The following is a 57,671-nucleotide window of genomic DNA, read 5'->3' as shown; positions in this document are numbered from 1 at the left end:
TTGATTCAAATCAAGCCAGTGTGCTTTACAGGCAGCATACCCAATCAGCTCATCATGATAGAAGATTGGTGAGCTAACTAGTACATCCAATGTGTGGTTAGAGCTCCAGTATGGATAGTTAAAGAGAATGACATCCCCTTCATGAATGTTCTCTTCGCCGAGAAACTCTACCATTTTTCTCAGCGCATAGTCATTACCACGAGTAAAAATAGCCAACCCAGGTGATTCAGCTAGTAATCTACATTCGCGGTCGTAAATTCCAAGTCCAAAATCCTGAATTTCATAGATGATCGTGTCATAAGCGGTACGCTTTAAATTCCTCATCATCTCCCGTGCTGCTGACAGCAGGTAGTTGTGAATAACTTGAACTTTAATCTGTTCTGCATGATCATCTACATTTGTTTGCGCACTATTTTTTAATTCTATGCTCCTAGTCATGCTATACCTCCTCTATCATTATAAATAGCGATGGTAAGTTCTCCATACTCTCCAACAGTTAGAACATCACCTTCGTGTAAAATGGTGGTGTGGCTAGGCTCCTCTATGATTGCTGGACCGGCTACCTCATCTCCGGCAAGCAGCTTAAATCGATCATAAACTTCATACTCAATGTTACCATTAAGGGGTGATTGGTAGACAGAGCGGCTTACTTTACGTGCTGCCAATCCATCACCTTTCCCTGCTTCGAGCTTGGCAATTCTCGGTTTCGCAAGCACGCCAATAGCTCTCACACGAAGGGTAACGATTTCTACTGGATCTGTTGTTTGGTGACCATATTGCGTCTCATGGGCATCACCGAAGTTTGCGGCAATTTCCGATATGTGAGCTGGTGTAATGTCGTCCCCCGGGATCTCAATCTTAACGGTATGCTCTTGGCCTGCATAACGCATCTCTGCCCAACGAATAAACTTGCAATCCTTAGAGGTAAATCCATCGCGGCCAAGAGATTCACGTCCGTTATCTTCCAAATTGCCATACAACATGGTAATTTCATTAACATCTGCGTTCACTAGACCTGTTACAAAGGTTTGAGCAAAATCATACACTACATCGACCATCATCATTCCCCATGCTGAGAAATTACCTGCTCCTGGAGGAATAATAACAGTTGGAATACCAATCTCTCGTGCAACGTTACAGGAAACGAGTCCTCCACCTCCGCCAAAGCCAAGAAGGGCAAAATCTTTTGGGTGATACCCTCGTTCTACTGATATTTCTCGAATCGCACCAGTAATCTTCGCCTCACTTATGCGGACGATACCAGCAGCTGCCTGCTCGATAGAAAGGTTTAACCGATCGGAAAGCTTCTTAATTGCATTACGGGAAAGATTAGGATCAATGGTCATCGCTCCCCCAAGAAAGTTCTGATCATCTAAATAACCTAACGTTAGGGCAGCATCGGTAAACGTTGCATTTACTCCGCCTTTTCCATAACATGCAGGGCCTGGGTCTGCACCCGCACTTTTTGGTCCAACCTGAAGGGCTCCTCCGTCATCGATCCATGAGATACTCCCGCCGCCAGAACCAATCGTACGAATATCAATCATTGGTGTGGATATCGGTAAACTCTCAACTAATGCCTCGTTTTCTATAGCAATCTGTCCATCTACGACCATAGTGGTGTCAAGACTTGTTCCACCCATATCTAGGGTGATCAAATTCGGATATCCTGTCAGTTCAGATAAATATGCTGCACCAATTGCACCACCTGCTGGCCCGGACATAACTGAATGAACGGGTTCTTCCTTAGCTGCTTTCGCTGTCATGGCACCGCCGCCTGAGCGGGTAAGTAAGAATTGGCCTTGATAGCCTTCTTCCTGTAATTCACTGTCGAGTCGATCCAAATAAGTACGCATGATTGGCTTGATATACGCATCAATAACAGCTGTACTAGTACGTTCATATTCGCGATATTCTCGTGTTAATCGATGGGATAAAGTCACTGAAACATCTGGGTATTCTTCAAGAAGCACCTTCTCCATTTCAAGTTCGTGATTCGGGTTGATATAGCTGTGTAAGAAGCAGACTACTACGGATGGAACTCCCTCTTCACGAAGTTGTTGAGCCAATTTAACCGCTTCTTCGCGATCAAATGGAGTAAGAACATTTCCTTGATAATCAAGACGCTCACTCACTTCAAGGCGCCGGTGCCTTGGGACTAATGATTCCGGTTTACGATATTTAAAATCGTACATGGAATCACGGTCAGTACGCCCTAACTCATAAACATCTCTAAACCCCTTGGTTGTAACGATTGCTACCTGAGCTCCTGTACGAGTTAGAAGAGCATTCAGGCCAAGAGTTGTCCCATGTACAAAGTAATCTATTTCCTCGAAACTAACTTCTGCCTTACGGAATCCTTCCAGAACACCGCTCGCAGGGTTGTGTGGGACGGTCTCTACCTTTTCAAGGCGTAGATCGCCTGAAGCTGGATCGAGTGTCACAACATCGGTAAAAGTACCACCAACATCAACTGAAATTCGCATAGCATTTCCTCCTATATTCATATATTCTTACATCCAAGCTTTTAAGTATAGGTTTCCAATGACTCAACTGACGATTAAGTATGCGAGAAAGTAGTCTTGAATCATCACCTCCCTAATTGTATGTGTGTTAGCATCCTAGCAAACTACCTTTTGAGTGCGACAAAATCCAAATCATAACCAAATGCACGTGGACCACAAACTTCAATCGCTTTTTCCGTTTTCATTCTCTCATGCGCAGGAACAACAACAATCGTTCCACGGTACCCATATTTAACAATATCGGTCCGAATCGGTTCCGCTGTTTCTGAGTCTAATATCGTAATAAGATCAGGAGGCAAACAGATTAATTGGTTATCAATGGTTAATTTCAACCATTCATTTTGAAAATCAATCACAGCCGTGCTTCCTTTGTGCTCTCCGAATCCTTCCATGATAATTTGTCCCATGGAAAATCCTTTGATGCTTTCTGCACCGAAGTCGCGATTGATATCAACAATTTTCCCCTTAAAAGCGCTCCATCCACCGGTAATTTCTTCAACGACTTTAATCGGATCATGGTGCACGTTGCGAGCTTCCCTTACTTTTTTCCCCAACTCAAGTGTTAGGCTTACTGTGTTTGGAATACATGTTGCTCTCAGTTGTTCCCCATTCATTGGGTATCCTGCAATCCAGCTGATTCCTCCATATGACATTGCTGTTTGACGAACAATGTTCTCAGCCATGTATGCATCTGTAGTATCAATTATCGTAGCAAACCCTTTCTCATTAATGGATGCAACCGGACTGGCTGAAACACCTCCAATATGAAAACTTGTCATTTGTAATTCAGGAAAAGCTCTGCCCATCCCATCACCATCAATAACAGGTAAGCCCATTTCACCAGCAACTGCCATCGGAACAGTTGTATTAACTCCGCCAGCCTCTGGTGGAATGACACCAACGAAATCACGATTCAAGTATTTACTTAATTTTTGAAAAGCAATATTCAATTCGCTTCCGTTTGGAGTTTTTTCCGTCAGAACCACTGGGGCTCCTAAACATCCCCCCATCGCGATCATCGCATCATCTGGTACATCTTCAGGTTTAATTAATACGATTTCTTTCCCTTTATTTAGTACGTTATAAGCCCATAACAGTCCGATTTCCGGGTCACCGCCCCCACCAGTCGCAAGGATGGAAGCACCTAATGTAATGTCATCAATATCCTGTCTTGTTAACGTTTTATAATCACTTATTTCCCATTTTTTTAGGATGTCGTACACACTCATCCCGATTCCTCCTTGGTTATCGAGCTGCTTTTCGCTAGCTCAATTGATTAGATCACGCTTCGTTTGGGTCAATACTTCGTAACCACCTTCAGTTATTAGAACCATATCTTCGATTCGAACAGCCCCTACTCCAGGCAGATATACCCCAGGTTCAATCGTTACCACCATGTTCTTTTCAAGAATATCAGTTCTTCCCTTATCGATAATCGGGCCTTCATGAATATCTAAGCCTAATCCATGTCCCGTTAAGTGCGGGAAGTAATCGCCATATCCTAATTCTTGAATCTTCTGTCTTGCTATGTAATCAATCTCTCCAGCCTGCACTCCTGGACGCAAGGACTGAATGGTCTCCTGCTGGATTCTTAATACATCTTGGAACAGCCGTTTCTGTTCAAGCGTAGTTTCTTTTACTGAAAAAGTCCGGGTAATATCGGAGCAATAACCTTGATAAATTGCGCCCATATCTAACAAGATTAATTCATTAGGATTCAATGCTTTATCTGAAGCATATCGTTGTGGTAGCCAGCTGTTCTCACCGGAAGCGAGAAAAATCTCGAATGATGAATTTTCAGCGCCTTCTTTTAACATCGTATACATGGCGACAGCTGTTACTTCGTGTTCCTTCATCCCTGCTCTAGCTGCTTTCAGCGCTTCTTGCATTGCTTTGTCGGCAATTTGAGCAGACTTACGAATAATTTGAATTTCTTCCTCACTTTTAATCATCCGCAACCGTCCGACTTCAGATGCGATATTTTCAAAATGGGCATTTGACAGTTTCTCTTGAAGGTACTGGAAGGTATCATAGTTAAGTTCCGGCAGCTCCACACCAACCCGTGTTATTTTGCGTTTATGAAAATAATGATTTAAAACAGTAAGATAATCAGGGGTATCTTCTGGAAAAGGGAGAATTTCTTTAATCCAGCAATCCCTCAGAGCCCGTTTTAAATCTAAGCGTGCCACAACGTACTTTATATCTTGTTGTGAAATTAATAGAATACTAAAGGAAGCAGTATTCATACGAAGTCCTGTATAATATCGGATACTGGCTCGATTAAATAGCAAACATACATCCAGTTGTCTCTCTTCCATTATCTTTCGTAAAGCTTGAACTCTTTTTAAAAACGGATTGACTTCCAAATTCCTCACCTATTCAGCTTTATTATTTTAGAAATGCTGGTGAAATCATGGGTTATTCTCTTTAAGAATGAACAACGTATTCATGGTTTCACCAGCATTATGTCTGATCATATGTTTTTATATTAATTCTCTAATGGTCTGCTCCAACTCTGGATTGATTAAATACACTTTTCTTGGGACACGAGACTCAATGTTAGAGGTTGCCTGACTTGCCAACTCAAGAATAACGAAAGAATCAATAAACGATTGGCAAATTTCATCGACCTGCTCCACAGAATATCCGAGCTTGTCTGCTAATTCTTTTCTTTCGATATAAGGCTGATTGACAATCGTCTTTAAAACTAACTTAATATCTTGATCTTCTAGTTTGGTTTGAAGCAATTGCGTTTCCATTATTTTACCCCCTGTTTTGCCATTAACTTTTCAACGGGAACATAATCAAAGTCATATCCAAAATAGCGAGGACCGAATGTCTCAAGACCTTTTTCTGTTCTCATCCGTTCATGAGCCGGTATAAGAATAATCGAGCCACGGTAGCCGTATTTCATAATGTCCGTACGAATCGGCTCACCTGTTTCAATATCAAGGATTGCAATGAGATCCGGTGTAACACATTTTAGTTCGTTATCCACCCTTAAATTTAACCATTCATTTTGAAAATCCAATTCAGCTCTTTGTCCTTTGCAGTCTCCAATACCTTCCATTATCACTTTTCCAAGTGAGAATCCTTTGTTCATCTCACCACCAAATTCTCTTTGAATATCGACGATTTTCCCATTGAATACTCGGTGGCCTTGAATATTTCTAGTATTTTTAATACTAGTTAAAATTTGTTCAACTGGGTCATTGTGGCTCTTTCTGGCTTCCATGACGGCTTTCCCTACATCCCATGCAATACTTTGGGAGTTTAAGATGGAGGTTCTTTTCACATCAGCTCCAGACATTGCGTAGGTGGCTACCCAGGAAATTCCGCCATAAGACATCGCTACTTTTCGTGCAATCGACTCTGCCATCAGATCATCATCCTGTGTATCAATCACCGTTGTGTTCATACGGTCATCGGTAGAAACTGTTGGGGATGCGTGCACCCCTTGAGTAGCCCATGAAGTCATTTGCAACTCAGGGAATGCACGATTCATTCCATCTACATCGATCACAGGCAATCCCAATTCTGCTGCAACAGCATAAGCAACAATGGAGTTTACCCCTCCACACTCAAGTGGGATTGTTGCTTGTAGTTTTTTGCCCATATAGGCTTCCAATGTGGAAACCGCTTTATTCAAAACGTCTTCATTAGGCGGCTTTTCCGTTAACACTAGGGCTGCTCCTAAACAAGCAGGGCTCGCCACTAAAATATCATCTGGAATATCTAGTGGGTCAATCATAACAATATCTTTGCCTTCATCTAAAACTTTATAGGCCCATAGCAGTCCGATTTCCGGATCTCCTCCACCACCAGTGGCTAAAATAGAAGCCCCTAGCGTAATTTCTTCAATGCTTTTCTTGTCGATTACCCGATAATTGGTAATACCCCAATCTTCTAAAATGTCATAAACACTCATGGTTTCCCTCCTCACTGTTTTAAGCAAATACTTTGCCCTTAACCCGTACTCTGACCTTTTGTTTCTTTCCTGGCATGTAAGCAAACGGAATTTCTTCCACATCTAAAATTTCCTCTGTTCCAGCAATGGCTCCAGCTTCTTGCGCATTTTTCTTAGCTAAGGCAACAACACGGTCGATGGCATCATTTCGGTTTTCAACTGCAAGGTCAACGGCCAATTCTGCAGAAGCTCCAATTTCCGCGATCGTTGTTCCAATTGCGCCGCCCACTTCAAAATGATTCGGAAGGACCACCTCAGTAGTTCCTTCAATATTATGCTGCGGAACAGCTAAGGCTCCCCCGCCAATAAAGATAGCAGGTATTAACCCCGATTCAGTTTTCATCTGGTCAATGGCAATCTCAACACGTTCCTTAATTCTAGCGTTCGCTTCCTTCACTAAGGATGCTGATAATGAATTTATTGCAGCTATGTTCGTAACATAATTGGTATCAAAAATCTCAAGTTTGCTGTTTAAACGTCCTGTTGCCACAGCAATATCATGTACGGTTAAAATAGGACCGCCGAATGATTTACCTAGTTTGACAAGGTTATATCCCACGCTTTCAGGTCCCAAACCAATGACTTTATCCTGTTGAGTTTTGATAATCGTTCCACCGCCCAGAGCAATGGACAAAAGGTCAGGACAGCGTACATTTGTTTTTACTCCACCGATATTTACAGTGATAGAGGATTCTCTTGGAAAACCATTTACAATATAGGCTACATCAGTTGAGGTTCCACCCACATCCACGACCGCCCCATTTTGGATACCTGATAAGTACACGGCTCCACGAACAGAAGCAGCTGGTCCCGAAGCTACTGTAAAGATTGGATACTCTACTGCATGATCAGCGTTCATTACACTTCCATCGTTTTGAACCACAAATAGCTTTGCATTGATATTTCGATCTGCCACCGCTTGTTTGAATGCTTCAACGGCACGTTTCATAACCGATTTAACGGAAGCGTTTAAGATCGTTGAGTTTTCTCTTTCTAGTAAAGAGATGGATGCGATTTTATGGGATTGAGTAATGAACACCTCTTCACCAAGGTAATCCCTTACGATTTCCATTGCACGGTCTTCGTGTTTTGGTATGATTGGTGAAAATACACCAGTAATGGCTACCGATCCTACCTTCCCTTTCATTGCTTTCGCTGCATCCATAATGGCTTTTTCATCTAAAGGGACTATGTCCTTACCGTTATATTCAGATCCACCTCGAATGATATGTACATGTTCTTTACCACCTAAAGCAGCGATTAAATCTTCTGGCCACCCGGTCATTGGCGGTATCGCAGTTGTCGCAGGTGCCCCAATGCGGAAAATACCTACTTTATCAAGTTTGCGTCTTTCAATTATGGCATTCGTTGTATGGGTAGTTCCAAGGGAAACCATTTCTATTTTAGAAACATCTACTTGGCTATTTTTTAACAATAAATCCAATGCATTTATAATCCCTGTTGTAATATCTTCTGTGGTTAATGACTTTGTTTTCGAAACAACTTCTTTGCCTCTCATTAAAACACCATCGGTAAAAGTCCCACCGACATCAAAACCAATCCTGATTTGCTCTGACATATGTTTTCCTCCTCGTTATATATTTCCTATTAATCCATTATTCTGTTGATTTTATTTTAGAAAAAGGCTCCACCAAATCTATTAAATTAGTTAAGGTGAAGCCTAAGTAATAAACATTTTATCTGCTTAATATTTAAATGGATTAAACTTTTTTAATGTTAATGTAAGATTTCGCCTTCCGTTTCTCTAATAAATAGGATTGTAATCAGTGTAATAACCATGAAAACCTGAATAAAAGAAACTGTTGCTCCAAATACCCAGCCTAATCCAATTACAAAACCGATTAACGATGGAGCCACCGTGTTAGCCCAACGTTGTCCGCCAACACCCCAGCTATATCCTACACCACGTACATTTGTTGGATAGATTTCACCAAACCATGTGTTCCAAACGCCCCATGCCCCTAAGCTAAAGAATCCTAAAGCGAAGTTGAATGCATATAGTTGGAATACACTCGAAGAATACGCAAATGCAAATCCAAAGATTGATGCAAATAATACGAAAGCAAACATGACTTTTTTACGTCCGAATTTACTAGTTAGGTGTGCAGCTACGATATACCCAGGAATCTGTGCTACGGCTGATAATGCAACGAAACCTAAGCTTTGTCCCATTGATAAGCCCTTTTGTTGTAATAATGTTGGAATCCAAGTATACAATCCCCAATATCCAAAAGAGAAACAGAAATTGACGATTGTTTGTAATGCTGTTGTTTTTATCATTTTCGTTTTGAAAATTTCAAAGATACTACCTTGTTTTACTTTAGAGACAAATAATTCTGTATCCTGACTAACCAGTGTTTTACCTTCACTTAAATCAGAAATAATTTGCTTGGCTTCCTCTGTTCTTCCCTTTCCTGCAAGCCAGTAAGGAGATTCAGGAATTTTTTTAATAACGAAAGCCCATAATCCAGCTAGCGAACTAATAAAAATGATTGCTCTCCAACCGCCCAATATCCCTTCCACATCCATTGTTAAACTGGTTATTCCAAGGGCAATTAATGTACCAATTGGCCATCCTGCTGATAAATATACGGCTGCTTTACCACGCTGTTTAACTGGGAGCATTTCTTCGTAATAAGGAAAGATACACGCCAGTACACCACCCAAGGAAAAACCGGATAATAAGCGCAATGTGTAAAGTGTTTCAAAATTGGGTGAAAATGCACTGACAGCTGAAACCACTCCATATAAGAGTAAGCTGTAAATAATCGTTTTCTTTCGTCCGATTTTATCTCCAACAATCCCCCAAACATATGTCCCCGGAATCATACCTAAGAAAATTGCACCAATAAGGGAACCTACTTGGACAGGAGTTAAAGAAAATTCAGCGGCGATAGCTCCACTAATCATAATGATAATCATCATTTCCCATGCCTCGATTACAAACGCCATAAATAGCGCTACCCCTACAAACCGATGTTTTTTTGTAAATGGCATGTTTTCAAAAAAAGTACCAACTTCAACAGTTTTCTCTTGAGACTTAGCAGAAGCTACCACTTCCATTTAACCCACTCCCCTATTCATAATGATAAAACTAATTCTTATTTAAAACCTGATTATATAAGTTAAACGCCTCCACCTCCTTTTCCGGAGGAGATTGATACCCTACCTTTTTGCTGTGGGTCCAGGATAATTTTTGTTTTATTTCTACTAAAAATTCTGCGTATTTAAATGGCGCACAGCTCGCGTCAATGACTGGCACGCCTAATTCTTGTTGCAATGATTCAAAGAAACCAAACTCTCCTGTACAGCCTAATACAATGACATCTGCCCCATCTTTCTCGATCGCTTCATTCGCTGCCGCCCTGATTCTTCTCTTTGTTTCTTCAGGATCCTTCTGGAAATCATGCACCCCGAGCTCAAGCGATTTAAATGACGCCAATTTATGTGCAAAGCCATATTTGTGGACATTTTCTTTCATTTCCGGAATCCATTTTTTTCTGCCCACAAGAATCGAGAAATTTTCTCCAAGCGTTGTGGCAATGTGCAAAGCAGCTTCAGCAGGTGCGGTAACAACCATTTTTTCAGCAACTTCTCTGCATGCTCTTAAAGCGGGATCATAAAAACAGCCGAGAATTGCCGCGTCATAACCGTCCTCTTCCGCCTTTTTCACAGTCCTGATCAACTCTGGAATGACCATCGCTTCATAGCAGTTATACTCCACGTGGATCGGCCCTGGTCCGGCAAAAGAAACAACATCCACCACTGTGTCCGGACTTTTATAACGTTCAAATTGTGTTCTAAATTCTTCATCAAAAACGTCTGTGTGCAATGGATTAATAAACAAAATTCTCTTACTAGCCATTTTTTTCCTCCAATATTTAAAAATTCAGAATAATAACTATCTTTTTTATCATATTACCATAAATATTAAAGTAATAGCATAATTATTTTTGAAAAAAATAATTATTTTTAATATTAATTTAATTTCGCCCTTTTAGTCTTTTAATCTCGTAAAAGTAACTCTTTCAGTACCATCTAACCAGATACGTTCACCAACTTTTTGTAAAAGATCCAGATAAGTAAAATCAACCTGGGCAAAAACGTTAACCGGTTCATCCCCTTTGTGGCTCCGTGTATGTTCTGCACCATAGTAAATAGCTAAAACTTCTAAAACGTCCGGTTCAGACTCAAGCGCCCAATCTCTCCAGTAGACAATTTCCCCTACACTAGTAGAGATGGTTTGGTTTTCTCGTTTTGGCATAGAAGTAGATGAAATTTCAAAATTTACTTCACGGCCTGACCAGCGTGAATGCCTTACTGTCTGCGATATGGGAAGTGCCTCCCAAACGATTTGACACGTTTGGGGGGCCTTATCTTCTAGTAATGTTGCCGGGAAACTTTCCCCGTTTTCAAATTTGATTAATATTCGGCGCATATTTCACCTCTTAACCTATTTTGTTTCTTTGGCGATACATAATGGTTTCTTGTTCGTCCACTTCTAAAACGTCTTCCTTAATTACGACACCGTACTGCACAAACGCAGTTTGTCGGTCGATGTATCCATCGATAACATCTTCAAGCACACGAAAGGCTTCCCGTTCAAACGGATGCCCAAATCCGCCGCCTCCACCCGTTTTCACAATGACCTTGTCTCCATTGTTCATCGGTTTAGCATTTAATTTCAGGGCATTTTCTTCTTTTTCCCCACTTAAAATAGTTACTTCTGGTGATGCTGCCTCTTTACCATCAAAAAGTCCCCAGGCAGGTGTTTTTGAACGCTCTAACCAAAGGTATAAAAAAGCTTCATCTGCAGAAACTTCGTAGCCTCTAATAATTCCGAGACCTCCTCGGTTCTTTCCAGGTCCCCCAGAATTCTGTCTAAAGCCATAGGTGGTTACTTTAAAAGGATACTTATCTTCAAGAACCTCAATAGGCAGGTTCTTGAAATCGCCATTAACATTATTGATTAAACCGGATTGGCCGTCATTAGCAGCAAAGCCTCCCCAGCCGCCTGCCGTAGCTTCTACGTTTAAGAACGGCGTGTTACGGCGCGGGTCAATCCCTGAAAACGTTATGATCATCGAATCCCCGTAATGTGCACCCGCACTTCTTTCCTTAAGAGCTGGAGAAAGGGCTTTAACGACAAGATCAATAAGCAGGCCTAGTGCAGAAAAATACCAAACACACGCTGCCGGCTCTTGCGCACTAAAGATCGTTCTTTCTGGTACCACAACATTTAATGTTTTAAAATTCCCTCCGGTGACAGGTGCATCGGGGCTGATAAGTTCTTTAAAAGCTACCCGGCAGGCTGAGATCGTTTGAGCCAATCCACAGTTGGTCATTCCTCTAACTTGTTCGCTGGAGCCAGTGAGATCGATCGTAATATTTTCCCCTTCAACGGTTACTTTTACTTTTACTGGTACTGGTTCATCGGACACTCCATCATTGTCCAAACAACCTTCCGCCTCATAAACTCCATCAGCAATCCTCGCAATCATTTTGCGGTCTAAAAGTTCAGATTGCTTGAAAATATCCCGAATGGAGCGGTTTACTTTTTCTAAACCAAATCGGCTGATGATCTCATGAAAACGTTTCTCTCCGGTACGGCAGGCAGCAATTTGAGCATTAAGATCCCCTAATGCAGCATCGCGAAAACGGCTGTTAGAAATAATAAGATTAATAACATCTTTACGAGCCTGACCAGCATCGTATATTTTTGTAGGCGGAATACGTACTCCTTCCTGGTAGATTTCTGTAGCATCCATGGAGAAACCTGGATCCTGGGCACCTACATCAAGCCAGTGGGCACGATTCGCGGTAAAACCGATCAGTTCATCATCATAAAAAACGGGTGAAATTACTGTAATATCATTAAGATGAGTACCAGTTAGATAAGAATCATTCATGATATAGACATCACCTGGCTGATATCTTTCAACCCCACCAATCGAAGCGGTAACGATTTTTATACACTCATCTAAATTTCCTAAAAAGATTGGAAGTCCTGCTGATTGACCCAGCAATTCTGCGTTTTTATTAAAAATACCAACGCTGCAATCCTTCATTTCATATATGATCGGAGAAAAGGAACTTCTTGCCAAACTCGCATTCATTTCATGTGCGGCCGAAATTAGTGCATTCCGAATGATTTCCGTTGTAATTGGATTTTCTAAAAATTTACCTGTTTTCATTACAGTTTTAGCATCCATATGTTTAAACTACCTCCTTCGTAATTTCAAGGTTACCTGACCGATCCACTTCAACTCGATATCCCCCAGGGATAACTGTTGTGGTTCTAGGATCTTCTACAATCGCAGGTCCAAAAAATTGGTGGCCATACTGCAAATAAGCTGTCGTAAGGACTGGGGTATTTTTTTCCTGCCCATTCCAGATGACTTGTTTGTTTGTTCTGGTTACGATATCTGTATCCGTTTTAATCGAGGTTTCACTTCCTGTATCATTCTCTTTTTCTAGCTTTCCGTAGCCAGTGATACGTAAATTGACGGCCTCTATTATTCCATCAGGATTGTTATGGCCATAGATTTTCCCATGCATCTCATGGAAGAGACCAGCTAGCTGGACAATTGACTTGTGTTCATTTATTTCAACATTTAAAGGAACATTGACTGTGTATTCCTGGCCAACGTAGCGAATATCAACTGTACGTTGGAACGACATATCTTTCTTATTCACTTTTTGTTGAGCTAAAATGTTAATGGTTTCTTGCTCCATCTCAGTATAAAGATCACTCATCATCTTTTTATCGCTTCGATCTAAAACAGCTACAAACGTTCTTACTGCATCATGACGGATATCTGTCTGAAGCATGCCCCAAGCCGAGAAAGTGCCAGCAACTGTTGGGACAAGGATTTTCGTAATTCCAAGAAGATCGGCGATTAACACGGCGTGCATCGGACCCGCTCCACCAAATGCGACAAGCGCGAAATCACGTGGGTCAATCCCTTTGCTTACTGTTAACGTACGAATGGCGTCCGCCATTTTTGCATTGGCAATATCACAAATCCCTTCTGCTGTTTCTAGTACTCCTAAACCTAGCTGGTCAGCAATTTGCTTAACAGCTCGATAGGAAGCATCTCGGTCTAATCTCATGTTCCCGCCAAGAAACCCTTCCTCATCCAGACGTCCTAACACTAGGTTGGCGTCCGTTACAGTTGCTTGAGTACCTCCATTTCCATAACAGGCAGGACCTGGGTCTGCTCCTGCACTTTTTGGACCTACACGTAATCCCCCGCCCTCGATCCAGGCAATAGAACCACCACCCGCCCCAATTGTGTGAATATTAACCATTGGTGTAAGAATAGGAAACTCTTCTAGACTAGTTTCCGACGTAACATCTGGTTCTCCATCAATGACCAGACTTACATCAAAACTGGTTCCTCCCATATCGACACAAATTAGGTTCTTATAGTCTGTGAGTTTCCCAAGGCTAATACTTCCGATTGCACCCCCGACCGGACCGGACATAAGCGTTTGGATTGGCATTTTCTTTGCAACCCCAGATGTCATCACCCCGCCATTGGATTGCATAATATATAAGTCTCCTTCTAACCCTCCTTGCCCCGTCCTTTCTTCTAGACTAGCAAGATAGTTTTCAACAATCGGTGCTACATAGGCATTGATCACCGTCGTACTAGTACGTTCGTACTCACGCCATTCACGAGCAATTTCATGCGATAGCGATACTGAAATGTGAGGTGCTTTTTGTTTAATAAACTCTTTTACTTTTGTTTCATTTTCTGGGTTTTTGTATGAGTGTAAAAGACTTACCGAAACGGAGTTAAATCCTTTTTCGATAATTTGATTGACCACTTCATCCAAATGGTTAAAGTCTAGATTTGTCTCGACTGTACCGTCAGCTAAGACTCTTTCCTTTACCTCAAAAACGTTACGGCGCTTTACTAGAGGTTCCGGTTTTCTATATGTAATGCTATACATATCAGGACGATTCGCACGGCCTATTTCATAAATATCCCTAAAGCCTTCAGTGACAATTAAGGCTACATTCGATCCCTTTCGTTCGAGAAAAGCATTAAGTCCTGCTGTTGTTCCATGTACGAAGTAATCGATTTCACTAAAGTCCTCAACTAGATTTTTCATACCCTCCAATACACCATCTGACAGGTTCTTTGGAGTGGTTAAAATTTTCTCTGTTTGATATTTCGCTTCTTGCTTGTCATAAAGAACTAAATCCGTAAATGTTCCCCCTATATCTATCCCTAAACGATATCGCGTCACAAAAACAGCTCCTTTTCGTGCTATATTTTTAAGAGGTACTGCATTTAATTCAAATCTCAAAATCTAGTTATGCCTTTTCACTGCCCAAAGCTTCTTTTTTCCCAGTATGAACGAAATTTTTAGTAAGAATATTCAGTCTTTCGCAGCCATCATCAGTCACAAAAACGATATCCTCGATTCTAACACCAAAATTACCACTTAAATAAATGCCTGGCTCAATGCTAATGACCATTCCTTCTTCTAAAAGCTGTTCGTTGTTTGAAGTCACAAATGGTTCTTCGTGAACTTCTATTCCTAAGCCATGGCCAGTACGATGAGTAAAATATTCCCCATATCCGGCATTACTGATAATATCTCTTGCTGCCTTGTCAATATTCTTTAAAGGTACCCCTGGTCTTACAGCCTTAACGGCTGCTTCCTGTGCCTGTTTCACTATTTCATAGACTTTCAACATTTCGTCAGTAGGTTCTCCCCCTACTAATACCGTTCGGGTCATGTCTGAACAATAGTGGTCTTTAATTCCACCCATATCAATGACAACCATATCTCCAGCGGCAATAGAAGTTTCATCTGATTGATGATGTGGGATCGCTCCGTTTTTCCCCGAACCTACAATGGGATTAAAGGACAGTGTTTCAACTCCTTGCAAGGCAAAAAGGCGCTTAATCTCATCCGCTACCTCTTTCTCGGTAAGTCCAGGTCGAAGGTAATCAATTACTTGTTGTAATACATTATCCGCGATTGCGCCTGATCTCTTCAGTAATTCGAATTCTTGAGAGTCTTTATTTAGTCTTGATTTACCAATTACTTGCGTACTTTCAACAAACGATAATTGATTTTTCAATTGTATAAGCTTAAGTAGGTTTTGACTTGGCCATAGATTATCGATTGATACGGTTCCATTTAGTGGAAGAATACTTGCCAATAACTCCAATGAATTCTCTCCATCCTTCCAGAAAGCGTTTTCAAAAATTCCATTGAAACTGACTTCTTCTTTTGACATTTCATGAACGATCATGGTTGGCTTTCCAGCTTTAGGTATGACAATCGCCTGCAATCTTTCATGGGAGTCCAGCCATGTCCCGCTAAAATAGAAAAAATTCGGTGGTGAGGTAACTACAACAGCCTCTAGATTTAATTCTTCTAATTGTTTTTGTACTTTATGGATACGGTTTTGATATGACAATGAATACGCCTCCTCAAATTCTAGTTAAAAATTACATAGATAGAAAGCCCTGCTTTTTTATAAAAAATGCAAGGCTTTCTATATGCAAATACTCATCGAGTGTGAATGTTATTATATATTCTTATGAAATAATGGTTATCTGTTAACCAGTACCCAAACAAGTTCGCAATCTTCTTGTCCGTCGTTATAGGCCCAGTGTTCTTCGCCATGGGGAATAAAGGTGGCTTGTCCCGCCGAAACTCGGTATTCTTTTCCACCACTCATGGTTAAAATGGAGCCTTTTAAAAAAATAGCGTATTCATCTTGCTCATGTGAACCCGTTCCTTGGAGTGGAATCCGGGCACCTGCTGGAACGGAAACCGTGCCGATCGAAGCACGGGCCCCTTCAATGATGGATTCATCAAATAGTGTTTTCATTGTTATTCCCGGGCGGTCTTCCTTAGCCACATCCTCTAATGTAATTACATTCATTTATTTCGCCTCCTTTGCTAGACGTTCTAGAGATAGTTCTTTTACTTCTATAGTTGATGCATCAAGGATTACCCCATAATCATTTTTTGCTTGCTCGACAGTGATATACTCATTTTTCACGTCGCTAACCACCTTCTCAACCGGTCGTTTCAGCGGGTCACCGTATCCGCCACCCGATGCTGTTACAAGGCGGGCAACATCATTTTTATTTAACGGATATTGATTATACTTACCATATGGTCCGTCGACTTCACCGTTCGCTTTTACAATCTCAAAATAATTATTAGAACCATCTTTTCCTTCTTCTGCTCCCCATACATCATATTTATGGCGACCAAAGGATGCGGTAAAGACCTGATTATCTGTTAAAGCACGGTAAGAACGGATAACACCCTGACCACCGCGAAATTCACCTGCACCAGCTCCATCAGTAGATAGGCTATACTCATCAACTAAAACACCATTTCTTGTTTCGCACACTTCTACGGGGATATTGAAGGTTTCCCCATCCAGGATACAGAATTGACCGGAAGCTCCATCCGCGCCTTCTGCTCCTCCCCATCCACCAACAGATGGTTCAACAATCAAGAAACGCTCATCCGTATCTTGATGTTTACCTGAAAGAATCGCTACACACACTGATAAGAAATGGCCTGCAGATAAACGTTCAGGTACAACCGGGGCTAACGCTTTCCAAATTAAGTCTGTTCCAAATAACATCGACTCCCAATACATCGAAACAGGGGCTGGGCGCATCGCATTAAAGATCGAGCCTTTATCGGTAATAACATGAAGCGGGCGGAATGATCCATCATTTACATCTTGAGAAGGATTGGTTACGGCAAGATATACAGTGCGGACAGCAGAAACTAAACCCGTATAAGTAGTATTGATTGAACCAGTCACTTGCGGATGGCTGCCACGGAAGTCACAAATAAACTGATCATCGGTAATCGACACCTTCACCTGTACTCGGAATGGACCTTCTTCAATACCATCATCATCGATATAATCGACTGCTTCATACGTACCCTTCGGTATTTCTTTTAAAGCTTTAAGTGCTAATTGTTCACCATGCTCTAAAAGATAATTAATAGAGTTAAGCACAGTATCTTTTTTATACTTATCACACAATTCTTGGACTCGTCGTTCACCTGTTTTCAGTGCAGCTACCTGAGCCCACATATCCCCTAATGAAAGATCTGGAAAGCGGACATTTGCAGCTATAATATCCACTACAGCCTGATTCAATTTCCCTTCGTCAAATAATTTTATACAAGGAAATTGCAGGCCTTCTTGATAGATCTCTGTTGAATCGGTAGACATAGATCCAGCGTCTTTTCCTCCAACCTCTGTCCAGTGCGCTTTGTTCGCGGAAAAAGCGATTAACTCTCCTTGATAAAAGATCGGCATAACCAATCCAACATCACATAAATGGGAGCCGCCCCCGCCATATGGATCATTAATCAAAATGATGTCCCCCGGTTTTAAATCACCTGGTTTATTGTATCTTTCAACTGTTTCGCGAACCATGAAAGAAAGCATCCCAATAAAGCCAGTTACTCCGTTCCCTTGTGTTAGCAATTGGCCTTTAGAATCCATAAGACCGCTCGCATAGTCTAAAACTTCATATATAATCGGACTCATTGAAGTACGCGCTAAGGCATAAAACATTTCTTCGCCAATCGCAACTAATGAATCTTTAACAATATCTAATGTAAATGGATCTACTTTTGGTGCAACTGTATTTGCCATCGTCTTATACCCCCGTCTCAATGATTAAATTGCCATAAACGTCAACAGTGACCGATTGCCCAGGGTAAACAACTGTTGATGCAGATGACTCTTCCACAATGGCAGGCCCTTCAATAGCCGCATCTGGTGTTAGCTGTGCTCTGTCATATACCTTTGTTTCAATCCATCCATGCTCTTCATATAATACTGGTCTTACTTCTTTTAATGCACTTTCTAAAGATGCGCCGGTATTTTCCAGTTTAGCCAATTCAGGCTTCTTAACTGAACCAAGAGCTATTAAGTGCAGGTTAACAATTTCAGTTGGCGACTCTTCCAATTTAAATGTATATAATTGCTCATGTGTTTCATGGAACTTATGAATCACTTGCTGCATTGTTTCTTTAGTTATTTCTCCGTTAGGAACTGGAACTTTCACGGTATGCTCTTGACCGACATAGCGTAAGTCTACAAAACGAGTGAACAGAACGTTTTCCTTTTTTACACCTTCTTGATCATACTGAGAAATAGCGTCTGTTTCCTGTTTTGCCAGGGTCCCATTAAGCTCTCCATAATCAATGCCTTCAACTCGACGAATAAAGGTTTGGATGTAGTCATGACGCAAATCTGTCATTAGCATTCCCCAAGCTGAGAACACAGAAGTTGCTACTGGCACAATAACCTTTCGTACCCCAAGCTCTTTTGCAAGTGCCGGAGCATGCATAGAACCTCCCCCGCCAAATGCTACTAAAGCGAAATCACGTGGATCATAGCCTTTTCTCACCGAAATAAGTTTTAGTGCATTAAGCATATTGGAATTGGCAATTCGGATTATTCCAAGAGCTGCTTCGTCAACCGATGTATCAAAATGGTTAGCAATTTTTTCTTGTATCGCGTTTCTTACGCTTTCCATATCGACAGCGTTATCGAAGTTTTTCGGTGAAAGCCGTCCAACCACAAGATTCGCATCAGTAGTAGTAGGTTCTGTTCCGCCTTTACCATATGCGATAGGTCCTGGCAAGGCTCCTGCTGATTGCGGACCAACCCTTAAAGATCCACCAGCATCAATCCAGGCAATTGAACCGCCACCGTTACCGATTTCAACTATATCGACCACTGGAACTTTAATTGGATAACCCGCAGTACGGTCTGTACGTTCAATATTATACTCAGTTGTTACCTTTACTTCGCCGCCGTCGATCAGAGAACATTTCGCAGTTGTTCCACCAATGTCAAAGGCAATGATATTTTCTTCACCAAGGATTTTTCCTAAGATAGCTGATCCATAAATTCCTGCAACTGGTCCTGACTCTACCATATTGATTGGTGTTTGCTTTGATTGCTCAAATGTAGTCGTACCGCCATTTGATTGCATAATATATTTGTTAGATTTATTGCCAACTTTATTTAATTCATTTTCAAGACGATCGACATAAGAAGAAGCAATAGGTTTAACATATGAGTTTAATACCGTTGTACTAGTGCGCTCATATTCCCTCCACTCTCTTGTTACCTCGTGGGAAGCAGTAACCGCAACATCAGGCCATAATTCATTGATAAGCTCTACTGTTTCTTTTTCATGTAATGGATTGCTATATGCATGCAGGTAAGAAACAGCAATCGCTTCCACATTTTCTTTCTTAAAGTAATGAACAATTTCTTCTATTTGTCCTTTATTTAAAGCTTGGATTACTTCCCCTTTGTAGTTCAAACGTTCTTCTACTTCTTGTCGTAAATAACGCGGAACAAAAGGAGTAGGTTTTTGATATTGGATATTGAAGAGATCAGGACGATTTCCACGTGCTATCTCTAACACATCACGAAATCCCTTAGTTGTAATTAATCCTGTCTTCACACCTTTTCGTTCAGTTAACGCATTAATAATGACAGTGGTTCCATGAATAAAAGTCTCCAACTGTTCTGTATTGATACCGCTTACACGAATAACATCCAAAACTCCTTTTTCAAAATTCGGGGGAGTTGTATGACTTTTAGCAACCCCAATTTTCCCTTGTTGATCAACAAAAACTAAATCAGTAAATGTTCCGCCAATGTCTGTTGCTACTCTCATGATTTAACCACCCATCTTAATAAATAATTTTTATATAGAGCAAGCCATTTAAAAAATGACTGGCGTTACAAAACAAAAGACCTTTGCATCATGATCAAGTGGATTCGTAATGGAATGCGGGATAGTCGATGGAAAGTGAATGGTATCACCTGGTTTTAAGATGTATTCCTTTCCTTCCACAGTTACGATCATAGCGCCCTCAAGAATGTAATAGAACTCTTCACCTGGATGGGTCACAATTTTTTCTTTAGGCTCACCAGGAGGAAAAGTCACTAACAAAGGTTCCACTGCTCTTCCTGGAAACTCCCCCCCGAGCCGGGTATAGATCGCCCCTGCCCCCTCAATTCTAAATGGTTTTTGTTCTTCTACTGTTACTTTATAATTTTTATTGGCAAAATCTTCGAAAAAATCAGTTATAGGAACATCGAATGCATCCGCTAATTTTTTCAATGATGTAATAGCTATTGAAGATGCAGCACGTTCAACTTGAGATAAAAAACTGATTGAAAGGCCTGTTTTCTCACTTAAATCCTTAAGTGTGAGTTTTTTTTCAAGCCGTAACTCTCTGATTTTCTTTGATACTTCTTCTTCCATTTTAAGACCCCCAAACGAGTAAAACATTTAAAATATATCGTAATTATTTAAGTAATACTGTATTTAATTTCATAATACCATATTATTTTTTAAATTAACAGTATTTTTAAAAATTTTCGGAAGAAAATAAACAACCTGTATCTTTGAAAAACGATTCAAAGAATACAGGTTGATAATTACTGGATGGTGCTGGCACCTACCTTATTTAGAAAACAATCCTTTTAGGGCAAATGCTACGTTTTGCGGTCTTTCTGCCAATCGACGCATGAAGTAACCAAACCAGTCGTCACCAAATGGAATGTATACACGCATTTTGTATTCCTCTTTTACTAAACTGAGCTGCATTTCTGTTCTAAAACCATACAGCATTTGAAATTCAAATTGATCATTTGAAATATTATTCTTTTTCGCAAATTCTTTTACTTTAGCAATTATATTATGGTCATGGGTAGCAATTGCTGTATAGGTGCCGCTCAACAAATGCTCTTTGATTATCCTCATGTAATTTCCATCAATCTCGTTTTTATCCTGAATTGCAACTTCTGGAGATTCCTTATAAGCACCCTTTACGAGACGGAGAGGAATTCCTTTTAAATCTTTCACATCCTGCTCGGCTCGATTTAAATAAGCTTGTATCACGGTTCCCACATTATCAAAGTCTTCGCGAAGTTCTCTTAGAATGTCTAATGTAACCTGGCAATGTGCATGATCTTCCATATCGATTCTGACAAAATTCTTCGTTTTTTTAGCTGTTTCTAGTATTCTACGCATGTTATCCAGGCAAAATTCTTTATCAATATCCAATCCAAGCTGGGTCATTTTAACTGATAGATTGCTATTTACCCCAGCCCTGAAGATTGCTTCTAATGTTCTTACATTGTATTCCGTAGCTTCTATAGCTTCCTCTCTGCTCGAAACAAATTCTCCTAAATGGTCGAGAGTACAGACTAACCCTTTTTCATTTAGTTTTTTAACAGTGTCAATGGCGCTCTTGATGGTAACCCCCGCGACCACTTGAGAAGCACCAAACCGTAATCCCCATTTTTTTGCTGCTTTATTTAATGATTTGTTTTGTGAAGCGTGAAGAAAAATATTTTTCGAAACTTCTGCGATCATTTCCTAACCTCCCAAGATTTTGGTTATCGACTTTTTTAAATCAAACGTTCGCTTATTGTTTTCGCTTGCATATGCAAAATGAGATAGTCAGGGCCTCCAGCTTTTGAGTCCGTTCCCGACATGTTAAATCCGCCGAATGGCTGGTATCCAACGATCGCTCCTGTGCATCCGCGATTGAAGTAAAGATTTCCAACATTGAATTCCTGTTTTGCACGCTCGATGTGTTCCCTATTGTTTGAAAGCAATGCACCTGTTAATCCGTAATCGGTGTTATTCGCAATTTTCATCATATGATCAAAGTCACGTGCCTTACAGAAAGCTAGAACAGGGCCAAAAATTTCTTCCTGCATTAATCGTGCATTTTCGTCCACATCAGCGAAAATCGTAGGCTCTATGAAGTAACCTTTAGAATCGTCAGTATTGCCACCTGTCACCAGGACGCCCTCTTCTCTGCCAATTTCAATATACTTAGAAATCTTTTTGTATGAATTAGCGTCAATAACTGGCCCCATATAAGTGCCGACGTCTTCGGGGCTGCCAAGCTTTAATGTTTTAGTTAATGCCACTGCTTTTTCAAGTACTTCATCATATACATGCTGGTGTACCACTGCACGAGAACCAGCTGAACATTTTTGTCCTGAATACCCAAATGCAGAATATACGATTGAAGATGCTGCAAGATCCAAATCTGCATCTTTATCAACGACTACTGTATCCTTTCCACCCATTTCTGCAATCACACGCTTTAACCAAATTTGACCAGGATGTACCTTAGCTGCACGTTCGTAAATGCGGCAGCCTACTTCACGGGAGCCAGTAAATGATACAAAGCGAGTTTTCGGATGATCAACAAGATAATCTCCTACTTCCGCACCACTTCCTGGAATATAATTAAGAACTCCCTCTGGCAGCCCAGCTTCTTCCATTACTTCAACGAACTTCGCGGCAACAACTGGTGTATTGTTAGAAGGTTTTAATAGAATCGTGTTTCCGGCTACTATAGCTGCAGCTGCTGTTCCTGCCATGATTGCTAAAGGGAAGTTAAACGGTGAAATAATGATTCCAACTCCTAGAGGAATATAATTGTAACTATTTACTTCTCCTTCACGGCTTTTTACTTGGGCACCGTCTTTTAATTCCACCATTTGGCGGGCATAGTATTCAAGAAAATCAATTGCTTCTGCTGTATCGGCATCTGCTTCTCTCCATGGCTTTCCAGCCTCTTTTACAAGGTAGCTTGAGAATTCATGTTTGCGTTTGCGAATAATAGAGGCTGCACGGAAAAGAATTTCTGCACGATTTTCTGCATCCTCCTTTTTCCATGATTCGAATGAAGTCAATGCAGCTTGCATCGCGTTTTCAGCTAATTTTTGGTCTGCTTTAGATACTCTTCCAATGACTTCTTCTTTTTTAGCTGGGTTAATGGAGACGATTTTCGCTTCAGTAGTAATGCGTTTTCCTCCGATAATAAGCGGATATTCTTTCTCAAGCTGTGAGTTAACAAAAGATAATGCCGCTTCAAATTCTTTCTTGTTTTCCTCTACTGAAAAATCTGTAAATTGTTCGTGTTTGTAATCTTTAACCTTGCTTAATTCTGTTGTGTTCATGATTTTCTCTCCTTTTATTAAATAGTATATTTGTATTTTGAAAGATATTAATATTATGTTTCTTCTGCACAAAAGCCTGTTTACAACTGAATGTTGGTTCCAGCATTATGCTTTAAAGCTTTTTCATATAAATATTGCGCTACTACTAAATCCACAACGGCAAGTCCGACAGATTTAAAAACAGTTTTTTCCTCAACGCTTTCTCTACCTTTTCGTTCACCACTAACAATTTCACCAAGCTCTGCATAAATATTGCTTTTGTGAAACAGACCTTCTTGAATCGGTATTTGCAAATCACCTGTTTCTTCTAGTGCAGCATGCCTCGATTCCACAACGACTTTCTCGGCCGTAGAAAAAACGTGAGATGGCAATTCCTGCATAGCTGGGCGAAATGAACCGACGGCATTAATATGAACACCAGGCTTTATCAAATCTGTAAAAACCGGTGATAGAGAGTTCGTAGCCGTTACAATAATATCCGCTTCATGTACAACCTGATTTGAATCCGTACCCACTTGTACATCCACGCTAAATTTTTGATCAATGTATTTAGCAAACTCTTTTGCTTTTCTTGGCGTCCGGTTATAAAGGGAGACTTTTTTTATGTCTCGAACAGCTAGGATGGCTTCTAGTAAGCCAGTTGCTTGTTCCCCTGTCCCGATTATGCTTACTATTTTAGAATCAGGACGAGATAAATATTTAGTTGCAACACCAGTAAGTGCTCCAGTTCGTATCATTGTTAAATAAGAGCCTTCCAATAAAGCAAGCGGTTCACCTGTTTCAAAATCAAATAGAATAACTACTCCATTTATCGTTTTCTTACCTAATTTTTTATTACCTGGGACTACGTTTACTAGTTTTACTCCCACGCTCCTAAGCTCTTCTGCAACTGAGGGCATCACTAAAGCGGTATTTTGAGAATTACCGAATGGCAGAGCCGAACGAATGGGAGTAATTGTCCGGGAGGCCGAAAATTCACTTAGTGCCACTGCAGCATGTTCTATAACCTCATTCATATCTATTAAATTTCTTTGTTCATTAGCATTTATAACTAACATTCATCTACCTCCTATCCCTCTTAATATATTTAACCTTCGTCTGTTTTAAAATATTTTCAAGGTTTCAATAGTTGCTTACTGTATTTTATTGCAAGAACTGTGCCAAAACAAAAAAAAGCGAAGTTTGTCAATTTTCAGCAAACTTTGTTTACAACTTAACTTAAACAATGTATATTTTTATCAACAATACTGTATACAAAGTGTATATTTTTTAAACACTTTTTTAAAATTTAATCAATCAAATCTTCGAGGTGGTATATGAAAAAAAACGATTCTTTTGCCCTTGATACCCTTCATACGTTGTTGTCTTCATTAGAAGAAGCCATTTCTGTCATAAACACAGATGGAGAAATGGTATTCTGGAACGAAGCAGCTGAAAAAACGTACCATATAAAAAAAGAAGAGATTATCGGAAGGAATATTCGCAATTTTTTTGAACAAGAGGATATTATGAATTTGAAGGTTCTCGAAACCCAGCAGTCCATCCGAGATATGTATCACATTCCACGGCCTGACAAGCATGTCTTAATAAGCGCGAGCCCTATTTACAATCAAAACAAAGAACTTATTGGCAGTATGTCAGTGGAAAAAGATATTTCCGCCACAATAAAATTAAATGAACAATTAACCTCTACTTCTAAAGAGTTACAGCAGCTAAAACAACAAATCACTCAAAACCATCTAGATGATCCATTTAATAAGATAAAAGGAAAAAATGCCTCAATTCAACAGATTATTCATGACACAAAAAAAGTAGCAAAGACAGGCGCAACGATTTTGATTAGCGGAGAAAGTGGTGTTGGGAAAGAACTTTTTGCCCAAGCCATACATGAAGAAAGCTCACGAAGCGAAAAACCATTTATTCCGATTAATTGCGGGGCGATTCCTAATGCCCTGTTTGAAAGTGAGCTCTTTGGTTATGAAGCAGGTGCCTATACAGGTGCTTCAAAAGGAGGAAAACCGGGGAAACTAGAATTAGCAGAGGGAGGAACTCTATTTTTAGATGAAGTAGGAGAACTTCCACTGGATATGCAGGTCAAACTTTTGAGGGCTTTACAAGAAAAAGAAATCTATCGCATAGGTGGACAAACTCCGATAAAAGTTAATGTTAGGATTATTGCCGCCACCAATCGTATTCTAGAAAATATGGTTTCAGATGGAACATTTCGTTCTGATTTATTTTATCGGCTAAATGTATTCTCTGCTCAGATCCCTCCACTACGAGAAAGAAAAGATGACATTCCTTTTTTACTTTATGATTTTTTAAAAGAACTTTCTATCAAATATAACAAAGCAGTACCTGCAATTAATCGAGAGACAGTCCATCGATTGACCGAGTATCATTGGCCAGGTAATATACGAGAGCTGCGTAATTTAGTAGAGAGATTGGTTGTACTTCACGAACGCAGTGAAATTTTTGAAAATGACATCTACCAGCTCCTACCGCAAGCAAAGCGAACTATTGATACTACAGTGCGATCATTATTTCATGAAAAAGAAAGATTAGAAAAAGAAAGAATCCTTCAAACACTTCAAACGACATATGGGAACAAAAGTATAACAGCAAAAGAATTAGGTATAACACGGGCTACTCTTTATAAAAAAATGAAGAAATATGGGATCATATCATATTTAAGGTAAATAGTTATTTGGCAATTCAAATAACGGCAACATTTGAACAGTTAATTGATCGGCTTGATATTGAAAATTTCTTATTAGATATACCCGTTTTCTATGTCATACGGTTCTCCTTTTAATAATTTCGTATCCTTTTTGCCATCACCTGTGCCATCCATTTGCTTACTGGTTATAGTGATGAATTTGTTTGTTTCCTCAAGAGCATAAACAGCAGTGAAAGCGGATAATGACATGAAAAAGAAAGCACAAAAGCAAATTCATATTTTTTTCATATTGTTCCCTACAGCATAATCATACTGATAGGTTTCCCACTATCATTCCATTACAAATCGAGAATGCTATACTTTGTGGATAGATTGAATATCTTAGAGGAGGTAAATCGCATAAAGTACATAAAATCACAAATGAAACAGCTGGTCAAAGATAAAAAAGTATTGCAATGGCGCTTAAAAGAGTTGGAGGAAGAACGCACCCTAGAGAAGAACTTTGCTCTTATAAAGCGAAAACTTTAATTGATTTTGCAAAGAAACGGATCCAACCAGGCTCAATAATTAGTAGTGATGCATATCATTCCTACCGAGCGCTTGATGGAGCTGGATTTAATCACGAGTATCAAGTCTATGATGCCAAAGAAAGTCCAGACCATTTACACTGGTTACATACCGTTCTTTCGAACGCAAAGGCGTTTGTTGGTGGCACATAGTGCCACTAAACGGCTGAACCATTCACCTTTGAATTTCCTTCGATTAAATCGATAACAAAATTCATCTAGATAGGATTGAAAATGCTTGGAGTCAAGCCCGTGGCATTAAAAATTTTTAAAGTTTTAGGACTGAATAAAGACGAGACAAAAAATAAAACTCTGTCACTATACTAGTGCTACGGTTTTACTAAATTATAGAGAAGATTTTAACACTGTCGTCCCTTCGGTGTCTAACTGTCCGCATTCGGTTCAAGCGTAATCGCCACGGTATCCCAATTTACCCCTTTTAATTGACTCAGTTAATATACAACACCGCATTGACTCCAATCACACCGCCTTTAAAAGGTGTTATTTCTAGTTATTTTTAAATATCATTAGTTATTGGGTTTTTCGCTTAGGATGCAACTTGACTCCCGCCTTTGTTTTACGGAATTTTGCCCATTTATGATTTGTCAAATTGAGTGGCAATGTGCTTGAATCGATGATTTTTAACGGCATCACGAGTTTTGTATAGTGGGTTTTGACATGAATTTGTGACACTAAATCTAGAAAAAGAGTTTGGAATAGATCTGGATTCAAACCATTTAATCGGTGCGACAGCCGGGAAATACTAATAGAATCAAGGTCGATGCCCTTTTGAAGCTGGTCATCGAAAAGACAATCGCCCAGTGCATGAAGACGTTCGATTTCTTGTAGCTGCGCAAAAAGTAGTAATTGTGGCAACAACCACTTGATTCCGACGACCTTTAATTGCCCGTCCGAGTAATTCTTCATTTTTACCTACGCCATACATATCAGCTGTGTCGAGAAGCGTAATCCCCATTTCAATTGCACAATGGATTGTTTTAATAGACTCGTCGTCATCTCTCCCACTGTAAAAATCCGACATCCCCATACAGCCTAGTCCAAGCGCCGATACTTCCAGCCCAGTTTTACCTAATATTCTTTTTTGCATTCCAACACACCTTCCTTCATGTCGTTCTGTATTAAGAACATTATAATACGCCAATTACATTGAGTAAATGAGTTAAAGATACTAGTGAATATAGAAAAGAGGCTCTATTTTGCCTATACCCGATAAACTAACTGTCTTCGGTAAGATAAACCGGCTCTTTCTTACTCTATCCCGATAAATTATCTAACTTCGGTAAGATAAAGCACCACTTTCTTACCCTAACTCAATAAATTATCTGACCTCAGTTAGATAGAGCGATTCTAAAAGCTTATGCAAAGATAGGAACCTTTAATCCCAGAGAAAAAAGACTAACTGCGAATAGGTAGTCCCTGACCGAAGAAATTACAATATTCCTTTTAACGATTCCATCACTTGATCAATCTCATCTTTCGTCGTAAACCGGCCTAAGCTAAAGCGGATCGCACCCATCCCCACCTCTTCAGGAACATCCATCTCTTTTAATACCGGTGATAATTCAATGCTGCCGGCATGACAGGCTGATCCAGTTGAAGCCGCTAAATATGGGATGGCTGACAACAAGTCTTGACCGATTTTTCTTACAAAACTTACATTTAAAGTATTGGGCAGACGTTCCTCAGGGTGTCCATTCAATACTACCTTGTCTCCAAACGCATCCTGTAATTGCTGCCAAAAATAGTCGGTCAAATCTTTTATGCCACGAGTTCCTACCTCTTGTTTAGCAATTTCACAAGCCATTCCTAATCCCACTGCTAGTAAAGTATTTTCCGTGCCGGCACGCAGTCCAAACTCATGCCCAGCCCCGTGTATAAGTGGTTCCAGTTGGATTCCCTCTCGAATAAAGAGTGCTCCAATTCCTTTCGGAGCATAGAGTTTATGGCCGGCAATCGTGAGCATATCTACCTTCAAATCATTAACATTTACCGGGACTTTTCCAACCGATTGAGAAGCATCCGTATGAAAAGCTATCCCATGCTCTTTAGCTATATCCCCGATCGTTTGGATTGGTTGTAAGGTACCTGTTTCATTATTGGAATGCATAATCGAAATCAAGATCGTTTCCTTAGTAATCGCCTTTTCTATTTCTTCTAGTGTAACTTTCCCAGTCCGATCCACGTCTACATATGTGACCTTTGCCCCTATTTGTTCGAGGAATTTACATGGATTCATGATCGCAGGATGTTCAATTTTAGAAGTAATGATATGGTTGCCTTTATGCCGATTTTTAAAATAAAAACCTTTTAATGCAAGGTTATTGGCTTCGCTGCCGCCACTTGTGAAAATAATTTCTCTAGGGGAACATCCAATTAACTCAGCAACCTGTTTTCGGGCATTATGTAATAATTCTTTTACAGGTCTCCCCGCCCAATGTAAGGCGGATGGATTCCCATAAAAATTATCTAGCAACGGTTTCATGGCCTCTACTACTTCAGGAGCCATAGGTGTGCTGGCATTGTAATCAAGATAAATTTTTTCCATCGATTGATTCCTTCCCTTCCACTTCTGAACCGATGATTAAACCATGACCTTTGCACTGTTTTTAATAAATTCTAAGAACAAATTGTTCATCTCAGCGTTTGTACTTGCCATGGATTCAGGATGCCACTGAACACCCACCGTAAATGTGGTTGGATGGGTATATTCTACTGCTTCAACGATTCCATCGGATGATTGTGCAACGATACGAAGATCCTTGGCTACCTCACCGATTGCTTGATGGTGAAGACTATTGACTCGGACTCGATTAGATCCTACTATTTCAAACAATCTACTATTTTTGGAGATGGTCACCCAATGGGTATCTTGACTCCTATCAATCTTCTGAGAGTGTTGGATTGGTTCAATGACTTGACTCGGGATATCCTGAATTAAGGTTCCTCCCAATGCGACATTCAAAATTTGCACTCCTCTGCAAATCGCAAGAAGGGGAATATCGTTCTCAAGCGCATATTTAACAATCGCAATCTCTGCCAAGTCCCGCTCTGGTGTAGTTGGACCTAAGTGGTGATGTGGATCCTGATTAAAAAGTTTAGGATCGACGTCCTCTCCCCCGCTTAGGATAATTCCATCACATAAACCAAGCGTTTCTAAAGAAATTTCGGGGTTAATATATGGAAGGATAATAGGGATCCCTCCGTTAGCGACAACACTTTTATGGTAATCATGGTGCACATAAACACCTTCCATATAGTCGTTATGTTTAACATAGGCACCCGTTATGCCGATAATTGGTTTTCTGTTCATCTTTCTTCCCCCTATAACTTTGACACTAATATTGATATCTTAACACAATTATTTTTCAATACAGCACTGAAAAAATTTACATAATCTTAAAATGAACTTCATATATTAATCTGTATTGCAAATATACAATAATATTAACATGATCAAAGGATGGAGATACTATGGAGCATGTTCTTTACAATGGAAAGAAATATATTATCCTTTATACGTACGATTCTGGATACTGCGAAATTAAAGAAATAGAAAGTGTTCATAATGTACAATTGGTTCATTTATCAGAATTAAAAAATCTAACTTAAAAGATAGAGCTGGAAAAGGAAAAACTCCTTTACCAGCTTTTTTAATGCTTGACTGTGTTAAACTTGGCCATAAAATAACAATGACCATTAAAACAGCTAATTGATTAAATAATTTAAATATTTTACTAAAATTTATTTCGAAATCCGAAAAAGATGTTAAAATCTATTTATTAAATTGAAATAGATTGTAGGGGATTGGATGAATAAGAATAAGAGACTATGGCTTATTTATGGGATGTTATTTTTTGCCACGGCTATATGGGGAAGTGCGTTTCTTGCTGGTAAAGTCGCCGTAAAAGACTTTGAACCAGCAACCGTTGCTTTTTTACGTTTTTTGGGGGCTGCTATTCTATTGTTTCCGCTTATGTGGCTGATGGAAAAAAATCGAAAGAAGCCCACTCTCAAAGATTATGGATTATTTGCCGTTCTTGGATTAACAGGCATTGCAATATATAATATTTGTTTTTTTATGGCTACCAAACATGCACCGGTTATTAAGAGTTCCTTATTTATTGCCTCAAACCCAGTACTGATTGTCCTTTTATCAGGATTATTTTTAAAAGAAACAATCACCAAAAACCATATGATTGGAATGGTGATTGCCCTAACTGGGGTTACCTTCATTATTACCGATGGTCACCTACTCTCACTGTTCCAATACGGTTTTGAGACGATTGACTTTGTTTTACTAGGTGCAGTAATAAGCTGGGCATTGTACAGTGTGGTTGGTAAAGTCGTTTTAAAAAAATTCAGCGCGGTGGAATCCACCACTTATGCGGTTGCATTTGGTACCATATTTTTATTTCCGTTTGCATACCTGGAAACATCCTGGCACGATGTACAAACCGCTAGTGTTTCAACCTGGATCGCTATTTCACATATGAGCATTTTTGTAACGGTTGTTTCATTTATCATGTACTATTACGGCATAAAAGAGGTTGGTGCTGCGAAGGCTTCTATCTTTATTAATGTGATGCCGTTATCAGCTGTCTTGATGGCTACCTTCTTTTTAGGTGAGACCTTTACATTGGCTCAAGGGATAGGTGCCGCCTTTGTTTTAACTGGGGTTTATATTGGAACCAACACGAAACTTTTTAGAAGAAAATTACAAGCAGCATGATTTAAAGGTCAAAACGGCAGTGATTTAGCTAATCACCGCCGTTTTCTTTTGATATTTATTAGTTTCTTCCCTTAAAAAGATGAAACAATGGAAGCGACGATATGCCGAGAATCCCATTGCCCTTCGGAAAAAGAAATGATTGGGTATTTTTTCGGGAAAAGCATTTGAGTAATTTCATCAATCGAGCGACCTTGCTTGTGGAGATTTCCTACTTCACCGGAAAGATTCTCTAGATAATCTAATTTTTGCTTCATCATGCTTTTTCCATCCTTAATATAACCAGCATGACAGCAAAACAGGGCTTGAAAGTCAAAGCTGAGCACCCTGCGAATCGAATCGATAATAACCGGAATGGATTCGCTGTCCATAATGACCTTCGTTTTCGGTGTTACGAATAAATCTCCTGAAAATAATCGGCCAGATTCTTCATGAAAAAAAGAGACATGGTCATCGGCATGTCCTGGCGTATAGATGACTTTCCATTCTTGACTACAAGATTGAATCACGTCCTCAAGCGGCAAGGGTTGAAACGGCGTCCGCATTCCCCAGGTAAGCTTGCGGTACTTAGGATAGGGATAAGGCTCATTACAGATACTAATACCTTTTGGATGTAAATAGATTGGAATTTTTTTTTGCTTCTGAATCCATGGGGCTAAACCAGAATGGTCTTCATGACTATGTGTCAATGTTACTATCTCAAAGTTAAGATTCTTATAAATAGGGATAAGCTCTGTTTCAAGACACTGGGGCCCTGTATCAATTAGCATTCCGTCTACCAAAAAAGAATAAACCGTTCCTAATTTGAGTCCCGACTGTTGAACATTTCCTTCTATACATAATACGTCCTCATTCGTTAATACGTTTAACATAATCGATAATGCACACCTTTCTTTTTCGAATTTTCAAAATACTTTATTTAACTGTATCGAAAAATGAATGAATAATCAATCATGTTAACCTGATGAAATTTATTCCTACTTATCAAAAAGATAAATGCATATTTCTCTACTTTTTTTCAAATTATATGAAAAAAAGGTGGTTATATAAATGAGTAATTGGCATCTCATTTTGTCTGGTATTGCATTGTTAGTATTGATTGGCGGTTTAATTTTTACGTTAGGAACTGGAAGAATGGTCAGTACTAGATCAAGTGAATTTGATACGCAAATCAATGAAAAAACTCAAAGACATCCTTATTTACTGAATCCCGTGTTTCTTGTTTGGATTATCGCCATTGCAGCTATCATTATTTATATCATCTATCTTGGCTTTAATTACTATTGATAAAAAAACGCAGCGAAAGGACCCCCTATTACCCGGGGTACCATTCGTTGCGTTATGTTTTATTCTGCCGGAGCATGTTCCACGGCGATTTGGTATGCAGCCAATATCGCTTCACTTTCAGAGGGGGTATTAATACCCACTAAGTCTTGGTTACCTTCCTCACCCTCAATCTTCATTACGATGGTTTCATCCTCTGCATTTAGTAGAGCATAGGATTCATCCTTCATATCAAACAAGGCTTCAACAGCAAATTCTTTAAGATTCCCGTGGTCATCTTCAATCGTTATATAATCACGTGGTTCATCATGCTTCATCGTCCCTCACCTCAACAAAAGTACTCAGAAATATTGTTCCCTTACCCACAAAAAAGTTCAGTGGAAAAATATTGTTAATACCATTTGAAATTGGGAAAAGTAATATCGGCATTATTGATTGGGTGGTGTGTGATTGACGATTAGTTTTGTGGGTTAAAGGTAAAGTTTTAGTGGTTGTTTGTGCGTTTACCAAGAACATTGGTACAACAAATAGTGGGTTGCAAAATTGAAGTGTTTAATGAGGTTTGCTAATAAGGCTTGGGGCTCTTCAATTTCCCTGTAATAATAGGAATCATAAGAGAGGTTACCAAAAAAACAACCAGGTCTTGTTGGTAAAATATTATAGGTAAAGAAACTAAATACATATCAAGTCCCATGTTCTAACTCCTTTTTCTAATTTATTAGCTGTAAACATATAGTAATACAACCACTATTATCCTATCATAAATAAACTCCATCACCGCCTACTTCATATGAACAAATATTGAATTTTTCGACATTTTTCTATATAAACTGCTATTTTTTCTTGATAAAATAAAAATCAAATGAAGAAGGGTTTGTCCTTCAGAAAGAGGTTTCGTGTGGCACATAACCCGGTCGATTCAAAACCAGATTGGTTGAAGAGTTACATAGATTCACCAGAAAAGCAGGAAAAGTTATATAGACGAACATTACTGATCGTTGTCATGTCACAGATTTTCGGTGGGGCTGGACTTGCTGCTGGAATTACGGTTGGCGCACTTCTTGCCCAAGATATGTTAGGGACGGATAGCTATGCAGGGATACCAGCAGCATTGTTAACATTGGGTTCTGCTGGTGCAGCGTTGCTTATCGGTCGAGTCTCACAACGTTTCGGCCGCCGAATAGGACTTGCGGGAGGATTCTTGACTGGTGGGATCGGTGCGATTGGAGTGATCGTTTCCGCCATCACAAGTAATATCTTTCTTCTTTTCGCCTCGCTTCTGGTCTATGGTGCAGGCTCAGCTTCAAACTTACAAGCCCGCTATGCTGGAACCGACTTAGCAAAACCCACACAGCGAGCGACATCCATCAGTATTGCCATGGTATCAACCACATTCGGCGCTGTGGCGGGACCGAATTTGGTCGATGTAATGGGCCGATTTGCCACGTCAATCGGTGTCCCTTCTCTTGCCGGTCCGTTCATACTTGGCGCGACTGCCTTTATCCTTGCGGGGTTAGTCCTATTAGCTTTCCTGCGCCCAGATCCTCTGATGGTTGCAGAAGCGATTGCAGTTGATCAGCAAATGCATAGAAGTAATCCCTTAGAGAAGCAATCTAGTAATCTAGCTATCAATAAACGAGGAATCGTGGTTGCTGCGACCATTATGGTTTTAACTCAAATTGTCATGACATCCATCATGACAATGACACCAGTATACATGAAACATCATGGGCATGGTCTAAGAGAAGTTGGAATGGTAATCGGCTTCCATATAGGTGCCATGTACCTTCCCTCACTAGTAACAGGTATTCTCGTAGATAAGATAGGCCGAACTACAATGGCCATCGCTTCCGGTGCCACGCTCCTTGCAGCTGGTATTCTTGCTGGCAGTGCACCTGCTGATTCCATGCTGGTTCTTATCATTGCACTCGTTTTGCTCGGGCTTGGCTGGAACTTTGGGTTAATTAGCGGCACGGCACTGATTGTCGATTCAACATCCCCCTCTAACCGGGCCAAAACACAGGGAACAGTAGATGTTTTAATTGCTTTAGCTGGGGCATCCGGGGGAGCGCTTTCCGGGATGGTGGTTGCACAAACGAGTTATGCTGGACTCTCATTTGCGGGAGGGATCCTTTCCTTACTGCTGATCCCAGTCGTGATCTGGTCTCGTAGTAATCAGAGAATGACTGAATAAAGCTAGAGTTTTTGACAAAAAGTATAGGGAAAAAGGAAACCTGTCTCTGGTTCGCCAGTGGTCATCCTTTTCCCTTTTTGATTTCTTTTAATAAAAAAAGCAAAATTTTTAGGATTTCACAATTAAATTTATTTTCGGAATTTTATAAGTATGTTATAGTCATAGAAAAGAAAAATGGAGTGATAAAAATGAAACTGCAAGTCCAACGCGCTTATAATTTTAATGCAGGCCCTTCTGCGTTACCTATTTCCGTCTTAGAAAAAGCTCAAGAAGAACTGATTGATTTTCGAGGTACAGGCATGTCAGTCATGGAGCTTAGCCATCGAAGCAAAGCATATGAAGAAGTACATAATCAGGCGATTGACAGCTTGAAGGAACTGCTTTCTATTCCTGATACCCATGAAGTACTCTTCTTGCAAGGCGGAGCGAGTCTTCAGTTTTCAATGATTCCGATGAATTTTTTACAATCTGGAAAAAAAGCCGGATATGTAATGACAGGCTCTTGGTCAGAGAAAGCATTCACGGAGGCAAAACTATTTGGGGATGTTTATCATGCGGCTTCCACGAAAGAAGGCAACTACCGCAGCATCCCAACGCTTGATCAAATACAGTACGATCAATCGGATGCTTATTTACACCTAACATCGAACAATACCATTTATGGTACCCAATGGAAGGACTTCCCTGACACTGGCGATGTTCCCTTAATCGCAGACATGTCGAGTGATATTCTGTCTAAGCCGATTGATGTCAGCAAGTTTGCGCTAATTTATGCTGGTGCCCAGAAAAACCTTGGTCCTTCAGGCGTAACGGTTGTGATTATTCGCAAGGATTTGCTTGAACAAGCAAACACAAATATCCCAACAATGTTAAAGTACAGTACACATTCTAAAAATAATTCATTGTACAACACACCGCCAACCTTCGGCATTTATATGCTGGGTGAGGTCTTAAACTGGGCTCGTGAGTTAGGTGGCTTATCTGCGATTGCTGAGCTTAATGATAAAAAAGCGAATCTGATTTACGAAACAATTGATACAAGTAATGGTTTTTACATTGGCCATGCTGAACCGGAAAGTCGTTCTCTCATGAACCTTACTTTTAACTTAGCATCGAAAGACCTAGAAAAGAAATTCCTCGAGCAAGCGAAACAAAAAGGCTTTGTTGGCGTAAACGGTCATCGCTCTATCGGCGGATGTCGTGTATCAGCTTATAATGCTGTTCCAGTTGAGGCATGTAAGGCATTCAAAGAGTTTATGATTCAATTCCAAGCAGAAAATAGCTAATGAAAAATCACCCTCTATATTTTTTAGAGGGTGATTTTTTCAGTTCATCGGACTTTATAAACCGCTCTTACTTACATTGGTCGTGATTTTTCCAGTCAAACAGGCTGTATAAACGAACACTAAATGCGAATAGCCACTTGCTTTTTAAAGCAATCGACCGCTTTCTCTGAATCAACCGGATATCCCAGCTCATTCATCGTTTCTCCGATCAAAACGACCGCATCTTCGAGCATTTGTTCCGTCGTATTCCCCATATGTCCAATCCGGAACGCCTTCCCTGCCAAATGGGCTAGTGATCCAGCTACAATCACTCCTTTTTTTGCAAGTGAAGAACGGAAAGCAGCATCGTCCATTCCATCAGGATAAAGAATACAACTAAGTGTTGCGGCAGCGACTTCTTCCTTTGCTAACGCCTTCATCCCGTATACGGCAAGGGCCGATCTAACCGCTTTTCCGAATGCGGAGTGGCGCTGGTATCTTCGTTCCATCCCCTCCTCCAATACCAATCTCATCCCTTCGTTATAGGCATAGATGAGATTGACTGGAGGTGTGGCGAAGTACTTTCCTGGATCGTTCATAATTGGAATCCAATTATAGATATCACAATAATAAGCAGGAACTCGTTCCATTTTGGCACGTGCAGCTAAAGCTGTTTGGTTAAGGGCAACGATGGCTAGACCAGGCGGTACGCCAATTGCTTTTTGTGAACCTGTTAATATGACATCGATTTTCCCATCAGACCCATGATATTGCCTACTCATATCTTCTTCCATTGCGGCAGTCGCACAAACACCATCGAGAATGACGAGTGCTCCATTTTTTTTAATAATCGGCACAAGTACATCTAAATTAGCAGCTACTCCTGTCGACGTATCTGCGTGGGTAATTGTAACCGCCTTAAAATTGCCATTCACTAATTTCGCTTCGACATCACTTGGGGATACCTGAGTACCCCATTCTGCCTGGAGTACTTCTACTTCAATGTCATATGCTTTTCCTAATTTAATGAAACGATCACCGAAATAACCTTGACTGATCACTAAAAGTTTTTCCCCAGCGGCAACTGTATTGACAAGCGCCATTTCCATAGCTACGGTTCCAGAGCCGGAAATAACAAACACTTCACCATCTGTTTTTAGCATTTCTTTTGTTTTCTCGATCGCATTTTTGTAGATAGCGACAAATCTCGAGTCTGTGTGTCCCCTAGTTTCCTGTGCAATAGCATCATAAATTGAATCAACTACCGGCGTTGGCCCGGGTATTAGCAGCATCTCTTGATTACGCATTTTCCCATCCCCCTAATTAGCAACCTGTTTCTCCATAAATATATTTCTATACTCATCGATTTAAACCTTTATCTCAATTTTGACTAATTGGTGAATTTTCTCAAAAGGGACAAAGCCATTAATCGAGGGCACTAACCTGTTCTGATTCATTTTAGAATTCTCCATCGCGTTATTTTTATTGATTATAGAAAGGGGAGCAAACGAATTCAATAAAGCTGTAACAAAACCTCCCACGAATTCGTGTAACGAAAAAGACCAGAGAGAGATTAATTGTCTCTTCTGGTCCTTTTCGTATGGTTTAGTGGCCGTCGACTACTTCTTTTAATATTTCATACGAACGTTTTTGTTTTTCAGTGTCAAAAATATACGATACGGCCATGAGTTCATCGACATGATAATAGTCCTGGAACTTAGTCAACTGTTGGCGGACTGTTTCCTTGCTCCCTATCAACGTCACACTTTGCTTCGATGCCGCCATTTCTTTTTCCATTGGGCTCCAAAGCTCATCCAAGTTTTCAACGGGTGGTTGTAGCGGATTTTGTGTACCACGAACAACATTTAGGAAAAACTGTTGCATCGTTGTCGATAAAAATTGTGCCTCCTCATCCGTTTCGGCCGCAATAACATTTAAACAAACCATCATATATGGTTTATCCAAATATTCAGAAGGCTGGAAACGACTCCGATAGATTGAGATTGCTTCTTCCATATATCTTGGTGCAAAGTGGGACGCAAATACATAAGGAAGACCCAAGCTTGCCGCCAAATACGCTGAATCAGTGGAAGAACCGAGTATATATATCGGAATATTCGTGTCAACGCCAGGATAGGCTTTCACATAGCTTTGCTGATCTGCTGGGCCAAAATACGTAAGTAAGGCTTGGACATCATTTGGGAAAGTATAAACTGGATCATTTTTCGATCGTCTTAGGGCACTTGCCGTCATCATATCTGTTCCAGGTGCACGGCCCAGACCGAGGTCCACACGATTTGGGTAAATCGTGGCCATAGTACCGAATTGTTCAGCCACTACTAGCGGTGAGTGATTGGGCAGCATGATCCCACCTGATCCAACATGAATGGTACTCGTATGTTCTAATACATGTTTTATTAATATGGATGTAGCTGAACTGACAAGGGTAGCTGTATTATGATGTTCTGCGATCCAATAGCGTTGATAGCCCATTTTCTCGACTGCTTGGGCAAGGTCGACCATTGACTCGATCGCTTGGCTTGGGTTTTGTCCCTTCCGAATCGGAGCTAAATTCAAAACAGATACAGGTATATTAATTGTTGCCATATTTATAATTCCTTTCCTTAGAGAGATTACTACTATAGTAACAATAGGAAGGCATAAATCAAAAATAAATGCTTAGCAGGGAAAGGGTGTCAGGCACCATGTGAATTTTTCACATGGTGCCTGACACCCTTTTCTTTCCGAAACATTATTATTGTAATAATAATAAGTGACTTTTATGTACTTAAGTACAAGAACAAGCAGCTTTATTTTAATAACTCTCTCAGCTCATCAGTCATTTTTTCCACTAATTCAGGTCTGCCATGAAACTGGGCTGGAGTATTTTGAAACAATTGAATACGCCAGTTCCCGTCTCCTTTTACAACAACAAGCGTATGATGTGTGTTCACGTTAGGGTTAATGTCTGATTGTTTTGGTGGCACCATTCCTGCAATTGCCCGCAAAATAGCGATCTCTGAAGTTAGAAAACGTACATCCTTCACTTTACTTACAAACCGTGCCGTTGGATGGTGTTCAAAAATTGGCTGTAGGTGTGAAAATATTTCTTGTATGCCAATAGATTGACTTCCATCAAATCCGATACTCTCGCCATCATCCGTAAATAACTTTGCCATCCCCTCTGCACTGCGTTCATTCCACGCCTCCAAAAGCTTTTTATAAACTGCTTGTACTTCTTTAGAATCAGAATTCATCATAATTTAATAACTCCTCTCATGGCTTTGATATTATCGTAAAACAATCCATTCCTTCTTTTCAACTTTGAGGTCAGGTTCTCACAAATAAAAAAGGACCTTCTCCCACTCCATTAAAAGATGTAGGTGAAGGTCCATTATTTAATTTAGAGCAAACTGAGCAAATTTTTCCGAAAATGACGTTTCTTGTTGTATTTGCATTTCTTGTTGTACTTTGATTTCAGTTTTTCTACTCACTTCAAATGTTTTTAATCTCTGTGCCGTGATGTTTTTATCCATAAGGGCTTCGGTTAAGATCGGCGCTAGCACATGAGCGTCCTTCATCCCACAATTAATGCCGATTGCACCTGTAGGAGTCATTGTGTGCGCTGCATCTCCGATGATGATTAATCCGTCCTTTACCCACGTTTCAGAACGGGAGCTTTGTACCTTTAAGGGAACAAAGTTCTTCCAGGTACTTAGATGCTGTAAGACCAACTCTTTCAATTCCGGAAAGCTTTCGATCAATGGTTCAAGAAATGGCTGTAATGATTGTTTTCTTAATGAAGGAAAGGATCCTTCTTCAATATTCCAGCCAATTTGGATGAATCCTCCCGTCTGTGTGAACAAGGCAAGCTGATGTCCATTGACATGCACCATTCTTGTTGTTGGCTCCCATCCTGCAGGAGCGGGAATTTTGGCCCACAATACGTCATATCCATGCGTCATCTCGACCGTTGGTATCTTTGCAAGCTTTCTGACAGTTGAAAAGCGGCCATCCGCACCAACGACAACGGAACTTGAAATCATTATTTCATGACCGTCCTTTATTGCTTTCACACCAGTATAGACTCCCTGCTCATCCTGCATTAATTCGGTTACTGTTGTGTTAAAAAGAAGACGGTAGTTTTTATATTGGTCTGATTCTTGGTTGATTGCACTCAGTAAATTAGCTTGAGGAACATGAATTCCTACGTGATCCTCATCCGTTAAAGGGATAATTGTTTGGACGATATGTTTGCCAGCAAAGAATTCAACTTTTTTCATTTTAAGTATGCCTAGCTCTTCTATCTTTTCAAACAATTGATGTGCTTTTAAAATGGCTTCTGTTTCAGAATTTATATGTTCACCTCTAAATTTCCGATTAACTCCAGTAGAACGTTCTATTAAAATAGTTGATACACCGTTTTTAGCCAATAAAAACCCTAGTAATGTCCCTGCTGGTCCGCCACCCACAATACAAACATCTGCCTGCAGCTTCAATTTATTCACCTTCTGGTAATATTTATTTATGAAAAAATTATCTTCAAAAGTTTTCTTATAAGAAAAAAAGTTAATTATAGAATAACAAATTTGTCGTATTTGGTCAATCTAAAAAAAGGTCAGGCCCGCACAACTATGGATGTTGTGGGGACTGACCTTTTATTCAGTAACCGCTAATTTTTCCAATTCAATAATTTTTTTAAGATATTCATATTCATAGTTTTCGAGAATATCAATTTCATTGTTGGTGGCAAGTAGAACTTGATTTCGACACTTGGATATTCTTTGAATCATCGGGTGTATGGTTAGGCTCGATAAATGAACAAAATCATATAAGTCTGTTAAACAAACCGGCAGTTTATATCCCTTATTGCTGCTGGCAATTAACAGCCCACTATCACGAAGTTTGGAAACGATGTTCGATCTAAAGTAATGATGATTAATTTTGTTCACTCTGATTGCATTTAAATTATCTAAAATTTCTTGGGTATAGACATATTCATTAGGATTTTCTCGCAGATTAAATAACAGGAACTTGAGTAAATCTATCCTAATTTTTTCATCCGCATCCTCACTCTTTTTATTCTTTTCAAGGTATTGAAGGGCCAAATTAACCGATTGTTTAAAAATAACCTCATCAAATTGAGAGTCCTGATTCCTTGATATGTAATCATGTAAATAGTTTTTATAGTTTTGCGGCCATAAATTAATGGCGATGATTTTCTTTTTGATGATTTTATGAAAAAGCGGATAATGTTCCGAGTACTGGGTTTGATCATAACCTTTTGCAATCGTCCCAGCGATTAAATTAGCCAGTTGAAGAATTATTTCTGATTTACTGTGATTAAACCCAAAGGTGGAATAATTAAATAAATCTGGAACACTTTTTTCTGCTATATACGTTTTAAATTCAGTCATGAATTCTTTCGTTCCTTGTTCCACTAACACAAGATCCAGTTGGTCAAACGTTCGATTTAAGTCATCATAGATTAACCGATTCATAAATTTGATAAACGTCTTTTCAAACGTGATGCCGCTATCTTCTCTAATTTTTCTTTTATCGACGACATAAGCATAAATATTGAACGGTAAATCCTTTAGTTCATTTAATAGTTGAATTCTTAGATGAGGGTTATCAATTTTATCAGTATGCATTTCGTCGGTTTGAAAGTATTTTTGTCTCACCTTTTCAACTTCCTGTTCTAACAACTCTTTATTTGACTCTTTTGCTAGAATAGAAACGATAATAAAGTGGGTCGAAACATCTTTATTTTCAAAATCAAAACTATAATCACCAGATTCATCAATAAACGCGAATTGGATATCGTTCATTCTCCCACCTCACCCAAAAATTCTTTCTTTAGGTACTTATTTCAACAAAATATGATCTAAAACCTTCAAAAGTTAATTTTCCCCTTATTAAATTCATTGATTAGCACGATAAACCGCAAGTACAGCGATTTTTTCCAAAAACAAACGAATAAGCAGATGGAAATTCTTGATTTACCCGCTGGACCTCATGGGCAAATTCCTGTTCATTTTTAGGAACATTTGATAAGGAATCGGCTTTTTTCTGATTATCAATATGAGCGCCTGGTGCAACAAAGCTGCCAGGCCTTAGCGTTACTCCACCAGTAACAACTGCCCCCGAGGCGATGAAACTTCCTTCTCCGACCTGGGCATGATAAACAATTGCCTTAAAACCGATAAATACCTTTTTATCAATCTGACAGGGACCATGGATCAATGCTCCGTGGGCACAGGATACCTCATCGCCGATATAGACTGAATATTTCCTATTATTAACCTCTACATGTTTGTTTTTTAAGCCATGAAGGATTACTCCCTCCTGCAAATTACAGTTGCTTCCGATAAAGAAAGGCGTCCCTTCATCTGCGCGGATACTGACGAAGGGACCGACATACGTATTATTCCGAATCGTAACGTCGCCGACAATATAGGTAAAAGGGCTTAAAAATGCCGTTTTATTTATTTTTGGAAAAATTGGTGTGGGATTTACGGAAGTTACCGGATTCGAACCTACAAAGTAACTATAAATATTAAAAGGACCATTTACATTATTGAGATAATGCCACAAAATAAATTCCCCTTTCAAATAACGGGATTTTTAATTATTCATACTACATATACGTAGGTTTTTCTAAATTAGTACCCAACCAGATCAGGATCAATTTTTCAAATGGAACGGATGGGTACTTCTTTTAGTGAACAAAAAGACAGTGATTCCTAAATCACTGCCCTTTTATGATTATTCTTTTGTTAGGTTTACAGGATGATCATCCTGTTTATTCATTTCTTTTTCTAACTGCTCCACCCGTGCATCAATTGTACTTTGGAAGTAGGAATGGTTTACCTTGTGTTCTAATCGTTCCAGATAGTTTTCAATATCCTTAAACTTTGATGTAAATTGGTCCGAATATGAATTTGACTCTGATACCTGATTTATTTTAATATTAGCCCGTGTTACATTTTCCCGGCCCATTAATTCCATCCGTCGAAGATGCATATCCTTTAACTTTTGCTTCATTTCTTCATGCTTTCTTTCTAATTCAGTTAACTGCTCAGTCACTTGTGCAAGAGAAGCATTCAGGCGCTCTGCACGCTCTATATATTGTTGATGCTCCGCTGAAGCAAATTGATAAAGCTCTGTTTCTCCTGCTTTTGAAGCAATCTCTGCCTGGTACTTTCTTTTTTCTGCTCGCTCAGTTGATTGATGATATTCTCTTGTAAATTCTTCCTTTAAGCTAGATTGACGTTCGATAAGCTTGCCAACCTTCTCCGTCTCCTGCTCACATTGGCGAAGGTATTGATTGAGCAAATCAATCGGATTTTGTTTTTCTTTATGTTGACGCGTTTCATTCAAATCAGCAATAATGAGATCTTTAATTTTAGTTAATAAGTTTGCCATTGTTCACTTTTCCCCTTTTAAATTAATTTTTTTTTAATTCATTCCATTGTTTATCAAAATTTTCAAATGGATCGGATTCCTTGTTCACAGGCGGCTTTTTGTTTTTATTCCACTGTTTATAAACAAGGAACAGTACATAAGCTGCTCCGACTCCGATGAGTGCTGGAATATGGTGGATGGTTGCTGAAAGTACAATTAAGCCGATGATGACTAACCCAATTTTCCAACCTGTTGATTCCGCCTTCAAAAATTGTTTATAGATGAAGTAAAGAATCGCTAGACTTACGAGTAACCCTATAATCGGACCAATTGTTTTAAGTAAGATGACCGCTGCTAGTCCGCCGGCTAAAAGTAAACCAAATTTTTTCATGTTATTTTCCTCCTTCGTTCTTTATCTTGATTTCATCTTACCTTTTTTCAATCCTTTTCATAATTGCGCTTGAGCTTGATTTTTCCCTCAGACTTAAGACGTAGATGCAATCGGACTGCTTAGTATTGAATATATTTAAGGAACAACGTAATTCACAAAAAAAATCAAAAAGGTCAAACTTTCCATTCTCTATCTATCTGTTATAATTAAATTATCCCAATCCAACCATTTTATGGTGTAATACTAAAAAGCATTTGCCGTCAGGTAGATTCTTTTTTATATAATCCATTTTCAGGAGGTTATCTATGTATAAAATCAAAAATAAAGAAAAGCTATTCATTTACACAGGACCAGATGGTTCAGGGAGAAAAACGGTTGCCAAAATGGTTGCGACCGCGTTTGATATGGAAACGGTGCTCTCTTACACGACTCGATCTCCTCGTCATTACGAAAAAAATGGGGAAGACTACCATTTTATTAACGATGAAACGTTCAAAAAAATGCAAGAGAACCAGGAATTTCTTGAAAGCGTTGACATCGATGGAATACACTATGGCATTCGCGAAGAGGATATTGTTAAGGCATTTGAATCCCATACCCTTGTCTACCTAACATTAAATCCTGAGGGAACAGAAAAATTAAAGAAAATGTATGGTGATCGTGTCATGCGCTTTTTCATTTATGCCGACCGCGATACGGTTATTAAGAGACAAAAGGAACGCAAAGATAATGATCAAGACATTGCCCGCCATATGGCCCATTATGATGAAACCATGAACTATAAAAACAGTTGTGAACATGCCTTTGAAAATTATGATTCGCCTCAAGTTTCCTACCAAATAAGTGAAGTCATTGAAGGTTTCCTTGAAAGAGGTTTCATAGTTACTGATTAAGCAGAAATAATAAAGTGTCAGGCATATTGGGTGCCTGACACTTTATTTCAATTCACTGGTTTGTTAACTTTTCAAGTTCTTTAAAAACCGCTTCATAATCTTCTTTTTTATCAGCTTTAAATGAGGTGTTTATGTAGGTTATCACGCCAGTTTTACCCACCACAAAGACTGAACGAATCGCCGTTCCGCCTTTTTCGTTAAGTACATAGTAACTTTTTACCGTTTGTTTAAACCAATCTGACAATAAAGGATATGGCAGGGTTCCCATACTCGCTGCAAAAACTCTATGGGAGTGGATATGATCCACACTAATAGCTAGTACTTCAGCATCTAATTGCATTGCTCGAATCGTTTGTAATCCTCTTTCCAAGAGGATATTTCCTTAATTCAGCCGGGTGTAAAATCCATTCCATAAAAGGCAACAACTATGTTTTGCTTCCCTCGATAATCAGATAAGGCAATCTTTTCTGTTGTCGTCGCCGATAATGAAAAGTCTGGGGCCATCTCGCCAATATTCAAAGACGCTTCCAAGATCTATTCCTCCTTTCTAGTCTAACTAAGAAATTCCGTTCAGTACCCTCATAAATTATTTACCTTTATTGCTGGCTGGGTCCTGAATTGGAACATGCTTTGGTCGATTTGGATAGGAAGCCTTCCCTTCATCTGGACCTGTAAGGTCATTTCTCTGGTCTAGAACTTTCCCAGTATATTCAATTGGATTATTCTTTGGCATTATCTCACCTCCAGTAAAAGGGGATGCACTATGATCGTCCGTTAGCTCTTCTTGTTTTGAAATTTTAGTTTCTGCTCTGCCTCACTCATGTTTGGATTACTTCTGGGCTGACTTTTGCTTAACGCCTTCTTTAATTCAATATTGGCATCATTATCCGTATTATACTTCTGGTCCATACTTCCCCTCCTTTTTGTTACTTATTATGAACCTTATTTGTAGGTTCATTCGTTCGTTATTTTTTACATAACGGAAAAAGCTTAATAAAAAAGAACGCTAATAAACAAAGAAATTTGTTCCTAAGCGTTCTCTGCTGTTTTATTAATAAATATAATCGGTGCCATCCATCCGCTAATAAGCGCACCCGGTAATAGTGCTATTCCTGCCTCAACGGCCGTAAATTCCCGCATCCGCTGCAAAAATAGAGGAATGATGGTCTCTGCCCCAATGAGTCCCATAAAGCTAATCATTCCAATTATTATCACCTCCGTTTGTTAATTAATAATTTAATTTTTCTGAATTTATCATTTAACTACTTTTATCACAAAAAAAAATCGAGTAGAGACTTAGTCCCTCACTCGAATTTTGTACTTATCATTTTTTCTTTTCACTTAAGTTTTTTCTGGCTTATTTTACATTTAGGGGTTTATATCAAACTATTATGTAAACCTGGTGGGTCAACTTTTCGACTTCTTAATTTTGTAATTTTTATGGTTTACAATGGTAGTAAGTGGTTCATCCTTATCTTTCGAATAACCATATTGGACCATAACAGAATTTTCCCTAATACCAGAAACGACACCTTCATGATTTTTCCCTTCACGACTAAAGGAAATAACATCGCCAATATTTGCCGTAGCCATTCCATCACCTCGACTTTATATTAACCAATAATTCCCGAAAAAATACTTTCCATCTGTAAGGAAAATGATCAGAAAAAAAGCCTTTGAAGGGTCAAAGGCTTCGCTTTATCAGAACAATTAAAGGACGATCGTACTTTCTAAAATAAGTTTATTTATGGTTTTCCTAAATCCCCAAATAATGTCCGAGAGCATTTCTAATTCAATATCTATTTCTCTAATGTCCCAATAATGTTCGTTTTTTCGGTGGTAGGTAAACTTTCCATCAGGATACTTCATAATCGTAAGCGTTCCATTCGGACTGACTGTATTTAAGGTAAGAAAATATTTCGTCCCATCCCAATTAGCATACTTATCAAAATGATTTAGAAATCCAGTAATTTCGCTACTTCTCAAAATCATCACCAGTCACCCCTTAACTTTTAATCGATAAAAACGATTCGTGAAAAAGGAACGTGAGGATTTAAAAAAAAATAAATCCTCCATTAAGTTATTGTTTTCATTATAGAAGATAAAAAAGTTAATTCAACGATCATGGCAAATATCCAAACATCCTTTCGTGTAACATGGTGTCAGGCACCAACATAAATTTGGAAACACATTTTCGGATTAAAATCTGCTATAGTAGTTTTATGATGGAATGGAAAGGAAATATGACAAATATGAAATGTATTTCAATCGATTTAGATGGTACCTTATTAAACTCTCAGCATGAAATAAGCGTGGAGAATGTGAAGGCCTTAAACGAATTGAAGGACTCAGGCCACTGCCTTATTTTGAACACAGGTCGTGCTTACGCTGATGTCATTAAATTAAAAGCCGTTCAAAATATGGAGATTCCGATTTTTTGTATCAATGGTTCCGTTTTATATTCAGAAACGAGAGAAATGCTGTACGAGGCTACATTAACAGTTTCAACCTATAAAAGTATTTTTACGATATTAAAAGAACTCGGCGTTGGTATTTTGGTTTACACCAATTATGGCGGTTTTCCCTCGACATTGCCTCCATTGCATGGGAAAAGTAAACAAGAGCTCGATACCCTTTTTCAAGAATTCAATTATGATGAAATTCTTGAAAAAGACAATCTAAAAATCTATAAACTTATTGCCTTGGTACACCCGGAGCAAATAGAAATGATAGCGGAGGTTAAAGCGGCATTAGCAGGGAAATTTGATATTTCGATCGCTTCCTCATTTCCAAATAATGTAGAAATCACTTCAAACGAAGCACATAAAGGAAAAGCTCTATTACGTTACCAAAAAATGTTGAATCTTTCTTTTGATGAAATAATCGCTTTTGGGGATGGCGGCAATGACCTTGCCCAGTTTGAAGTAGCCACCACTTCAGTTGCCATGGGAAATGCCCCTGTCCATGTTCAGCAAAAAGCCGATATCATCACAAAGACTAATGACGAAGATGGATTTGCCTATGCTGTTCGAGAGCTTTTACAATTATTGAACACAGAAGAGCAACGATCTATATTAAACAACTGAAATTTTTCTGCTTAAACAACTGCGTCACCTCAAAATGAGGGATGCAGTTGTTTGTCGTTTAATTTTTATATAGTCTGTAAGGCACGTCCAGTCATTTAAAACCAAGGACTGCATACCCTTCTTACTAAGGGGGGATTTTCATTAACAGAGAATTTTCGAATAAAACTTCTTCCAAATCTTCCGTTGTTTTTGGAATCATTTTTGGTGTTATAGGGATTGGATTCATGTTTCTCAATATTTGGATCGGTTCGATTTTCTTTGTGATTGGAGTTGTCATTTTTTTGTGGATGCGATACTTTGGCAACGACACCACCGTTTCCTGTCGTGAAAAAGGGTTCACTGTCACAATCATTAATAAGCGAAAAGGAATCTTTGTAAACGACTACGCCTGGGAGCAAGTTACCGAAACCCACTATTACGAAAGAGAATCTGCAGGTGAAAATAACACAACAACACGTTATTTTCAGGTAAAAACCGAAAATGGTGTCGCCTTTAATTTATATGAAATGAAGAATTTTTATGAATTAATAGAAATATTCAATCAAAATACTGTCCACTTGCCTTACTTTTGGGAAAAGCCAACAGGAACCTTAAAAACACGTTATCAAAAACAAACCCGAGTTACTTCTTAACTTATTGAACCTTCACCTTAAATATTCATCCTATATGAACTTATAAAGGAATTATAGTTTGTAATTTTCTATCAATTTAAAAAGATTAGGGATTGGAAGGAATGTATGCTATACTTTGTTTACCATTTACTTTACGTTTTCATAAGACCGCCCTACTCAACTGCAGAGTAGGGTTTTTTATTTGACCAAATTTTACCAACAAAAAAAGACTCCCATAAAGAGAGTCTTTTTATATTTTGGGTCTTATTATGCTTTACGAACGTTAGTAGCTTGGGGTCCACGTTGACCTTGTTCTACTTCAAATGTTACAGCTTGACCTTCGTCTAAAGATTTGAAACCTTCGCTTTGGATAGCTGAGAAGTGTACGAATACATCGTCTCCTGCTTCGCGTTCGATGAATCCGAATCCTTTTTCTGCATTAAACCATTTCACTTTACCTTGTTCCATTTGTTGTTTCCTCCTCGTGTGCTGTGCACACATTGTGTTACTATCCTTGCTCAGATCTTCAAGACAGAAAGTTTAGCACTTATTATCCTACCGACTAACAAAAATAATTCTTCCTTACTATAACAGAGATTAGTAAGGAATGCAAATAGGTATTTAGGATTAATTTTATTTTTTGATGTTTTTACAATGCTATAAGGCACTTTCAGTCTTATTCTTTACGCGGTGTGCGGAGAAATTCTGCACACTGACAAAAATCCCTGTTATTAAGATGGTAACCAAAACAGGCAGCAGCCAGCCGAGCCCCTTGTTATAAAAAGGCAATACTCGATCATAATACGAAACAATCTGCGCTAGCCACCTAAAATAATCGATGCCAACCAGATCGCAGAATGTTTTAAGCCCATCGATAATACTGATCATAAAGGTAACTGAAATGGCAGATACATAAACAATCTGTGAATGGTTAAACAGCTTGGACAAAAAAGTCAGCAGCATTAAGGCAATCGACAATGGATATAAAAACATTAATACAGGTATGGAAAAATTAATGATATTCGCTAAACCAAAGTTTGCGATAACAAACGAAATGAGCGAAAAGAAAAGCACCCACATTTTGTAACTGATTTTCGGTACCAGTGTATGGAAGTATTCGCCGCAAGCTGTCATCAAGCCGATGCTCGTTGTTAGACAAGCGAGTAAGATAATAACCGACAACATAACCGTACCAAATGTTCCAAAATAATAGGAAGATGCCTTCCCCAGAACAGGACCTCCAGTATCAAAAAGTCCGAACACGCTTGTGCTTGACGCCCCTAAATAAGCAACGCCAACGTAGATGATTCCAAGAAAAATGGTCGCAATCAGTCCAGACTTAGCTGATGCTATAAGGATACCTCGTGTAGACGTTACACCCATCGAACGAATTGAATTGATAACGATGATCCCAAATACAAGCGATGCAAGTGCATCCATTGTGTTATAACCTTCCATAAATCCTTTCATGAACGCCCCGTTTGCATATGTTGCTTGTGGTGCCTCAATTGAACCGAGTGGCTTGACAATAACCATTACTAATAAGATAAAAATTAAAATGATAATAGCAGGAGATAAGATTTTCCCCACACGGTCCACAAGCTTTGCTGGGTTTAATGAAAACCACAAGGTCACAATATAAAACAAACCAGTGAATACAAATAATCCAATTTGACCAAAACTTTCACTTAAAAACGGTGAGATCCCAATATCATAGGCTACTGCGCCCGTCCTAGGTGCGGCAAAAAATGGCCCAATCGTCAAATAAAGAATCGATGTGAAAATAACCCCATATAGCGGGTGGACCCTGCTTGCCAGCTCCTCTAAGTTCTTGCTCCCCGAGAACCCGATTGCCAGGATTCCAAGAAACGGAAGCCCAATTCCGGTAATTAAAAAGCCTGTCACCGCCATCCACACATTTGACCCTGCATTTTGACCAAGTGCTGCTGGAAAAATTAAATTCCCTGCCCCGAAAAACAAGGCAAACAACATTACTCCTATAACGAAATACCTTGAAAATGGTAATTTATTTTGCATATTAGCTACTCCCGCCTAGATGTTCTCTTCCTAAATAATTAATTCTAAAAAAATTTATATAATGATATATTCCGAGAATAATATTACTATCCTCTTGAGAAAAATTCAACCTATTTTTGAGATTAGTTTGATAATTTCGAAAGAAGATATGTTTATTTTTCAACCTATTTAATAAGCTTTTGGTAAATAGTTGTGAAAATGATATATTTTTCATTTTTCTCATCAATACTTTTCTAGAAAAATAATTACCATAATTGTTGCACACCATTTTCATCTATACAAAAAATTGCCGTATATATAGGAAACTCCCTATATAAACGGCAATCTTCAACTTGTTTGTTTTTTCTATTTTTTCTTTAATTCCTCTAATAATGGAAATAGTTCTTCCAAATGGGTAATCTCATAAGTAGGGATAACTTCATTTCTGGCTTTGTCATGACGGTTAATCCAAACCGTTTTGATTCCTGCCCGATTCGCTCCTAGAATGTCTGTCATTAAATTATCCCCCACCATAAGGACCTCATCCTTTTGAACCGACATAAGCGAGAGTGCGTGTTCAAAAATGGTCGGATCAGGCTTCCCTCTGCCGAAATCCCCTGAAATAACAATTTGATCAAAATATGGAACCAGTTCAGGTGTTATGGTTAGTTTTGTTTTTTGTAGATCGGGTGAACCATTTGTTAACAGCAACAACTGGTAATTCTTTTTTAACGTATCAAGAATTTTAAATGATTCCTCATAGACAAACGGCAGGTTTCTGCGCTCTTGCGGGAACCGTTCCGCTAACTCGAATCCAAAATCGGTGTCATCCACGCCCAATGATTTCAAACCAGCTGTCCAAGCGTCCTTTCGATAGGTAGGAACCATTTCCTTCATCTTTTTAAAATCATCCTGATCATCTAAAAAATTACCCCATAACCCTTCAAACGGATTAATCCCAATCATTTGCGTAAAAGGGTAAAATTCATAGGAAGTATAAATGTTCCTTGCTGCCTCTCGAACGGCCTCTTCGAGTTGGTCCGCATCGACCCCATACCGTTCCTCAGCTACTCTACACGTAGCAGCAAAAGCCTCCTTCACACTTTTTTGATCCCAAAGCAGTGTATCATCTAAATCAAAAAAAATCGCTTTAATCATCGTAACCTTCCCCTTGTATAAAAGATATTTTTACTAGTTTACCATTTTAATAATTGAAAATATATAATTGTTAATTTTTTATTCATTTATTAGGGAAGGGAACCGATAATCGAGTGTTACAAGCATCAAGATATTTTCTTAGGAAGATACGGTTAACACATTGTTTTTGGATCCAATATCATGAATCGACGGGTCGACTGTTACATTATTTCCCACAACCATTAAATGCCCATCGGGATCCTTCGAAACAATGATGACACCATTCTTGACTACCGTTTGGCTGCCAATGACCGCATTTTCAATCCATGCGTTCTCTTCAATAATGGTATTTGGCAAGATGACTGTGTTTTTAATTCGCGCCCCCTTTCCGATCTTCACACCGCTATACACAACGGACTTTTCGATCGTACCGTAAATTTCACAGCCTTCACTCAGTAAACATTGGTGAACCTTAGCCGACTCATCCACAAATAACGGGGGCGCATTACTTTCGACGGTATGGATTCTCCATTCAGGATTCTGGAGGAAGAGGTTACTTTCCCTATGCAAAAGATCTAAATTGGCATCCCAGTAACTACGAACGGTGCCTACATCCTTCCAATAGTTATTGAAATAATAGGCAAATAACTCCATTCCTGCACTTAGCATCGAAGGAATAATATCCTTGCCAAAATCGCGATGAGTAAATTCTTTTTGCTCCTCTTGTAGCAAGTATTCTTTTAAAACAGACCATTTGAAAATATATATACCCATCGATGCTAAATTCGTGGTCGGATTTTCCGGTTTTTCTTCGAAATCGATAATTTTATAGCTTTCATCATCAATTTTTACGAGACCAAAGCGGCTCGCGTCTTCCCACGGAACTTCTACGACAGCCATGGTACAGTCCGCTTTTGTTTCAATATGCTGCTCAAGCATCAAAGAATAATCCATTTTATAGATTTGGTCAGCAGATAGAATGAGCACATGCTCAGGTTTATGCTGCTCAATAAATTCAATATTTTGAAAGACAGCATGTGATGTCCCTTCATACCATTCTACCCCAGAGTTACTGTGCTGAAATGGCGGGAGAATCGTTAGGCCCCCATATCGATTATACAAGTTCCAATAATTGCAATGGCCAAGATGTGAATGCAAAACATAAGGTCTGTATTGCGTTAAATTCCAACGTTCTCAATTCCGGAATTCTTGCAGTTACTTAAGGCAAAATCAATGATTCGGTATTTCCCACCAAATGGTACTGCTGGTTTAACTAGTGATTTTGTTAGCAGGTTTAATCTTGTTCCCCTTCCTCCAGCCAATAGCAAAGCAACCCATTTTTGTTTCATTGTTTCCCTCCTCGTAAAATTTTTTTGAATGAGTCTGTCATTGGAACTTCTTATACTCTTATTATCTCCGTTTTCTTCCATTTTTCCGGTTAACCTGTTACAACTTTGTGAAATTGCCCTGCTTTTTTATCGACACTAAGAGTGACGCAACTCTGTATTTGTCTCGAATTGTCGTAAATTCAAACAATGAAAATATGACCAATCTATAAAAAAACTGCCATTTCTCGACGATTGATCTCATCGGTGAATGACAGTTTTTATATATTATTCTAGAATTCGTTTTTCCCCTTCAATTGCTTTGATTGGGTCAATATTTTGCGTGAATTCAAGGGTGCCAATGTACTTCCCGTCCTCATCCCGAACAGCAAAATAACGGATATAGACATACTTATCCTTGAACTTAATCCAAAATTCCTCAGACTCTTTTTTGCCGGACTTAAAATCTGCCAACAGTTCCTCTACGACATGGACACTTCTAGGCGGGTGGCAGTTTTGAACGGTACGACCAATAATTGCTTTCGTCCGCGCAAAAATTCTTTCTTCTCCGTGTGAAAAATACCGAACCACATCATCTTGGTCAATGAAGGTGATGTCAACGGGTAAATGGTTTAATAAGAGCTCTAGCTGTTTTAAGGAAAGAATACCGGTTTCCATCTTAATATAGCCTTCAGAGATTGCCTGTTCATCTAGTGCTTTTCTTTCAGGCTTCCATTCTGCTGCAGGAGCGATCAGACAAAAGCCAATTTCATCACTTTCATGGGCAATTTTGACCCATTCATCTTCTGTTAAATTCTTCAAAGCCATGGGGAAGAGAATGTTTTCTTCTTTATAAATCATTCCTGCTACTTGTTCAATCACATAATTTAAAACTCCGATAACAGCCTGCTTGTCGCCGTGATAATGGGCAAGCTTTTGCCTGCCATCCTTAATCGAATCCCGGATAAAATCATCGATTCTCCACATATTTGTCGTTGGGCCGAAAATCCCGTACTTTTCTAAATAAGGAAAAATCAAATTCTCTTTACGGCTATAATGCTTATCAATATCAAGCAAGAGATTAATATCTTCGATTAGCTTATAGATATTTTCAGCTGAATCTCCTTTGTCAAACTCCTCTAAATGTACTTGAAGCTTGGTTGTTAACAGCTTATCAACCTCTTGATTTTCGAGTTTAAAGGTATGAACTGGATGACCTGCCTGGTCTTCAGGTCTTCCGTTTTGATGGTCTTCTTCTTTAATCGTTCCTTGAAAAATGGCTGAATGCTGGTTGTAGATATGCTTAAGTTCAGAAGCAGATATACTTCCCTCTTCGACAAAAACATGTTGTAACTGGGTTATTTCATCGATGGTTATTTTCCCGATAAACGCATCCAAATGTGCTTTGACCTCATCAAGATTTCGTCCATTATGAAGATCAATAAAAAGTTGTTTTAGTATCGCTACACGTTCTGTATATTCACTAGTTAATTGTTCACGGTTATTAATGATTTCACTCATATCAGGATTCTCCTTTACTGTTGCAAATTACTTTTGATATTTATTCTCATTAATAACTTAACACTTCCAAAACTGTTTGTTTGTGATTTACATCATTATTAACAAGGTAATTGAGAAAACTTTAAGGAAAATCTTTTTGACAGTTTATTAATTTCATGTTATATTTATCTCGAATTAAAGATAATTAGTTTAAAGATAATATTTCAAATTAGTTTAGAAGATACTTAATAAATAAGTCTATTTGAATATAAATAATCAAAATAGAGGATAAATTGGAGGATTCATTATGAATGGATTAAAAGGTATGCACCACGTAACAGCCATTACGAGCAGCGCAGAAAAAAACTATGAGTTTTTTACGTATGTATTAGGGATGCGCTTAGTTAAGAAAACCGTTAACCAAGATGATATTCAAACCTATCACTTATTTTTTGCCGATGATATTGGCAGTGCTGGAACCGATATGACCTTTTTCGACTTTCCTGGCATTCCTAAAGGGGTCCATGGTACCAATGAAATTTCAAAGACTTCCTTCCGTGTCCCAACTGATGCGGCGATCGAATATTGGGTGAAACGCTTTGACCGTTTAGAGGTAAAACATACAGGAATTAAAGAGCAATTTGGTAAAAAAACACTGTCGTTTGTTGATTTTGATGACCAGCAATACCAATTGATTTCAGATGAAAATAATGAAGGTGTTGCAGCCGGTACTCCTTGGCAAAAAGGGCCGATTCCTTTAGACTATGCGATTACTGGATTAGGCCCGATCTTTGTTCGTGTCGCTAATTTTGATTACTTTAAAGAAATGATGGAAAAAGTTCTTCTATTTAAAGAGATTGCGCAAGAAGGAGCGTTTCATTTATTTGAAGTAGGTGAAGGCGGAAATGGCGCTCAGGTAGTAGTCGAATATAATGCGGTTCTTCCTCAGGCACGCCAAGGATTTGGGACGGTACATCATGCGGCATTCCGTGTCGACGATCGTTCCGTTCTAGAAGAATGGATTGGGCATATGGAGAGCTTTGGATTCCAAACATCCGGATTCGTCGATCGCTACTTTTTCGGATCACTTTATACAAGAGTTGCACCACAGATTCTATTTGAATTTGCCACAGACGGCCCAGGATTTATGGGAGATGAGTCTTATGAAACATTAGGTGAAAAATTATCATTGCCGCCATTCCTAGAACCAAAACGGGAACAAATCGAGAAATTGGTTCGTCCGATTGATACCATAAGAAGTACAAAAGAATTCATTAAAGAATAATTCTTTTAAAAATAAACACACAAAGAGCGTGGCCGTGTGCCTCGCTCTTTGTTATTAACTAGAAAGGGTCAGTCCCCACTACTTTTAATCACCCTTTTTAATAAGTTTGTTCCCATCCCAAAACCATTTATTCTCTTTTTGAAATACCCCCCCAATCCACCAATCACGTTCCACAAATTCACAATGAACTTTTTGTCCAGTTAAAACATCTAATCCATGGGAAGTTAACCTTAGCTTTGCATTGGGTTCCGGATTTGGATAGTTGGGTAATGGATAATCACATTCCAACAATGGATATGGTCCATGCATCAGCCCGTTTAGCATGGCAGCAAAATAAAGATCACTTATCCCATCATTAATTCTTTGCATACTTATCGATTGAAATAATTCCCCAAACGAGCATGTATCTTTATAAAGATAGTTTAAAACTAAGGTTTCTACTTTATTTAGGCCTGTATGCACGGAGGGAAAGTAGCTTAAGTGTGATTGAAATGCCTGTTTTAAAAAAGGTAATTTTTCTTTTGATGAAGCCATCCATTTTTCAATATCTATCGGATTCTTAGATGTATATGCTCTCCAGCCAGTAATAGCTTCTATTATTTTTTCATCTGTTACTAGTTGTTTCTTTTGATAATAAAGTCCTTCCAATTGCTGAGATGATAATTGACCAAGCCCATAAAAGGGTTCTACCCCCTCATACTCATCAATAGTCACCAACCATAGGTTCATACACTCTTTTTTTGATAGTTCGTTTAGCAAATATATTAACATCGTTTGATCATAACGATCGTGCTCAAACCAGAGTACAATCTCTTTCTCTCTAGGGATTTCATCAAGGAATCGATTTTGATCCTTACAATTCCGAATAAATAACTCAGCAGGAATAGCCAATTTTTCTTCAAAAAAACGAGCCCTGCGATGGATCCAATTTTCCGCCGAAATATCTTCGGATAATGGACCAAAATCATACATTTCCCGCCAAACCAGAACATCTCCAGGAAGATTTCCTAGCTTACTACCCACTACATCCCCGTTTACAATGTGAATCATACCGATACCTCATTTCTTGTCATCCCTCGCATTAATCATAAATTTCAATAAGATTAACCAACAGACTTTGTACAATTTATGAATTTGACTTCATACCAAAGTAGAATCTAATACAAGCGTTTATCTATTTTAACATGAAAAAGTATATATCCTTCTAATATAAGCATAGACTAATATATTGCTATTTTAGGTAAGCATATTAGTTTAGTCATTTGCATATCGTTTTAAGACGGGAAAGGAGACGATTGAATATGTATAGTACCGAAGTAAACAAAAAAATTGAAAGTATTGCCCATCCTAAGGTCCAAAATATAATAAGAACATGTGTGGAACAAGGATGCGTGTTCAAACCTCATCCAAGTAACCCTAACTTAGTAAATTTATTTGATCCTGTACTCAGGAAAAATATTATTGGGGACATTAACCTTTTAAGTGAAAGAGGATATTTCACACTGGAAGTAGAAAATGGACGTTTTAAGACTTTTAGAAATGAAGTTATGGGATTGGATATAAATAAGGCTGATTTTGAAGATAAGGTATTAAGAAGATTGAAACGGTAGCCTTCGATATTTCAGGTGTGGAAAGGGCAATGATTTTTGAGGTCATTGCCCTTTTTTGTATATTTAAAACCAATAAAAAAGGACAACCTTAAATGGTTATCCTTCGTTTGCCTGGCAACGTCCTAC

At 39.0% G+C, this 57,671-nt stretch carries 56 protein-coding genes and 4 pseudogenes (1 of these 60 running past the window's edge); 13 read left to right on the top strand and 47 right to left on the bottom strand.

Annotated features, from left to right (window positions below):
- The 20 genes from COE25_RS15340 to COE25_RS15245 form a co-directional block, all read right to left on the bottom strand.
- A protein-coding gene (locus COE25_RS15340) for a hydantoinase B/oxoprolinase family protein (protein WP_098933216.1) crosses the window boundary here: on the bottom strand, positions 1–438 show its start. It extends 1,326 nt beyond the left edge of the window; the window shows 438 of its 1,764 coding nt (coding positions 1–438); the start codon lies at positions 436–438; its stop codon lies off the left edge, out of view.
- Positions 435–2,486, bottom strand: coding sequence for a hydantoinase/oxoprolinase family protein (locus tag COE25_RS15335; RefSeq protein ID WP_098933215.1), 2,052 nt, complete (start codon positions 2,484–2,486; stop codon positions 435–437). The genes COE25_RS15340 and COE25_RS15335 overlap by 4 nt, the downstream gene beginning before the upstream one ends.
- A 143-nt stretch (positions 2,487–2,629) precedes the next feature.
- Positions 2,630–3,754 (bottom strand): S-methyl thiohydantoin desulfurase family protein, encoded by a 1,125-nt coding sequence (locus COE25_RS15330; RefSeq protein ID WP_098933214.1) that lies wholly within the window; start codon positions 3,752–3,754, stop codon positions 2,630–2,632.
- Positions 3,755–3,793: 39 nt separating this feature from the next.
- Entirely contained in the window at positions 3,794–4,891 is a 1,098-nt protein-coding gene (locus COE25_RS15325) for a M24 family metallopeptidase (RefSeq protein WP_088088334.1), read from the bottom strand.
- Between the two features lie 117 nt (positions 4,892–5,008).
- A complete protein-coding gene (locus tag COE25_RS15320; protein ID WP_088088335.1) occupies positions 5,009–5,284 on the bottom strand; it encodes a hypothetical protein in 276 nt (91 codons plus the stop codon).
- Positions 5,284–6,453, bottom strand: coding sequence for an S-methyl thiohydantoin desulfurase family protein (locus COE25_RS15315; RefSeq protein ID WP_088088336.1), 1,170 nt, complete (start codon positions 6,451–6,453; stop codon positions 5,284–5,286). The genes COE25_RS15320 and COE25_RS15315 overlap by 1 nt, the downstream gene beginning before the upstream one ends.
- Before the next feature lie 19 nt (positions 6,454–6,472).
- A complete protein-coding gene (locus COE25_RS15310; protein WP_088088337.1) occupies positions 6,473–8,071 on the bottom strand; it encodes a hydantoinase/oxoprolinase N-terminal domain-containing protein in 1,599 nt (532 codons plus the stop codon).
- A gap of 158 nt (positions 8,072–8,229) precedes the next feature.
- Positions 8,230–9,576, bottom strand: coding sequence for an MFS transporter (locus COE25_RS15305; RefSeq protein ID WP_098933213.1), 1,347 nt, complete (start codon positions 9,574–9,576; stop codon positions 8,230–8,232).
- Positions 9,577–9,607: 31 nt separating this feature from the next.
- Positions 9,608–10,378: an aspartate/glutamate racemase family protein gene (locus COE25_RS15300; protein WP_088088339.1), complete on the bottom strand. Its 771-nt coding sequence runs from the start codon at positions 10,376–10,378 to the stop codon at positions 9,608–9,610.
- 132 nt (positions 10,379–10,510) lie between these two features.
- On the bottom strand, positions 10,511–10,951 hold the full coding sequence (locus COE25_RS15295; RefSeq protein ID WP_098933212.1) for a DUF3830 family protein: 441 nt from the start codon (positions 10,949–10,951) through the stop codon (positions 10,511–10,513).
- A gap of 10 nt (positions 10,952–10,961) precedes the next feature.
- The gene (locus COE25_RS15290) at positions 10,962–12,725 is read right to left on the bottom strand and encodes a hydantoinase B/oxoprolinase family protein (protein WP_256942424.1); all 1,764 of its coding nucleotides are present in this window, start codon (positions 12,723–12,725) and stop codon (positions 10,962–10,964) included.
- Between the two features lie 4 nt (positions 12,726–12,729).
- Entirely contained in the window at positions 12,730–14,772 is a 2,043-nt protein-coding gene (locus COE25_RS15285; protein WP_098933211.1) for a hydantoinase/oxoprolinase family protein, read from the bottom strand.
- 67 nt (positions 14,773–14,839) lie between these two features.
- Positions 14,840–15,958, bottom strand: a complete 1,119-nt coding sequence (locus COE25_RS15280; RefSeq protein ID WP_098933210.1) for a M24 family metallopeptidase — start codon at positions 15,956–15,958, stop codon at positions 14,840–14,842.
- A gap of 135 nt (positions 15,959–16,093) precedes the next feature.
- Entirely contained in the window at positions 16,094–16,429 is a 336-nt protein-coding gene (locus tag COE25_RS15275; RefSeq protein WP_098933209.1) for a cupin domain-containing protein, read from the bottom strand.
- Entirely contained in the window at positions 16,430–18,184 is a 1,755-nt protein-coding gene (locus COE25_RS15270) for a hydantoinase B/oxoprolinase family protein (protein ID WP_088088344.1), read from the bottom strand.
- 4 nt (positions 18,185–18,188) lie between these two features.
- Complete coding sequence (locus COE25_RS15265) at positions 18,189–20,231, bottom strand: hydantoinase/oxoprolinase family protein (RefSeq protein ID WP_098933208.1); 2,043 nt, start codon at positions 20,229–20,231, stop codon at positions 18,189–18,191.
- Between the two features lie 48 nt (positions 20,232–20,279).
- A complete protein-coding gene (locus COE25_RS15260) occupies positions 20,280–20,825 on the bottom strand; it encodes a helix-turn-helix domain-containing protein (protein ID WP_088088346.1) in 546 nt (181 codons plus the stop codon).
- Positions 20,826–21,026: 201 nt separating this feature from the next.
- Complete coding sequence (locus COE25_RS15255; RefSeq protein ID WP_098933207.1) at positions 21,027–21,941, bottom strand: proline dehydrogenase family protein; 915 nt, start codon at positions 21,939–21,941, stop codon at positions 21,027–21,029.
- 35 nt (positions 21,942–21,976) lie between these two features.
- On the bottom strand, positions 21,977–23,548 hold the full coding sequence (pruA, locus tag COE25_RS15250; protein ID WP_098933206.1) for an L-glutamate gamma-semialdehyde dehydrogenase: 1,572 nt from the start codon (positions 23,546–23,548) through the stop codon (positions 21,977–21,979).
- A gap of 80 nt (positions 23,549–23,628) precedes the next feature.
- On the bottom strand, positions 23,629–24,606 hold the full coding sequence (locus COE25_RS15245) for an ornithine cyclodeaminase family protein (RefSeq protein ID WP_088088349.1): 978 nt from the start codon (positions 24,604–24,606) through the stop codon (positions 23,629–23,631).
- A gap of 258 nt (positions 24,607–24,864) precedes the next feature.
- On the opposite strand from COE25_RS15245, the gene COE25_RS15240 reads away from it, so the two are divergent.
- The 3 genes and pseudogenes from COE25_RS15240 to COE25_RS15235 all read left to right on the top strand — a co-directional run bounded on the left by COE25_RS15240 (position 24,865) and on the right by COE25_RS15235 (position 26,947).
- Positions 24,865–26,247, top strand: a complete 1,383-nt coding sequence (locus tag COE25_RS15240) for a sigma-54 interaction domain-containing protein (protein ID WP_098933205.1) — start codon at positions 24,865–24,867, stop codon at positions 26,245–26,247.
- 380 nt (positions 26,248–26,627) lie between these two features.
- A pseudogene (locus COE25_RS31585) lies at positions 26,628–26,738 on the top strand (hypothetical protein); the annotation flags it as partial.
- Positions 26,739–26,755: 17 nt separating this feature from the next.
- Complete coding sequence (locus COE25_RS15235) at positions 26,756–26,947, top strand: transposase (RefSeq protein WP_373605357.1); 192 nt, start codon at positions 26,756–26,758, stop codon at positions 26,945–26,947.
- A 399-nt stretch (positions 26,948–27,346) separates the two neighbouring features.
- Here the strand turns inward: COE25_RS15235 and COE25_RS15230 are convergent.
- The 4 genes and pseudogenes from COE25_RS15230 to COE25_RS15215 form a co-directional block, all read right to left on the bottom strand.
- Positions 27,347–27,664, bottom strand: a pseudogene (locus tag COE25_RS15230) (IS4 family transposase); the annotation flags it as partial.
- A pseudogene (locus COE25_RS15225) lies at positions 27,663–27,902 on the bottom strand (aldo/keto reductase); the annotation flags it as partial. The pseudogenes COE25_RS15230 and COE25_RS15225, both read right to left, overlap by 2 nt.
- Positions 27,903–28,244: 342 nt before the next feature.
- Positions 28,245–29,360: a cysteine desulfurase family protein gene (locus COE25_RS15220; RefSeq protein ID WP_098933204.1), complete on the bottom strand. Its 1,116-nt coding sequence runs from the start codon at positions 29,358–29,360 to the stop codon at positions 28,245–28,247.
- Positions 29,361–29,396: 36 nt separating this feature from the next.
- Positions 29,397–30,125, bottom strand: coding sequence for a gamma-glutamyl-gamma-aminobutyrate hydrolase family protein (locus tag COE25_RS15215; RefSeq protein WP_088088437.1), 729 nt, complete (start codon positions 30,123–30,125; stop codon positions 29,397–29,399).
- A gap of 161 nt (positions 30,126–30,286) precedes the next feature.
- Between COE25_RS15215 and COE25_RS30780 the strand changes: the two genes are divergently transcribed.
- Complete coding sequence (locus COE25_RS30780) at positions 30,287–30,424, top strand: hypothetical protein (protein ID WP_168244534.1); 138 nt, start codon at positions 30,287–30,289, stop codon at positions 30,422–30,424.
- Positions 30,425–30,623: 199 nt separating this feature from the next.
- Complete coding sequence (locus COE25_RS15210) at positions 30,624–31,544, top strand: DMT family transporter (RefSeq protein ID WP_257208847.1); 921 nt, start codon at positions 30,624–30,626, stop codon at positions 31,542–31,544.
- A gap of 71 nt (positions 31,545–31,615) precedes the next feature.
- Here the strand turns inward: COE25_RS15210 and COE25_RS15205 are convergent, their stop codons facing one another.
- Positions 31,616–32,413: an MBL fold metallo-hydrolase gene (locus COE25_RS15205; RefSeq protein WP_098933203.1), complete on the bottom strand. Its 798-nt coding sequence runs from the start codon at positions 32,411–32,413 to the stop codon at positions 31,616–31,618.
- A 178-nt stretch (positions 32,414–32,591) separates the two neighbouring features.
- On the opposite strand from COE25_RS15205, the gene COE25_RS15200 reads away from it, so the two are divergent.
- Entirely contained in the window at positions 32,592–32,828 is a 237-nt protein-coding gene (locus COE25_RS15200; protein WP_088088439.1) for a hypothetical protein, read from the top strand.
- Between the two features lie 59 nt (positions 32,829–32,887).
- Here the strand turns inward: COE25_RS15200 and COE25_RS15195 are convergent, their stop codons facing one another.
- Entirely contained in the window at positions 32,888–33,142 is a 255-nt protein-coding gene (locus tag COE25_RS15195; protein WP_098933202.1) for a DUF1292 domain-containing protein, read from the bottom strand.
- A 581-nt stretch (positions 33,143–33,723) separates the two neighbouring features.
- On the opposite strand from COE25_RS15195, the gene COE25_RS15190 reads away from it, so the two are divergent.
- The gene (locus COE25_RS15190) at positions 33,724–35,019 is read left to right on the top strand and encodes an MFS transporter (protein ID WP_257208846.1); all 1,296 of its coding nucleotides are present in this window, start codon (positions 33,724–33,726) and stop codon (positions 35,017–35,019) included.
- A gap of 188 nt (positions 35,020–35,207) precedes the next feature.
- Positions 35,208–36,305, top strand: coding sequence for a 3-phosphoserine/phosphohydroxythreonine transaminase (serC, locus tag COE25_RS15185; protein WP_098933200.1), 1,098 nt, complete (start codon positions 35,208–35,210; stop codon positions 36,303–36,305).
- A gap of 119 nt (positions 36,306–36,424) precedes the next feature.
- On the opposite strand, the gene COE25_RS15180 is transcribed toward serC, so the two are convergent.
- From COE25_RS15180 to COE25_RS15145, 8 genes are all read right to left on the bottom strand, one after another.
- Positions 36,425–37,591: a pyridoxal-phosphate-dependent aminotransferase family protein gene (locus COE25_RS15180; protein ID WP_098933199.1), complete on the bottom strand. Its 1,167-nt coding sequence runs from the start codon at positions 37,589–37,591 to the stop codon at positions 36,425–36,427.
- A gap of 298 nt (positions 37,592–37,889) precedes the next feature.
- Positions 37,890–38,891 carry an LLM class flavin-dependent oxidoreductase gene (locus tag COE25_RS15175; protein ID WP_098933198.1) on the bottom strand — a complete coding sequence of 334 codons (1,002 nt, stop codon included), beginning with the start codon at positions 38,889–38,891 and terminating at the stop codon, positions 37,890–37,892.
- 203 nt (positions 38,892–39,094) lie between these two features.
- The gene (locus COE25_RS15170; protein WP_098933197.1) at positions 39,095–39,544 is read right to left on the bottom strand and encodes an SgcJ/EcaC family oxidoreductase; all 450 of its coding nucleotides are present in this window, start codon (positions 39,542–39,544) and stop codon (positions 39,095–39,097) included.
- A gap of 138 nt (positions 39,545–39,682) precedes the next feature.
- A complete protein-coding gene (locus tag COE25_RS15165; RefSeq protein ID WP_098933196.1) occupies positions 39,683–40,783 on the bottom strand; it encodes an FAD-dependent monooxygenase in 1,101 nt (366 codons plus the stop codon).
- A gap of 159 nt (positions 40,784–40,942) precedes the next feature.
- A complete protein-coding gene (locus tag COE25_RS15160) occupies positions 40,943–42,115 on the bottom strand; it encodes a DUF3800 domain-containing protein (RefSeq protein WP_098933195.1) in 1,173 nt (390 codons plus the stop codon).
- Positions 42,116–42,215: 100 nt separating this feature from the next.
- Positions 42,216–42,881: an LbetaH domain-containing protein gene (locus COE25_RS15155; protein WP_098933194.1), complete on the bottom strand. Its 666-nt coding sequence runs from the start codon at positions 42,879–42,881 to the stop codon at positions 42,216–42,218.
- A 171-nt stretch (positions 42,882–43,052) separates the two neighbouring features.
- On the bottom strand, positions 43,053–43,712 hold the full coding sequence (locus tag COE25_RS15150; RefSeq protein WP_098933193.1) for a PspA/IM30 family protein: 660 nt from the start codon (positions 43,710–43,712) through the stop codon (positions 43,053–43,055).
- 22 nt (positions 43,713–43,734) lie between these two features.
- Entirely contained in the window at positions 43,735–44,082 is a 348-nt protein-coding gene (locus tag COE25_RS15145; RefSeq protein ID WP_088088468.1) for a lmo0954 family membrane protein, read from the bottom strand.
- A 305-nt stretch (positions 44,083–44,387) separates the two neighbouring features.
- On the opposite strand from COE25_RS15145, the gene COE25_RS15140 reads away from it, so the two are divergent.
- Complete coding sequence (locus COE25_RS15140; protein WP_088088469.1) at positions 44,388–44,975, top strand: guanylate kinase; 588 nt, start codon at positions 44,388–44,390, stop codon at positions 44,973–44,975.
- Between the two features lie 52 nt (positions 44,976–45,027).
- On the opposite strand, the gene COE25_RS15135 is transcribed toward COE25_RS15140, so the two are convergent.
- The 7 genes from COE25_RS15135 to COE25_RS15115 form a co-directional block, all read right to left on the bottom strand.
- Positions 45,028–45,345, bottom strand: a complete 318-nt coding sequence (locus COE25_RS15135; RefSeq protein ID WP_098933192.1) for a redoxin domain-containing protein — start codon at positions 45,343–45,345, stop codon at positions 45,028–45,030.
- A gap of 17 nt (positions 45,346–45,362) precedes the next feature.
- On the bottom strand, positions 45,363–45,506 hold the full coding sequence (locus COE25_RS15130) for a redoxin domain-containing protein (protein ID WP_088088471.1): 144 nt from the start codon (positions 45,504–45,506) through the stop codon (positions 45,363–45,365).
- A 55-nt stretch (positions 45,507–45,561) separates the two neighbouring features.
- On the bottom strand, positions 45,562–45,708 hold the full coding sequence (locus tag COE25_RS30775) for a hypothetical protein (RefSeq protein WP_179195893.1): 147 nt from the start codon (positions 45,706–45,708) through the stop codon (positions 45,562–45,564).
- A 41-nt stretch (positions 45,709–45,749) separates the two neighbouring features.
- Positions 45,750–45,884: a hypothetical protein gene (locus COE25_RS31580; RefSeq protein WP_257208845.1), complete on the bottom strand. Its 135-nt coding sequence runs from the start codon at positions 45,882–45,884 to the stop codon at positions 45,750–45,752.
- Between the two features lie 120 nt (positions 45,885–46,004).
- Positions 46,005–46,175: a hypothetical protein gene (locus tag COE25_RS15125; protein WP_373605356.1), complete on the bottom strand. Its 171-nt coding sequence runs from the start codon at positions 46,173–46,175 to the stop codon at positions 46,005–46,007.
- Positions 46,176–46,382: 207 nt separating this feature from the next.
- Positions 46,383–46,568 carry a DUF2187 family protein gene (locus COE25_RS15120; protein ID WP_088088472.1) on the bottom strand — a complete coding sequence of 62 codons (186 nt, stop codon included), beginning with the start codon at positions 46,566–46,568 and terminating at the stop codon, positions 46,383–46,385.
- 117 nt (positions 46,569–46,685) lie between these two features.
- The gene (locus COE25_RS15115) at positions 46,686–46,967 is read right to left on the bottom strand and encodes a hypothetical protein (RefSeq protein WP_088088473.1); all 282 of its coding nucleotides are present in this window, start codon (positions 46,965–46,967) and stop codon (positions 46,686–46,688) included.
- 251 nt (positions 46,968–47,218) lie between these two features.
- Between COE25_RS15115 and COE25_RS15110 the strand changes: the two genes are divergently transcribed.
- Both COE25_RS15110 and COE25_RS15105 read left to right on the top strand, forming a co-directional pair.
- Positions 47,219–48,061, top strand: a complete 843-nt coding sequence (locus tag COE25_RS15110) for an HAD family hydrolase (protein WP_257208844.1) — start codon at positions 47,219–47,221, stop codon at positions 48,059–48,061.
- A gap of 224 nt (positions 48,062–48,285) precedes the next feature.
- Positions 48,286–48,693 (top strand): hypothetical protein, encoded by a 408-nt coding sequence (locus tag COE25_RS15105; protein WP_098933191.1) that lies wholly within the window; start codon positions 48,286–48,288, stop codon positions 48,691–48,693.
- 246 nt (positions 48,694–48,939) lie between these two features.
- Here COE25_RS15105 and COE25_RS15100 read toward each other — a convergent pair whose 3' ends face one another.
- From COE25_RS15100 to COE25_RS15080, 5 genes and pseudogenes are all read right to left on the bottom strand, one after another.
- A complete protein-coding gene (locus COE25_RS15100) occupies positions 48,940–49,140 on the bottom strand; it encodes a cold-shock protein (protein WP_007083691.1) in 201 nt (66 codons plus the stop codon).
- Between the two features lie 189 nt (positions 49,141–49,329).
- Positions 49,330–50,709: a branched-chain amino acid transport system II carrier protein gene (gene brnQ, locus COE25_RS15095; protein WP_098933190.1), complete on the bottom strand. Its 1,380-nt coding sequence runs from the start codon at positions 50,707–50,709 to the stop codon at positions 49,330–49,332.
- Positions 50,710–51,054: 345 nt separating this feature from the next.
- Positions 51,055–51,846, bottom strand: coding sequence for an HAD family hydrolase (locus COE25_RS15090; RefSeq protein WP_098933189.1), 792 nt, complete (start codon positions 51,844–51,846; stop codon positions 51,055–51,057).
- Positions 51,847–51,984: 138 nt separating this feature from the next.
- Positions 51,985–53,174 (bottom strand): annotated as a pseudogene (locus tag COE25_RS15085) (glucose-1-phosphate adenylyltransferase).
- Between the two features lie 264 nt (positions 53,175–53,438).
- On the bottom strand, positions 53,439–54,671 hold the full coding sequence (locus COE25_RS15080) for a DUF438 domain-containing protein (protein WP_098933188.1): 1,233 nt from the start codon (positions 54,669–54,671) through the stop codon (positions 53,439–53,441).
- A gap of 286 nt (positions 54,672–54,957) precedes the next feature.
- Here COE25_RS15080 and COE25_RS15075 point away from each other — a divergent pair, with 286 nt between their 5' ends.
- Complete coding sequence (locus tag COE25_RS15075; RefSeq protein WP_098933187.1) at positions 54,958–55,935, top strand: ring-cleaving dioxygenase; 978 nt, start codon at positions 54,958–54,960, stop codon at positions 55,933–55,935.
- 84 nt (positions 55,936–56,019) lie between these two features.
- Here COE25_RS15075 and COE25_RS15070 read toward each other — a convergent pair whose 3' ends face one another.
- On the bottom strand, positions 56,020–56,985 hold the full coding sequence (locus COE25_RS15070; protein ID WP_098933186.1) for a DUF1835 domain-containing protein: 966 nt from the start codon (positions 56,983–56,985) through the stop codon (positions 56,020–56,022).
- A 251-nt stretch (positions 56,986–57,236) separates the two neighbouring features.
- Between COE25_RS15070 and COE25_RS15065 the strand changes: the two genes are divergently transcribed.
- Positions 57,237–57,545, top strand: a complete 309-nt coding sequence (locus tag COE25_RS15065) for a hypothetical protein (RefSeq protein WP_098933185.1) — start codon at positions 57,237–57,239, stop codon at positions 57,543–57,545.
- Positions 57,546–57,671: the final 126 nt, after the last annotated feature.

This window comes from Bacillus sp. AFS031507, from assembly GCF_002584635.1.
In the GTDB taxonomy this organism is placed as follows: Bacteria; Bacillota; Bacilli; order Bacillales; family Cytobacillaceae; genus Neobacillus.
This window is presented reverse-complemented; position numbering and strand designations above follow the sequence as displayed.

Excerpts from the sequence above, each read along its gene's own strand:
- COE25_RS15335 (WP_098933215.1), bottom strand. The coding sequence starts at position 2,486 with ATGCGAATTTCAGTTGATGTTGGTGGTACTTTTACCGATGTTGTGACA.
- COE25_RS15330 (WP_098933214.1), bottom strand. The coding sequence starts at position 3,754 with ATGAGTGTGTACGACATCCTAAAAAAATGGGAAATAAGTGATTATAAA.
- COE25_RS15320 (WP_088088335.1), bottom strand. The coding sequence starts at position 5,284 with ATGGAAACGCAATTGCTTCAAACCAAACTAGAAGATCAAGATATTAAG.
- COE25_RS15315 (WP_088088336.1), bottom strand. The coding sequence starts at position 6,453 with ATGAGTGTTTATGACATTTTAGAAGATTGGGGTATTACCAATTATCGG.
- COE25_RS15310 (WP_088088337.1), bottom strand. The coding sequence starts at position 8,071 with ATGTCAGAGCAAATCAGGATTGGTTTTGATGTCGGTGGGACTTTTACC.
- COE25_RS15305 (WP_098933213.1), bottom strand. The coding sequence starts at position 9,576 with ATGGAAGTGGTAGCTTCTGCTAAGTCTCAAGAGAAAACTGTTGAAGTT.
- COE25_RS15300 (WP_088088339.1), bottom strand. The coding sequence starts at position 10,378 with ATGGCTAGTAAGAGAATTTTGTTTATTAATCCATTGCACACAGACGTT.
- COE25_RS15295 (WP_098933212.1), bottom strand. The coding sequence starts at position 10,951 with ATGCGCCGAATATTAATCAAATTTGAAAACGGGGAAAGTTTCCCGGCA.
- COE25_RS15290 (WP_256942424.1), bottom strand. The coding sequence starts at position 12,725 with ATGGATGCTAAAACTGTAATGAAAACAGGTAAATTTTTAGAAAATCCA.
- COE25_RS15275 (WP_098933209.1), bottom strand. The coding sequence starts at position 16,429 with ATGAATGTAATTACATTAGAGGATGTGGCTAAGGAAGACCGCCCGGGA.
- COE25_RS15270 (WP_088088344.1), bottom strand. The coding sequence starts at position 18,184 with ATGGCAAATACAGTTGCACCAAAAGTAGATCCATTTACATTAGATATT.
- COE25_RS15265 (WP_098933208.1), bottom strand. The coding sequence starts at position 20,231 with ATGAGAGTAGCAACAGACATTGGCGGAACATTTACTGATTTAGTTTTT.
- COE25_RS15260 (WP_088088346.1), bottom strand. The coding sequence starts at position 20,825 with ATGGAAGAAGAAGTATCAAAGAAAATCAGAGAGTTACGGCTTGAAAAA.
- COE25_RS15255 (WP_098933207.1), bottom strand. The coding sequence starts at position 21,941 with ATGATCGCAGAAGTTTCGAAAAATATTTTTCTTCACGCTTCACAAAAC.
- pruA (WP_098933206.1), bottom strand. The coding sequence starts at position 23,548 with ATGAACACAACAGAATTAAGCAAGGTTAAAGATTACAAACACGAACAA.
- COE25_RS15245 (WP_088088349.1), bottom strand. The coding sequence starts at position 24,606 with ATGTTAGTTATAAATGCTAATGAACAAAGAAATTTAATAGATATGAAT.
- COE25_RS15240 (WP_098933205.1), top strand. The coding sequence starts at position 24,865 with ATGAAAAAAAACGATTCTTTTGCCCTTGATACCCTTCATACGTTGTTG.
- COE25_RS15220 (WP_098933204.1), bottom strand. The coding sequence starts at position 29,360 with ATGGAAAAAATTTATCTTGATTACAATGCCAGCACACCTATGGCTCCT.
- COE25_RS15215 (WP_088088437.1), bottom strand. The coding sequence starts at position 30,125 with ATGAACAGAAAACCAATTATCGGCATAACGGGTGCCTATGTTAAACAT.
- COE25_RS30780 (WP_168244534.1), top strand. The coding sequence starts at position 30,287 with ATGGAGCATGTTCTTTACAATGGAAAGAAATATATTATCCTTTATACG.
- COE25_RS15210 (WP_257208847.1), top strand. The coding sequence starts at position 30,624 with ATGAATAAGAATAAGAGACTATGGCTTATTTATGGGATGTTATTTTTT.
- COE25_RS15205 (WP_098933203.1), bottom strand. The coding sequence starts at position 32,413 with ATGTTAAACGTATTAACGAATGAGGACGTATTATGTATAGAAGGAAAT.
- COE25_RS15200 (WP_088088439.1), top strand. The coding sequence starts at position 32,592 with ATGAGTAATTGGCATCTCATTTTGTCTGGTATTGCATTGTTAGTATTG.
- COE25_RS15195 (WP_098933202.1), bottom strand. The coding sequence starts at position 33,142 with ATGAAGCATGATGAACCACGTGATTATATAACGATTGAAGATGACCAC.
- serC (WP_098933200.1), top strand. The coding sequence starts at position 35,208 with ATGAAACTGCAAGTCCAACGCGCTTATAATTTTAATGCAGGCCCTTCT.
- COE25_RS15180 (WP_098933199.1), bottom strand. The coding sequence starts at position 37,591 with ATGCGTAATCAAGAGATGCTGCTAATACCCGGGCCAACGCCGGTAGTT.
- COE25_RS15175 (WP_098933198.1), bottom strand. The coding sequence starts at position 38,891 with ATGGCAACAATTAATATACCTGTATCTGTTTTGAATTTAGCTCCGATT.
- COE25_RS15170 (WP_098933197.1), bottom strand. The coding sequence starts at position 39,544 with ATGATGAATTCTGATTCTAAAGAAGTACAAGCAGTTTATAAAAAGCTT.
- COE25_RS15160 (WP_098933195.1), bottom strand. The coding sequence starts at position 42,115 with ATGAACGATATCCAATTCGCGTTTATTGATGAATCTGGTGATTATAGT.
- COE25_RS15150 (WP_098933193.1), bottom strand. The coding sequence starts at position 43,712 with ATGGCAAACTTATTAACTAAAATTAAAGATCTCATTATTGCTGATTTG.
- COE25_RS15145 (WP_088088468.1), bottom strand. The coding sequence starts at position 44,082 with ATGAAAAAATTTGGTTTACTTTTAGCCGGCGGACTAGCAGCGGTCATC.
- COE25_RS15140 (WP_088088469.1), top strand. The coding sequence starts at position 44,388 with ATGTATAAAATCAAAAATAAAGAAAAGCTATTCATTTACACAGGACCA.
- COE25_RS30775 (WP_179195893.1), bottom strand. The coding sequence starts at position 45,708 with ATGCCAAAGAATAATCCAATTGAATATACTGGGAAAGTTCTAGACCAG.
- COE25_RS31580 (WP_257208845.1), bottom strand. The coding sequence starts at position 45,884 with ATGGACCAGAAGTATAATACGGATAATGATGCCAATATTGAATTAAAG.
- COE25_RS15125 (WP_373605356.1), bottom strand. The coding sequence starts at position 46,175 with ATGATTAGCTTTATGGGACTCATTGGGGCAGAGACCATCATTCCTCTA.
- COE25_RS15120 (WP_088088472.1), bottom strand. The coding sequence starts at position 46,568 with ATGGCTACGGCAAATATTGGCGATGTTATTTCCTTTAGTCGTGAAGGG.
- COE25_RS15115 (WP_088088473.1), bottom strand. The coding sequence starts at position 46,967 with ATGATTTTGAGAAGTAGCGAAATTACTGGATTTCTAAATCATTTTGAT.
- COE25_RS15110 (WP_257208844.1), top strand. The coding sequence starts at position 47,219 with ATGACAAATATGAAATGTATTTCAATCGATTTAGATGGTACCTTATTA.
- COE25_RS15105 (WP_098933191.1), top strand. The coding sequence starts at position 48,286 with ATGTTTCTCAATATTTGGATCGGTTCGATTTTCTTTGTGATTGGAGTT.
- COE25_RS15100 (WP_007083691.1), bottom strand. The coding sequence starts at position 49,140 with ATGGAACAAGGTAAAGTGAAATGGTTTAATGCAGAAAAAGGATTCGGA.
- brnQ (WP_098933190.1), bottom strand. The coding sequence starts at position 50,709 with ATGCAAAATAAATTACCATTTTCAAGGTATTTCGTTATAGGAGTAATG.
- COE25_RS15090 (WP_098933189.1), bottom strand. The coding sequence starts at position 51,846 with ATGATTAAAGCGATTTTTTTTGATTTAGATGATACACTGCTTTGGGAT.
- COE25_RS15080 (WP_098933188.1), bottom strand. The coding sequence starts at position 54,671 with ATGAGTGAAATCATTAATAACCGTGAACAATTAACTAGTGAATATACA.
- COE25_RS15075 (WP_098933187.1), top strand. The coding sequence starts at position 54,958 with ATGAATGGATTAAAAGGTATGCACCACGTAACAGCCATTACGAGCAGC.
- COE25_RS15070 (WP_098933186.1), bottom strand. The coding sequence starts at position 56,985 with ATGATTCACATTGTAAACGGGGATGTAGTGGGTAGTAAGCTAGGAAAT.
- COE25_RS15065 (WP_098933185.1), top strand. The coding sequence starts at position 57,237 with ATGTATAGTACCGAAGTAAACAAAAAAATTGAAAGTATTGCCCATCCT.